Consider the following 55164-nt stretch of genomic DNA (forward strand, 5'->3'; position numbering starts at 1 on the left):
CGTCGGGGTCATGGTCACGCTGCTGCATCTGCGCCATCTCCTCGGTATTGGCGTCTTCATTGCCGCGCTCGGCGTTCTGCATTTCATCGAGACCTATCTCGCCGCCGTGTTCTACGTGCAATTGCCATTCGGCGTGATTTCACCGGGTTCGGCCGTGCTTTTCGCCGGCAAGCTGATGATGATCCTGCTCCTTTACGTGAAGGAGGATGCGGCGACGGTACGCCAGCCGATCTACGGCCTGCTGGCGGGCAACTTCTTGACCGTCGCACTCAGCCTGCTTCTTCAAATGCACGAGACGGTATCGGTCGTGCCGAACCGGACGGCCGATCTTGCCTTCATTGACGAGATGGGCTGGCTGATGCTGTGGGGAACGCTGCTGCTTTACATAGACTCGCTGTTGATCATTCTCCTCTACGAACGCCTCGGACGCTGGGTGCGCGGTTTTCTCACCCTGCGCTTCCTCCTCTGCGGGATTGCCGTTCTGACGTTCGACCAGGCCGGATTCTACATCGCGCTACATGCGGTGAACGGTGCGCCGGCCGAGGTGTTGTTGGGTGGCTGGTTTGCAAAGATGGGCGCTGCCGTCTTCTACGCGGCGATCCTTGGCGCTTATCTGCATTTTTCCAGCCATTCGGGGCGATCCGTTTCCCCGCAGCCGATCGGCGACATCTTCAATACATTGACTTTCCGGGAACGCTATGAGGACCTGCTGTCGAAATCCGGGCGGGACATGCTGACCGGCGTGCTCGACCGCAGCCGGTTCGAGTTCGAAGCGCCGCGGCTGGTCCGCAACGCGGCGGTGACCGGCAATATCGTCAGCCTGATCATGATCGACGCCGACCATTTCAAGAGTGTCAATGACCGGTTCGGCCATCTTGAGGGCGACCATGTGCTGAAGGCGATTGCCGTCGCGATCCAATCGGGTCTGCGCCAGAACGATTATTTCTTTCGCTACGGCGGAGAGGAGTTCGTGGTTCTGTGTGACGGCCTTGATCATCCGAGCGCGCTGTTGCGCGCCGAAGATCTGCGTAAGCGGGTGATGACGGATGTGACGACATCGGATCGTGCGGCCGTCACCGTGAGCATCGGGATCGCGTCGACCCCTGTCGATGGTTCTGGGGCTCGGGACCTGCTGTCGAAGGCGGATGCACGGCTATATGAGGCCAAGCGGCGCGGGCGCAACTGCGTCGTCGGAAACGCCTGACGACAACCAAGAATCGGATGGCTCAGACGCCGACATTCGGCCGGTCGATTATTTCGCGCAGCGAGAAGCTGGAATTGATCTTGACGACATGCGGCAGCGCGGACAGCCAGTCCCGATGAATGCGCTCGTAGTCTTCGAGATCTTTTGCCGCGACGCGCAGGATATAGTCGTATTCACCCGACATCAGATAGCAGACCAGCACATTCGGGCAGAGCTTCACCGCAGCCTCGAATTCGGCCAGCGTCTTTGCGAACTGGCCCGACAGTGAGATGTGGACGATCACCATGATGCGGTAGTCGAGCGCCTTGTGCGACAGGCGCGCGTGGTAGCCGCTGATGACGCCGGATTTCTCAAGGATATCGACTCGGCGCGAGCAGGCGGAGGCGGACAGGCCCACCTTCTCGGCAAGTTCGGCATTGGCGATCCGGCCGTTCTGCTGGAGAATCCGCAGGATCGCAGCATCAATTGCATCTATCGACATTCGTCGAATTTCCTTCGAAGTTTCGTGTTTCTACGCAAGAATATTCGAAATATTACGCTAAACGTCGGCAACTTTGCAAGGACATGCGACCTGCTTTCTGTTTCTCTACACGGGTTAGAAACTGCAACGGCCAAGGCCGAAATGAGAGGAACGCGAAATGCGTGTCGGTTGCCCGAAGGAAATCAAAAATCATGAATACCGTGTCGGCCTGACACCCGGATCGGTGAGGGAATATGTGGCGCATGGCCACGAGGTGATCATCGAAACCAAGGCTGGCGCGGGGATTGGCGCGGAAGACGATGCCTACCGCGCAGCGGGCGCGAAGATCGTGGCTACGGCCAAGGACATCTTTGAAAAATCCGACATGATCGTCAAGGTCAAGGAACCACAGCCCTCCGAGTGGGCACAGCTTCGCGATGGTCAGATCCTCTACACCTATCTGCATCTCGCTCCGGACCCTGAACAGACCAAGGGGCTGCTGAATTCCGGTGTGACGGCCATTGCCTATGAGACGGTCACCGACGAGCGCGGCGGGCTGCCGCTACTGGCGCCGATGTCGGAAGTCGCAGGACGCCTGGCGATCCAGGCCGGCGCGACGTCGCTGCAAAAGGCCAATGGCGGTCGCGGCATCCTGCTCGGCGGCGTGCCGGGCGTACTGCCGGCCAAGGTCACGGTGATCGGCGGTGGCGTCGTCGGTCTGCACGCGGCCCGCATGGCTGTGGGGCTTGGTGCCGATGTCAGTATCCTCGATCGCTCCATTCCGCGTCTGCGGCAGCTCGATGATCTCTTTGCCGGCCGCGTCCACACGCGCTTTTCGACCATCGATGCGCTGGAAGAGGAAGTCTTCTCTGCCGACCTCGTGATCGGCGCGGTGCTCATTCCGGGTGCGGCTGCACCCAAGCTCGTCACACGCGAAATGCTGTCAGGCATGAAGAAGGGCGCCGTTATCGTCGATGTCGCCATCGACCAGGGCGGCTGTTTCGAGACATCGCATGCGACCACGCATTCGGACCCGACTTATGAAGTCGATGGCATTGTGCATTACTGCGTCGCCAACATGCCGGGTGCCGTTCCGATCACTTCGGCCCAGGCATTGAACAATGCGACCCTGTTCTACGGCCTGCAGCTTGCTGACCGCGGCCTGAAGGCGGTTGCCGAGGACCGGCATCTGCGTGCGGGCCTGAATATCCACAAGGGCCGCGTCACCAACAAGGCGGTTGCCGAGGCGCTCGGTTACGAAAACCACGCGCCGGAAGCTGTGCTGAAGATCGCGTGATCGCCGCAGAGGCAATGAATGTAGCGGGGCCGGCGATTCCGGCCCCGTTTTTCATGCGCGCTCGATGCGGCACTGGTAGCAGTTGTTGCGGGCAGAGCGCACATGCACATAGGCGATCTCGGGGCGCTCGAGCAGTTGGGCGGCTCGGGCATCGAGCTCGGTGACCGGCGTCACCGCGCCGCTGCCATAGACGATGCGATCGTCGGCACCATAGCCGCGCAACAGATAATCCTTGCTCGTCGTCAGGATCGGTGGAACGGCCTTGCCGCCCGCATAGGCTTCGCATTCCTCCGCGTGCAGGAAGATCGGGCCGGTTTCCGCATAGGGTTGCAACGCCGGGAAGGGCCGGTACGCAAGGATGAGGTAGGGATCGCCGGCAGCGATGTTTGCGAGGCAATGGCGGCAGGGCATGCCATCGCCATCGGAGACGTGCAGCTCGGGCGTGAGGCCATAGGCATCCGGTTCGCGGCGGCGGTAGCGCGCTGCGAGATCGCTCGGCATCGGCTTGTAGCGCAGGGTCATCGGGTTTCCTCCGGTTTTCATGGAGGACAGAAATGCCATGCGTTGAGAGCGGGCGACACCCGATTCGTGCCGGATCGGCCTACTGCATAATTCCTTAAATCGGAATCGATTTAAGGAATTATGCAGCAGTTTCAAAGTAGTACAGCGTCCTTTGCGCGTCAGGTTTGACGCGCGGCGCTGTAGTCAGAGGCTGCGTGCGAGCGCCAGCAGTTCCTCGTCACTCAGCGGCTGCACGGTCGCGTCATGAGTCGAGACCGGAGAGAAGCCGAAGCGCTGGTAGAGCTGCAGCGCGCGAGGATGGTCGAGGGTGTTGGTCGAGACACGGACGACCTTCGGATTGGAACCCCAAGCCGCGTAAAGCGTCTGCAGCAGGAACCACTTTCCGAGCCCGAGACCAAGCGCGCGTTCGAACATGCCGAAATGCGAGAGTTCGACATTGTCCTCGTCGACCTGCAGGAGCTCGAAAAATCCGGCGGGCGCGCCGTTGACGTAGAGAACGGTGACGGAGTTGCGCTTGTCGTGCAAAATAGCGGCCAACTCCGTATCGCTCAGCCGTAAACGATCAACCCAGCTCCAGCGTCGCCCGACCTGCAGATAGAGAAAGCGGTAGAACGGCAACGGGATCTCCGGCACGCGCATGATCGCGGTCTGGATGTTGACCGGTACGGGCAGGCTCTGCTTCGGCGCTGCCGTCATTTCCAACTCGGTGACGCGCACCGCGAGCGGCTCCATGCCTTTTTCCTCGATCATTCCGATCACTCTTTTCCCGTCACCACCGGCGTGTCCGCCCGGCTGCCCCATTCGGACCAGGAGCCATCATAAAGCTTATTGTCCGTGTGGCCCAATGATTGCAGCGCGAGCATGATGATCGCCGCGGTGACGCCCGAACCGCAAGTGGCAACGACAGGTTTTTCAAGATCGATGCCGGCCGATTCGATGGTTTCCCTGAGCGCATCCAGCGATTTGAGCTTGCCACCGGTGGAAAAGACACCGGAGGGGAGGCTCCTGGCACCCGGCATATGGCCGGAGCGCATGCCGGGCCTTGGCTCGGCTTCATCGCCGGTAAAGCGGGCAGCACCGCGCGCATCGGCGATCTGGCGATTGCCGGTAGCGACGATGTCGATCATCTCGGCAAAGGACGTGACGGCCCCGGCGTTGAACTGGGGATGGAACTGGACCGCAACAGGCGCCGGGACATCCGCCGTCACCAGCCGGCCTTCCGCCTTCCAGCCGTCCATGCCCCCATCCAGCACGAAGACAGATCTCGCCCCCATGGTGCGCAGCAGCCACCAGACTCGCGGTGCCGTGAAAATGCCCGGACCGTCATAGACGACGATGGTGTCTGCCTCGCTGATGCCGAGCTTGCCGACGGCATCGGCGAAGGCGGCGGGCGAGGGGATGGTGTGCGGCAAGCCGCTCGTCAGGTCGGCAATCACATCCTGATCGTAAAACACGGCGCCCGGAATATGCGCGGCGGCATATTCCGCCTTCGGATCGCGCTTCTGTGCCGGCAGATACCAGGAGGCATCGAGGATCTTGATCGTCGGATCGTTCAGCCGTTGTTCCAGCCAATCGGCGGAAACGACAAAGGCGCTCTTCTGTTCACTCATTGCTCTATTCTCCGGTCAAAGGGCGGAAGCGGTTTCCGGCGTGCCGAACCGGATGCGGAAGCGGCGGTTTTCCCTGCCCTTCTTCTCGATCTTGGCGATGAAGATGGCGCCGACTTCCTGGGTTTCCGATACGTGCGTGCCGCCGCAGGGCTGGCTGTCCACCGAGGACTTCTCACCGATGCAGACGAGGCTGACGCGGCCGAGCCCCATCGGCGGGCGGACATTCTTCGACTTGACGATGTCGGGATTGGCGGCAAGGTCCGCGTCGGTGATCCATTGCAGGTAGACGGGGTGGTTTTCGTTGACAAGCTTCATCAGTGCCGACGTCACCTCATCCTTGTCGATGGTTTCGCTCATGTCGAAATCGACGCGGCTTTCCTCCTCGCCGACGGCAGCGCCGGTGATCGGGAACTGGCAGACGACAGACAGCAGATGACAGGCCGTATGCATGCGCATCAGTCTGTAACGGCGCGGCCAGTCGATGTGCAGCACCAGCTTTTCGCCGACCAGCGGAACCGGCTGGTCGACCACGGGAACGTGGACGATGATGTCCTTGGTATCGCCGTTGCGTGTCGTGGCGATGTCGATGCGGCCGCCGTCGGCGCGCTCGAAAAAGCCGTTGTCGCCGGGCTGGCCGCCCGACGTCGCGTAGAAACAGGTCTGATCGAGCTCGATGCCGCCGTCTTCCCGAATTCCCGTGACGATTGCTTCCGTGGTTGAAAGGTAGAAATCATCGCGAAATAGGGCGGTCGTTGTCATGAGATACTTATCCGGCGGGTTCGTATGGCACCGTTATCGCGGAATTTCTGGTCAGCCAGGCCGGAACGGGCAGGCCCTTGGACTTCAGAAATCCCGGATTGAACAGTTTCGACTGATAGCGGTTACCATAGTCGCAGAGGATCGTCACGATGGTATGTCCAGGTCCCAGATCTTTTGCCAGGCGGATGGCGCCGGCAATGTTGATGCCGGTGGAGCCGCCGACGCAGATGCCTTCCTTTTCAATAAGATCGAACACCAGCGGAACCGCTTCCGTATCCGGAATCTGGTAAGCGAAATCCGGCGTGAACCCTTCAAGGTTTGCGGTGATGCGGCCCTGGCCGATGCCTTCGGTAATCGAACCGCCGGAGGCTTTCAGCTCACCGTTGGTGTAATAATTGTAGAGCGCCGCACCCTCCGGATCGGCGATACCGATCTTGACGTTCGGGTTCTTCGCCTTCAGGCCGAGCGACACGCCTGCGAGCGTTCCGCCGGAACCGACAGCGCAGATGAAGCCATCGACCTTGCCGTCCGTGTCGCGCCAGATTTCTGGCGCGGTCGTCTCCACATGCGCGTCGCGGTTGGCGACATTGTCGAACTGGTTGGCCCAGATCGCACCGTTCGGCTCGATCTTTGCAAGTTCCGCGGCAAGGCGGCCGGAGAGCCTGACGTAGTTGTTGGGGTTCTTATAGGGCACGGCCGGGACTTCAACGAGCTCGGCGCCGAGAAGCCTGATCGCGTCCTTCTTTTCCTGGCTCTGGGTTTCCGGAATGACGATGACGGTGCGATAACCGAGCGCCTGCGCAACCACCGCGAGGCCGATACCGGTGTTGCCGGCGGTGCCTTCGACAATCACGCCACCTGGCTTCAATTGCCCGGACCGTTCCGCCTGACGGATGATGGACAGCGCCGCCCGATCCTTGACCGACTGGCCCGGATTGAGAAATTCGGCCTTGCCGAGAATGGTGCAGCCGGTTGCCTCGGACGCGCCTTTGAGGCGGATCAGCGGCGTATTGCCGATGGCATCGAGAACGGAGGGCAGAACGGACATGAGCGAACCTCTTGGCTGCGGGATATTGCATCAGGCGGTCGCCTGACGCAGATGATGATTTTAACAGGACATGTCCGAACCGCATCAACCGTTTTCGGCCTTCACGATCCAACATACCGGAATCTTAACGTCTTTTCAGCTTCAGCGCGGAGCGAAGCAAGAAAAAGTGTTTCATCTGGATGCCGCGGCGGGCAAAAATTGACCCACGGCCCAGAACACCGCTTCTAAAGCCGATGATCCGTTTCTTGACCCGGCACTTGGGCGACACGGTTCCGGGGCACGACAGGTTCGGAAATCAATGGCTGCTTGCTGCTTGCCGTCGAATGGCCCGAATGCGGGAACAAACTCCGTTTCAATGCGTATTGTTTTGTGATCCCGGACTTCGGGGTGGCGCAGCCTGAAGCAGCGAAAGGAAAACCCATGACCAACTTTGTCGCACATCCGCAGCATGGTTTGGCCTGGGTCACGGGGGCAAGCTCCGGCATTGGCCGGGCCTTGGCACTGCGTCTGGCAAGGGACGGCTTCGACGTGGCGGTCACGGCCCGGGACCACGAAAAGCTGGTTCAGCTGCAACACGAAGCACCGGGACCGGGCAAGATCATCGTGCTGGACGGCGACGTCACCGATCCGCGGGATATGGAGCGCGTTCTCGCGGCCATCGAATATGAACACGGCGCGATGGCGCTCGCCGTGCTCAACGCCGGCGTCTCCATCCCGGTGCATGGCGAGGATATGCACCGAGAGGATTTCGAGAAGACATTTGCGGTGAACCTGCACGGGACGGTCAACTGCCTCTTGCCGGCCGTGCGCCACATGCAGGCGAGGGGGCACGGGCAGATCGCCATCGTCTCCTGCGTTTCGGGCTATGGCGGCCTGCCGACGAGCGCTGCCTATGGCGCGACGAAGGCGGCACTGATCAATATGGCCGAAAGCCTGAAATTTGACCTCGACAAGACTGGCATCCGCCTGCAGATCATCAATCCAGGTTTTGTCGATACGGCGTCTGCGGCTAGGAACACATTTTCGATGCCGGCCTTGATCAGCCCCGAAGAGGCGGCTGAAGGCATCGCCAGAGGCCTGAAATCAAGCGGTTTCGAGATCACCTTTCCAAAGCGCTTCACCTATATGGCGAAACTGCTCAAGCTCCTGCCTTATGGGCTTTATTTCTGGCTGCTGAACAGGCTGACGGGATGGAAGGACCGGCCGCTTGTAACGCAGCGTCACGCCGCGGAGACGATGGCGCGCGACCCTCAGGCCGTGTGAAGCACGACAACCGCGCCGAAGACGAGGACCAGTCCGACCCAGCCGATCGGCTTCAGTTTCTGGCGGAAGAGGATGCGGCCGGAAATGGCCGTGCCGAAAATCCCGGTTGCGCCGAGGATGGCGTAGGCGATTGCCAGTTCCATGCCTTTGACCGCTTCCACCAACAGAGCAAAGGCTGCGAGCACGAGCAGGATCGACAGGGCGCCCCAGCCGCGGCGGGCAAACCCGTTCGACTTGGTGGAAGCCAGATTGGCAGCAACATCCAGCACCCCCGCCAGAACCGCAAACAGGAAATAAACGTTAGACGCGGTCATCGGCCACTTCCAATCCCTCTTCCTCGTGAACTTCGCCGGCGTTGACGAGAATGATGCCACCGACCGCCATCATCAGGCCGATCATCTCCTGATTGCTCAGCACGTGATCGAAGACGAAAACCGAAACCAGCGTGATCAGCGCAATGCCGGAGCCTTCCCAGATCGCGTAGGCGACGCCAACCGCGATTTTCTTCACCGCCTTGGCGAGGAAGACATAGGAGAGGGCGATGGAGATATACATCACCGCATAGCCCCAGGTGCCGCCGCCGGAGGAGGCTGCCTTCATCACCGTCAGGCCGATAACTTCAGTGGTAATGGCGAGCGCCAGAAAAACCCATGCAAGGCGCACATCATCCCCTTGGAATGTTCGATTGAAGACGTTGGGGCTTGCATAAGCTCGCCGACAGCGTCGGTAAAGCTGTGGCGATGACTTTATTGCGGGGCGGGTGGTTGAAACATTCGGGCGGCCGGTCCCGGACTGCGTGCTCAGGGCGACACCCTCATTCATACACGATCTGTCTAACGTCGATGTTTCTGGCCCGGAAACCGGCCTCGCAATAGAACAGATAGAATTCCCAGAGGCGCTTGAAGCGGGTATCGAAGCCAAGCGGCTCGACCTTGTCCCAGATGTTCCAGAAGCGCTGGCGCCATTCGGCCAGCGTGCGCGCGTAATCGAGGCCGAAGCCAAAATCGCCGCTCATCTTCAATCCGACACTGCGGCCGAGATCGATCAAGTGTTCGCGCGTCGGCAGCATGCCGCCTGGAAAGACATATTTCTGGATGAAATCCGGGTTGGCGCGATATTCCCGATAAGCTTCGGGTTTGATGGTGATGATCTGCAGGCCGGCCTTGCCCCCTTGTTTCAGGCAACGCTGCAACTGCGAGAAATAGGCGGGCCAATATTTCTCGCCGACGGCCTCGAACATCTCGATGGAGACGATCCGGTCATAACGTCCAGTCTCGTCGCGATAGTCCTGGAACTTGATCTCGACCTTGTCGGACAGCCCCGCCTTCGTCATGCGCTGGTTGGCAAAAGCGAGTTGTTCGCGGCTGATTGTGAGACCGGTTACCTTGCAGCCGATCTCGCCGGCTGCATATTCGGCGAAACCGCCCCAGCCGCAGCCGATCTCAAGGACATGATGACCGGCCTGGATTCCTGCAGCGTCGGCGAGAGCCCGGTATTTGGCACGCTGCGCCGACTGCAGATCATTCGCCCCGGTCGAATAGAGCGCCGAGGAATAGGTCATGGTCGGGTCCAGCCACTCCTTGTAGAAGGCGTTGCCGAGGTCGTAATGGGCGGAGATGTTCCGCTTCGAGCCCATCTTCGTGTTGGCATTCATCCAGTGGCGGAGTTTTTCGGCCAGACGCAGCACGCCGCGGGCGCCATTGGAGAAATTGCGGCCAACCTCGGCGTTGACGAGGAAGAGTTCGAGGAAGGCGCCGACATCCGGGCTGTCCCAATCGCCATCCACGTAGCTTTCGGCAACGGCTATGGTGCCGCCGGTCAGGGCCCGTTGCGGCATTTTCCAGTTGTGGAGGGTGACGGAGGCAACTGGGCCGTGCACCTTGCCCTTGACGACCACCTTGCGGCTATCCGGCAATGTCAGTTTCAGGCAGCCGGCCTGCATGTGAACGAGGCCGCGCAGCACCATTTGCACCTTGGCGGGCAGATCCTTGATGATACGGGACAGATTTTCAACGGAAAGGCGCTCGCCATCCTTCGGCTCGCAATAACAGGTCTCTGCTGTGCTCATACGACAGATCCTCGCAAATCATTGCTCTCGGCACAAAATAACCTCATTCTGCCGGGCCGCCAACGTTGATTTCACGAGAAAATCCGGCCCGTCACCGCGGCCTTCCTCCTGACACGCCCGGGTCGCGCGCTTTAATCGTCAGATGCGGGCGCAAATTTTCATGGGGCATCCGCGTAGCGGAAACCATCCGCCAATGGGCCACAAATCTGACCCAATTCAACCGATCAGCTCTTCTGAAAGGCAAGATGAGCACCCAACCCGATCAGCATCGCGCCGCCGGCACGCTGCATGAGGCGTTGCGCCTGGCTCGAGCGGCGCAGCCGGTCGATCACGGCGCCGGCCAGAAGCACACAGACGATATCGGCGGACGAAAACATCAGATTGACGATCGTCCCCAGAATGGCAAGCTGCAGCCAGACGGGGAAGGCGCCGGAAACATCAGCGAATTGCGGCAGGAAGGCTACGAAGAAGATCGCGGTCTTGGGATTGAGAACCTCGACGGTGACGCTTTCGAAAAAGGCGCGCCGGGCGGATTTCGGCTCGATGCCGGGCAGGGCGACATCCCCATTCTTGCCGGCGCCGAACAGCGAGATGCCAAGCCAGACAAGATAGGCTGCCCCGGCAAATTTCACGGCGATATAAAGCACCGGCACGGCGTGAAACAGGATCGACAAGCCTGCGGCCGCCGCAAAAACATGGACATAGCCGCCGAGATGAATGCCCAATGCGGCCATCAGCCCCGACCACCGGCCGCGCGCGATCGTCTGGGCCGCGGCATAAAGCATGGCAGGCCCCGGGATATAGGCGAAGACCGCGGTGGTGGCGAGAAAGGCGATCAGCAGTTCGGTCGATGGCATTGTCGGCTCCGGGTGCGGCAGGGGGGTGGACGTTCTTCTGTACAACGGAATTGACGGATTGTCGCCCCAGCTGATCGCAAGGTTGCCGGGCGCGTCAAGCCCAGTGGGAGCTCAAAACCGAAAGCGCAGGAGCCAGCCGATTCTCCCGAGGACCGGAGCTGCCGCGAAGGCGTAAATCGCCAGACGCGCCGCCCAGGATAGCCTGGCGATCTGTCTCGGATCGTAAGCTTCCGGATCATAGGCCGGCACTTCAGTCAGCAGTTTCAGCCGCGGAACCTCAGTTTCGAGTTCACGCGGATCGTTTATCGCCCAACGCAGCCTGGCTCCGGTCACACGAACCGAAGGCTGCCAGCTGATGAGTGCCAGGCCGAGCCGGCTATAGCCATCAAAGACCAGCTCGCCGCATTGGAGATGCGCCGTCAGCCGCCGCAGCAGCTTCGTGACCTCGTCCGCCGGCAAGTAGGGAAAAAGCCCCTCGGCGACGATGATCGTCGGACGGTCGACCGGCACGTCTGCGACCCAATTCGGGTCCGTCACGGACGAGCCGATCAGGCTATAACCGTCGCGCCGCGGATAGAGCTTGCGGCGCAGCGCGATAACCTCGGGATAGTCCAGGTCGAACCAGCGGATGTTCGACGCCGGATCGACGCGGAATATGCGACTGTCCAGCCCGCAGCCGAGATGCAGTACGGTTGCTTCGCGATGGCGTCCGATGAAGTCACGCGTCCAGCCGTCGAGAATATGGGCGCGCATCGCCACGCCGATCATCAGGTCGCGATCGATCATCAGCCGCGAAAAATCATAGTCGATCCGGCTGACGGCCTCGGCGGCGAAACGATCCCGCAGAAGGGAATCCGGCAGGCGGCTTTCCCCGGCCTTCGCGTAAAGCGTGATGAGGAGGGTTTCCTTCTCCCTTGTCAGTGACACTTTTTCGGCCGTCATGGTGAACCCGTGGAGTGAGGGCCGCGCACCAAGTTGGCCGCAGCGCACGCATCCTCGAACGCGGCGACAGGCCGCTGCAATGCGCCGAACTGTACCGCAGAGTATAGGCGACAACGCAGTTGTGAGTAAGGTCAGGCGACCGGGGAGCAGGCGGGCCGGTCTCACCGCACTGAAAAAAATGCAAAGAAAAAGGGCCGCACCATAAGTGCAGCCCTTTGAAACTGGCTCCCCGGGCCGGATTCGAACCGGCGACCTGTCGATTAACAGTCGAATGCTCTACCGCTGAGCTACCAGGGATCATCTGCGCGCTGCAGAAGTGAGGCTGCTAATACAAATGCTTTTCCGATTTGCCAAGCAGTTTTTCAAAAAAAGTGCACAATCTTGTCTGACTGTGGAGAACTCCCCATCTGGGAAGGCAGCGCACTGGAAGAGCCGCAGGCAAATCCGCTCTATGGTGCACGGCATCGAGAGTAAGGCAGTTAAGTTTATGACAGAAGCGCAGAAAACGAAAAAATTCGGTATCGATGCGAGCAGACATGAACTCATTGTCGGGGCGTGGCGTCTGCCCCTGCCTCAGTCGCGGACCTTGCGTATCACCCTTGGCGCCGCGCTGCTCTTTGGCGGTATCCTCGGCTTCCTGCCGGTTCTGGGCTTTTGGATGGTGCCGCTGGGCCTGATCGTGCTGTCGCATGACCTCGCCTTCGTCCGGCGGCAGCGCCGCAAACTTTCCGTCTGGTGGGCGCGCAAGCGGCAGACGCCGTAAAATCGGCGCCAATCTGCAAGGGCCCGGCTGCAAGGGCCGGGCGTCGTCGGAGGCCTTCATTCGATGAGGCGCCAATGGCCCTAGCCACCGGAACCGGTTTGCGGGGTCGGATTCTTGTCAACCGGCGCCGGCTGCATCTGTTCCCCGGTCGCCGGAGTATTGTCGACGGTGCCCTGATCGGTGTCCTTGGCCGCCGGCGTGGTTTCCTGAATCTGTGTCGCCGCATCATTGTCGGTGCTTTCGCCGAATATCTCTGCCCCCGCCCAGGCAATGAGGGCAAGCACCAGGCTCGCGATGAGAACCATCAGCACAGGGCGGCCAAGCCGTCCTTGCCGGGCTTCGGCACCGCTGATCTTCACCCTCCGGTTCGTGTCTTCGGGCGAAACCTTGTTACCACGTCCATGGACGACCATCCCTGCCTCCTGGCCGCAGGCCGTGCCGCCGCCACAGGTTTCAACATGAGCGGAAAACGGCCTGACGGGGCAAATGTTCCGTTGCAGCAAAGGCGGACATCGGCGGTGAGAGCGCTGAATGCCGGTTTTCGGCGCCGCAAGCCCAAAAACTCGCACCTTGAAAAGGTTCAACGAATTATGGGACTTGCGGAACACATATGGAACATATAGTGTTCGTTCTTGATTTGTTTCTCGATTCCGGAGTGATCTTTCATGCTGACCCGCAAGCAACAGGAACTGCTTCTGTTCATTCACGAAAGAATGAAGGAATCGGGCGTGCCGCCGTCCTTCGATGAGATGAAGGATGCGCTGGACCTCGCGTCGAAATCCGGCATTCATCGGCTGATCACGGCGCTCGAGGAGCGGGGCTTCATCCGGCGTCTGCCGAACCGGGCACGCGCGCTTGAAGTTATCAGGCTGCCGGAGGCCTATTCCATGAGCCTGCAGCCCAAGCGCGGCTTTTCGCCGAGCGTCATCCAGGGCAGCCGCGGCGCTCCGCCGGCGCCAGTCGCCGCCAAACCGGTCGCGGCCAGCAATGAGAACAGCTCCGTCTCCATCCCCGTCATGGGGCGAATCGCAGCCGGTGTGCCGATCTCGGCGATCCAGAACAATACGCACGATATTTCTGTACCGCTCGAGATGGTTGGGACCGGCGAACATTATGCACTGGAAGTCCGCGGCGATTCGATGATCGAGGCCGGCATTCTCGACGGCGACACCGTCATCATACGCAATACCAACAGCGCTAGCCCTGGAGAGATCGTCGTCGCCCTGGTGGACGACGAGGAGGCAACGCTGAAGCGGTTTCGCCGCAAGGGCGCATCGATCGCGCTCGAGGCTGCCAACCCCGCCTACGAAACCCGGATTTTTGGTCCCGACCGGGTCAAGATCCAAGGCAAGCTCGTGGGCCTGATCCGACGTTACCATTGAGCGGCAAACCTGTATCCGCGCGCCGGGGGATGCAGGCGGCTGATTTTCTTTGAAAATTGACGTCAGCGGGGCCCTGACAATAATCGCCTGCGGTTTGGCATCAGCGATCTGCGGTATTTTCCTCGCGACGCGGACCGGCAACGGTGGGAGACAGGTTTCTCCCATGAGAAAAAACTGGAATTCGGCCAAGGCGTCTTGCACTGGATCGGAAATCGGTCTAAACGCCCGTCACACGATTAAGAGATGATCGTTACGAGGCCTCGTGGCGGAGTGGTGACGCAGAGGACTGCAAATCCTTGTACCCCGGTTCAATTCCGGGCGAGGCCTCCAAAATTTTCCACAATATTCGCAATTGGATAGGGTCGCCGCTTCAACCATGTTGGCAACCGTGTTCCATCACGCCGCCATGAACGGATATCGGCGTGATGTTTACGCCGACCGGCGGCCGACAACGCGTGTCCCGCCGCGTTGAAAGAGCAATTCCGACGTTTCGCGAAACCGGTAAAAACGTTCCAAATCCACCGCGGCGGCAACGCGCTGGCGATGACGATGCACTCCGGTTGAAAATCCGAATCAATGGCGACGAAACGCAGGAGAATTTAGCATTGCGGAATGCGGCCGGCGATCAATGATAGTAGAAGCATTCGCAATCGACCTGGCTGTCATCCGGCGCATTCCAGACGCGGACTGCCAGTTTCCTGGCCGTGCCGGTCTCATCCAGCCGGAGGCCCAAAAGCGACACGGCCGCGAGTTTTGGATTGACCGCATCGATCTCGACCGTCGAGCCGACTTGATGGACGCCCTCTTTGGGCGTCCAGGTGAAAAACTGCACACTGTAATGCATGGTGCTCTCCTTCACCGCGGATGCGTCAAATCCAGGTCCCAGACGGTACTGGACGATCCGGCAGGCAAACAGAAACGGCTCGCAACAACCGATGTGGTCTGCCTCCAGATGGAACCTAGCACGATTTGACGATCGAGTGAATCGTTATCGCGTGACTCCGGTCAGAAAGTCCCGCTCCAGCTCTCAAACTTCGCGCTGCCGGACCACTCGCGCGGGTTAGTTCCCGCGGAACAGCAGGATGACGGTGATGAAAAAGAGGGAATCGCTGGTTCATATCGAGATTTCGTGGTTGCGGCGGAAGACGTGTCTGGCGGTTGTCGTTGGGGCAGCCAGATGCTCCAGGCATCCCACCCTGTCATGCCGCATGAAGGGATGCATGTATCTCACGCAGGATCAAACCGAGCGGCAAATAATAGCACCGGCGTTCGCGCGCTGACTGGGTGTCGTGCCCGTCAGCATTTTCATGAACTTACCCCCCATTGGGAAAGCCTGACGCAGGAACGTCCAGCAATTCTGCGTACAAGATTAATTGGGTGCCGAGTTCCTTCGCGTCCGCTGCAGACATTGCTGCTTGAATCTGATGCGGCGGACGATCTGTTGACTGATACACATCCCACTCATGCTGCGAAAGCGCATAGCCGAGCCGCAGAACGACGGCGCCGTGCAGCGGCATAGACGTAACGCCCCATTCCACGAGCGTTTGGATTTTGAGCTGTTCGTTATTGTCAAATTCCCAATTTGCGTTGTCAGTTGATCCCACGACGCAGATCCTCCCATGCAAAGATAGGCGCGCCCTACGTCCGATAATGTATATTCAAATATTCTAACATTCATGCACACTAAAGACGTATTCCCACGCATCCCTAAGGTCATTTGAATGTCGCTCAGATTCGGTGCTCAGGAGCCGTCAGACAAGGGGTCACAGCAGGCACATGCCGATGACACATGCCGTGTCGGCCATCAGGGCATTGAGGAGCACAAGAGCTGCTCATCGCCTTTGATGTATGCCGGGCTGTACACGTCCGCCGCTGCCATGGCCGGAACCGAGGACATCAGCGCGAGAATCACCCCAATCATGAGTTTTGCCGGGACAGGCCGTTACCTATGTCTCCGGGTCAGACAATTGGGAAATCTGGCGGAAGAGGTGGGATTCGAACCCACGGTACGGTTTCCCGCACGCCGGTTTTCAAGACCGGTTCCTTAAACCACTCGGACACTCTTCCATCTAATTGAAAAGGTTCGTCTTTCCGGTTTATCCGGAAGGTTTGAAATCAGCGTTTGCTACCGATTTGCTACCTTTTCACTCGATGGCTGGCTTTTTACCAGCTTTGATCGCCGCGTCAACTTGCTCTGCAGCATTTGCCTGCATTGCCGGCATGGCATGGGAATAGAGTTCAAGTGTAATCCCTATCGTAGAATGACCAAGGCGCTCACTGGCGATCTTCGGGTGCACGAAGCTGTCTTGCATGCGAGTGACGGAGGTCATGGAAGCGGATAACGCCCTGCTTCAACGCAATTTGCTGCGGTTAGCACATAACTGAATCAACAACATGCGACATAGCGATACTGCGTTGCATGAAGCGGGGCGCTGCGTGGCTGCCCTCAGGCACGGGATCCGCATTCACCGTGTGTCAATTGACGAGTGCAAGCCGACGCGATCAAAAGGGTTTTTGAGCTGGCCGCCGCGCACCTGCAAGGCCCCCACGGACAAGGAAGTCGCGATTATCGTTGCGGCCATGCGTCGATATTTCGATGCACCCGATGCGCCAACGACCAGGCTTCCAGTGAAGCCGAACCCGAACCTGGACGTGCCCGCTGGTGCCGAGGAGGGATACCGATTTTGGCCCATTGCGGCCCCATATCCCTACGATCCGCAAGGACCGCAACGGATGGTTTTCTGCCCTCCGTCTCGCCGATCGGACCGAGCAAGACGCGCCACAACCGGCGGACCTTGCGACGCCGGGAAGGTCAAGTCTCGAGGAGACGCTGGCAGAGGAACATCCCTGCGCTAGTCGACGAGGTGAGGGCGGTAGAAGTTGACGATCCGGGTGCGGGCGCGAGGCCTGCTACCCGGGCTTGTGACAAAGTCGATCGAGCGCCTCGCGAAGCGCGGTTGCGGCCTGGTTGCGTTCGTCGAAAGACATCAGCTCGGGTTCAGCCTCCAGCTTGAGATGCGGCAGCTCGGTTCGAACGGCGCTGCGGGCGGCGACTAGATTGGCCTTCAGATCGAGGACGCGAAAGGTGGTGACGGGATAAGCGATGCCCCTGATCTGGACGTGCCCCAGCTCCACGCAGGCGATCGTGTCCTTCACTTGCGCAAACGTCTCATAAGAAATGAGCACGGCGCCCGGCGGCGCCTCCTGTTCGAGGCGCGAGGCGAGGTTCACGGCGCCGCCGATGATCGTGTAGTCCATCCGATCCTCACTGCCAAAGTTGCCGACAGTGCAGTAGTCGGTGTGGATGCCGATGCGGCATCGCAGCGGTGCTTCAATTCCGATGTCGCGCCAGATTTCGGCAAGTTCGCTCATCCGCTCCTGCATGGCGAGAGCCATCTGCACGCAGGCGAGCGCGTCCTCCCTGACGCCGCGGGTCTCGGGATCGCCGAAAAACATCAGGATCGCGTCGCCGACATACTTGTCGATCGTGGCGCCGTGTTCCAAAGCAATCTTCGACATTTCCGTCAGATAGTGATTGATGAGCTGGGTGAGATCCTCGGACTCCATCTTGTCGGTGGTCTCGGTAAAGCCGGCAATATCGGAAAAGCATATTGTCAGCTTCTTCCGCTGGCTGGCAATCCTGACGTCCTGACGGCCGGTGAATATCGAGTTGTATACTTGCGGCGCCAGATACTTCGCCAGCTTGCTCGAGAGCGCCTCGAGCGCTGCGGATTTCTCGGCGAGATTCTGTTCCCGTTGCTTCAGCTCCGTGATGTCCGAATAGACGGCGACTGTGCCGCCGCCGGTGATCCGCCGCTCGCTTATCAGAACCCACCGCCCGTCGCCTCGCCGCTGCACCCACGGTTCGCCGGGATTGCGGTGCCGGGAGAGGCGCTCGGCGACCCATTCCTCGAACCGACCCTCAGCATCCCTGATGTAGCCGCGCTCGGCGGATCGGCGAATGATGTACTCGAATGTCGTGCCGGGCGTCAGTTCGATCGCAAGGTCGCTATAAAGCAGCTCGCGGTACCGGCTGTTGCTGAGGACGAGCCGGTCCTCCTTGTCGTAGAGAGCAAACCCCTCGGAGATGCTCTCGATGGCATCGACGAGCCGTTGGCGCGCCTCGGCAACCTCGCGCAGGTTTTTTTCCTCGACCTCGACTGCGGTGTCCCGGAACAGCCTGAGCGCCTCGGCCATGCGGCCGATTTCGTCACGGCCCGCGGCAGGCAGCGGCGCACGAAGATTGCCGCCGGCGATTGCGAACATGCCTTGGCTCACCGCTCCCAGACGCGCGAGAAGGCTACGGTCGACATAGAGCCAGACAATCAGAACCGAGCTCAAGAGGCTGAGAAAGGCGGAGCCAAGGACAACTCCCGTGCCGTAGCGCTGGACGACCGCGGCTTCGAGACCGGACGCGGCGATCTCGCGATCTGCCGTGGCGACCAGGTGATCGACGGCAGCGGTGAGATTGCGGGACAGCCGATTGTTTTCGGCCAGAAGCTTTTCGCCCTCAGCCAGGACGGCAAACTCGTCCTGTCGCGCCTTTGGGATGCTGTTGTCACCATCGATCAACGCCTTGAACTCGCCCACCCGCAGTTGAAAGCGGGTCCGTAGCTTCTCGTCGATCTCGGTTGAAACCGTTTCGAGGACGGCGAGCGACCGGCGCAGCGGAAAGAGCATCAACGCAAGATCGCCTGGCGTCGGTGCGTTCGCCAACTTGACCAGAGCGTCGTTGACGGCGGATATCTCCTGGTGTGCCCTCTGCTGGGGGATGTAGGCCGTAATCGCCTCGACCAGGTTGGCAGTCGCCGCCGCGCGTCGGTCTGGGGCGAGCGACGCGTCGACCGCGACCGTCCTCGATTGCGCAAGTTTGGAATTCATCACCAAGATGCCAGCCGCCAGGAGGCGCTGACCTGCAATTGTCGTAGCCGATAAGCGGCGTAACAACTCCTCCTTGCGCGCGACCACGGTGAGGCGGGTGGCGACAAGGTCGTCGAGTGCGTCGAGGTTGCGCCGCAGACCAAGCACCGCCGCCTCGATCTCGGCCGCCGCCGCCGTGCCAAGCGTGGCGCCCTTGAGCGCGGCAAGCAGTTCTTCGAGGCGCGTCATCTCGACCGCGATCGCAGCCGAGACCTCGTTGTGTCGTGCCTTGCTCGTCGAAGTCAGTACAGACGGCGCAGTTGCCGCGACCCGCTCGGCCTGGCGCGACAGCTGGAGGGACGCCAGCGCCGACGGCACCCGACCCCTGGTTATGCCGTCGACGACCTCTCCTACCTGGAGGAAGGCATAAAGAGCAGCTGCCGTCGCGAGCACCGCGAAGGTGCTGATGCCGAAGAAAGCCAGCAACAGGCGGCCACGTATACCTAGACGTTCAAGCATCGCAGCGACGCTTAATCTGAACGATCGCGCTGACTTGATCTGCATAAGATGCCTCAAGCGACGCGTGTGGCGTGCTTCTCCTATTCAACCGGCACATACTCTCCACCCCGCCAGACGTACCACACCCAGCTTTGGTTCGTGAGGTCGCCCTTGTCGTCGAAATCGACCGGGCCGAGCACAGTGTCGAACTCCTGTCCGCGCAGTGTCGTGATGACCGCCGGCAGCTCGAGCGAGGCTGCCTTCTCGACCGCCTGCGCCCAGAGCTGGACGGCAGCGTAGCTCAGCAGTGTGTAACCTGCGGGCTCGAAGTTTTCGGCACGGAACCGCTCCACGACCGGGGCAGCTTCGGGGTTTCGCCGTGGGTCCGCGGAGAACGTAAAGCGGGTCCCCTCGGCGGCGGGACCGGCGATTAGGGCAAACTCCTCGGTCGCCAGGGCGTCGCCCGAGATGACCTGAAGCGTGTAGCCGCGGTCGCGTGCAGCGCGAGCGATCAGCGCAACCTCGGCATGATACCCGCCGACATACAACGCGGCGATGCTAGCGGCCTGTAACGCAGCGATCTCCGCCGAATAGTCGTTCTTAGCAGGGGTGTATGCGTCGTAGACAGATTCGGTCACCCCCCGCCTGTTCAACTGCTTTCTGGTCTCGTCGGCGAGCCCCTTACCATAGATCGTGCCGTCGTGAAGGATCGCGATTTTCTTGTCGCCCCATTCATCGGCCAGGTAGTTGCCGGCCACGATCCCCTGCGTATCGTCGCGACCTATGACCCGAAAAACGTTGTCACGGCCCTGTTCGGTCAACAGCGGATTGGTCGATCCTGGTGAAATTTGCAGAACGGCCGCCGCCTCGTACACCTTGGATGCCGGGATCGAGGCCCCGGAGCAGTAATGTCCGACGACGAACACCACTCCGTCAGCCACCAGCTTCTGGGCTACTGCCACGGCCTGTTCGGGCTCACAGAAATCGTCGACGTTGATGAGCCGCACCTGCTGGCCAAGGACCCCGCCCGAGGCATTGATGTCGGCTACGGCCATCTCTGCCCCACGCTGCCCCTGCTCGCCGATCCAGGCGAGCCGTCCGGTCATCGCGGCCGAAACCCCGATCACTACCTCCGCCTGCGCGGGGCAGATGATCAGGGCCGCGAGCGCTGCGATAGTAATGGTGACCACGCGGTGCATGACTACATCCTAACCTTTAGCTTACGCTAATCCAGCCGGCGCCGACAGTCCTTTCCGCAAGCGCGGATACCTCGCCTGGTTCTGCTGCGCACCCGGCTCGTTTCTGCGCGAGCGACCCAGGGACGAGCATTCTGTCTCTTGGGAAGCTTTATTTTCGCGCTTCACCAAGGACTGACGCCAGCGGAACAAAACCGGCAACTCCCCCGTTTTCTGAGCGTATGGAGGAGTTGCAGCAATGGTGCTCAGGGTTCTTCCGATGCTTTGCTTGCTCGGGCTGACGACCGTCTCGCCGGCAGAAGCGGCGTTGAGGACGCCGGACGCCTATGCGGCCGAGGTTGTCGACATCGGATTGAGCGGCGCCGAAGACACCAAGCGCCAGATCTGCGTGCCACCGGACCGGCACTATATTTTCGCCTTTATTCGCGACGCCAATGGAACGATTATCGGCATCCAGTACATCGTCATCAAATATGGATGTTGAAAACTCGCCTTTCCGCGTCAAACGGCCGTTTTTCAACCTCGTACGGCATCGTATAGAGCGCTTTGGCTACCTGGCTTAACAGGAAATATTAATCTTTTATAAACCATAATTACAATTGTTCCATTCCGGCACGGTTAACCATTCGCAATTTCGCCACGTTGTTGTCATGATTAATCGACTGTTACGTTTCGTGACGCCGGTTCTTTCGCGCTGGGGCATGCGCGAGAGGGTACCGAATACGGCTTTTACGAATTGCGATTGTGGGACACATGACATCCAATCAGACTGCGGCTTTTCTCTTCCAGGGATTGCGTGTTGCCGCCATCCCGATGCTTTGCGTCGCGCTGACGGCGTGCGGATCGACGGGCAGCGTCAAGAAAAACAAGACACGCAGCAAGGAATATTTTGCCGAGTCGATCTATGGCGTGAAGGCCAGCCCGCGTGTTGCCGAGGGTCGGAACATCCCGAAGGGTGGTGGCCGCTATCAGGTCGGCAAGCCATACCAGGTGAAAGGCAAGTGGTATCAGCCGAGAGAAGATTTCGGTTACAACAAGACCGGTATGTCCTCCTGGTACGGCTCGGCGTTTCACGGCCGCCTGACCGCGAACGGCGAAGTCTACGACAAGTATCACCTGTCGGCCGCCCACCCGACGTTCCCGCTGCCGAGCTATGCCCGCGTCACGAACCTTGAGAACGGTTCTTCGGTGGTGGTGCGCGTCAACGATCGCGGCCCCTATGAATTGGGCCGGATTATCGACGTGTCGTCCAAGACTGCCGAATTCCTCGACATGAAGCGCAAGGGCAGCGCCAAGGTGCGGGTCCAGTACATCGGCAAGGCGCCGCTCGAGGGCAACGACATGCCCTATCTGATGGCATCCTATGTCAAGAAGGGTGATCGCTCGCCGAGCGCGTTCCCCGAAGGACAGATCGCAACCGGCGTGATGGTCGCCTCGAACGAGCCGTTGCGCAAGCAGGCCGGCAGCCTCGGCACGCTGACAATTCCTTCGAAGTCGAACATGGAAATGGGCGTGCCTGTCACCGCGCTTGCCGAAACCGAAACGCCGTCGGCCTCGTCGCCAGCGCTCGACGCGTTTGTCATGCTGCCGGAAATCGGACCGATCCCGACCGAGCGGCCGGAGTTCATTCCCCTGCCTGATGGCAACATGGCGTATGCGGCGGCTTACGTCGAAGCACGGGTCAGCACGTCCGAAACGGCTTTCGATGCCATCCTGGTCGACCAGAACCCGCTGACGCCAAATTCCATCGTCAAATATGCAAAACGCCACAGCGTCCTGCGCTGATCCGAGATGCGACGATTGATCCCCGGTGGGCCGGCTGCTATGGCCGGAGAGGAACCGGAGTTTGGAATGCGCGCACGGCTGTTCTCGGTCTTCATTTTCGTTGCTTTCCTCATCTGTGCACCCGCGCAGGCCGAGGCCTTTGAAACCAAAGCCAAGCAGGCCTATCTGATCGATGCCGAAACCGGTACGGTTCTCTTTGCCAAGGATGAAAATGCTCCGGTGCCGCCGGCATCGCTTGCAAAGCTGATGGCGGCAGAGGTCGTCTTCGATGCCATCCGCAAAAACGCGCTGACGCTCGATACTGAATTTCCAGTCTCGGAACACGCCTGGCGGACCGGTGGCGCACCATCCGGCACCTCGACGATGTTCGCCGCTCTGAAGTCGCGCGTCCGCGTTGCCGATCTCCTCCAGGGCGTGACCGTCCAGTTCGCCAATGACGCCTGCATCATCCTGGCAGAAGGGATGACCGGCAGCGAGGACGCCTTTGCCAGTCGCATGACGGAACGGGCCCGTGAACTGGGAATGACCGCCTCGGTTTTCCACAATGCGACCGGACTTCCCGATCCACAGAATAAGGTGACAATGCGCGACATGGCGATGCTCGCCCGGCACATCCACGCTCGCTACCCTGAATTCTTCCGCTATTATTCGCAGGCCGAATTCGAGTGGAACGAGATCCTCCAGCGGAACCGCAATCCGCTTGTCGCGGCCAATATCGGCGTCGACGGTTTCGTGACCGGGTTCGCCGAGGGGTTTGGTTACTCGATGGTGGCGACCATGCAGCGAAACGACCGACGTGTCTTTCTTTCCATCGGCGGGCTGGCAAGCGACAAGGAGCGGGTCGAGGAGACGCGCCGGGTGCTCGACTGGTCGATGACCGCCTTTGAAAAGAAGCGGTTGTTCGCGGCTGGCGAGGCCGTCGGCGAAGCCGCCGTCTATGGCGGAGCGCAATCGCATGTCACTTTGGTCACGCGCGATGCCGTCGATGTCCTCGTCCCCGTCAACAATCCTGAGCGCCTGTCGGCCAGGGTGATCTATCGCTGGCCGCTGAATGTCCCGCTGGAGGCCGGTCGCCACGCAGGCAGTTTGAAGATCTGGAACGGCACGCGGCTGTTGCGCGAGGTTCCGGTCGAAACTGCGGCAGCCGTCGGGCAGGGCTCGCTGGCAAGCCGGGCGGCTGACGCGCTGCAGGAACTGTTGTTTTTCTGGTTATGAGGAAATGACGGCATCGACGGTTTCGCCGTCCGGGACAATCCGCTAAACAGAATTTTGCAAGCGCTGCACCCGCAAGGGCAGCCGGATTATAAGCACGCCCGTCCTACGCCGGGCGATGGCGGTCATACGGGAATCGAGAGTGTCAGTCGGAAAAGGCCTGTTCGTTACATTCGAAGGCGGCGAGGGGGCCGGGAAATCCACCCAGATTCGCCTGCTTGCCGATTCCCTGCGTGACCGCGGCGTAACGGTTCTGACCACGCGCGAGCCCGGCGGCTCGCCGGGGGCGGAGGCGGTGCGGCATGTGCTTCTTTCCGGTGCGGCGCAGGAGTTTGGCGTGCGCATGGAAGCGATCCTTTTTGCCGCCGCACGAAGCGATCATGTCGAAGAAGTCATTCGGCCGGCGCTTCTGAACGGCACCGTCGTCCTGTGCGACCGATTCATGGACTCTTCGCGCGTCTATCAGGGCGTGACCGGCAACCTGGAACCGTCCTTCATCGAGGCTCTGGAGCGGGTCGCGATCAACGGCGTAACCCCCAATTGCACCATCATCTTCGACCTGCCCGCATCCGTCGGTCTTGACCGTGTAAGGCGCCGCGCCGCCGTGGCGGATGCGCCGGCCGGCGAGGAGGTCGAACTCGACCGGTTCGAGAAGGAAGAACTCGAAACGCATGAAAAGCGCCGTGAGGCCTTCCTTGATATCGCCAGAGCCGACCCCAGGCGCTGCCATGTGGTCGACGCGACAGCGAGCGCCAGCGACATTGCCGCAGCCGTGCTTGCGATTGTCGAGCCGTTGCTGTCGGCGGGCGGCGATGGACCGGAAACGGAAGCGGCGCAATGAGCAGCGATCGATTTGACGTTCTGGACGGCGCAGTACCGCCAGCCGAGAATACCAAGCTCTTCGGTCATGCCGAAGCGGAGCATTTTCTGGCGCAAAGCTACCGGTCGGGAAAGGGGCACCATGCCATCCTCATCGAAGGGCCAGCGGGTATCGGCAAGGCGACGCTTGCCTTCCGCTTCGCCAACCATGTGCTGACCTATCCCGATCAGTCTCTGGCGCCGGCGGAGCTCACCGATCCCGATCCAACCTCGATCGTCAGCCGGCAGATCGCGTCAGGCGCGTCGCACAACCTTTTGCATCTGACGCGACCGGTCGACGACAAGACCGGCAAGGTCAAGAGCGCCATCACCGTCGATGAAGTACGCCGGGCGGGCAAATTCTTCTCGCAGACATCCGGGACCGGCAACTGGCGCATCGTCATCGTCGATCCGGCCGACGACCTCAACCGCAACGCCGCCAATGCGATCCTGAAAATTCTCGAAGAGCCGCCGAAGCGCTCGCTGTTCCTGGTGCTGACGCATGCGCCGGGCAAGCTTTTGCCGACGATCCGTTCGCGCTGCCTGCCACTGCAACTGAAGCCGCTGGCGCCTGACGCTTTGCGCGACGCTATGACCAATCTCGGCTTTGACCATTCCGGCCCGGACGCACAAAAGGTGCTTGCGGCGGCGGATGGCAGTGTCTCGGAAGCGTTGAAGCTGATCAATTATGGTGGTCTCGATATCATGACTGCCTTCGAGACGATCCTTGCCGGGCAGGGACCGGCGATCCGCAGGGATATGCACAAGCTCGCCGACGTTCTGTCGGCCAAGGACAACGAGACCATTTTCGATTTCTTTTCCGCGCTGGCCAGCGGACATATCATGCGGGTGGCGCGACAGGCGGCTGTTGCCGGCGACATCGCCCGGGCCGAACGTTTCGCGCGGCTATCGGCGACCATCGCCGAGCGGCTGTCCCTGGCGCAGGCCTATAATCTCGATCGCAAGCAGACCGTGCTTTCAATCCTCGACGACATCAAGGCAGAGTCCTTGCCGGCGGCCTGAACTTCCACTTGCGTTCGATCGCGGCGGCAAGCTGTTTCGGCATGAAAGGGAATCTCCATTTCGTTCACTTAATGTTCCTGATGCTGATGCGGCTTGTCAGGACAGCGGGCGTTTGGAAGCTGCATCTGAGAATTGCTGCGTGTGTGGCAACCGCGGACAGCTTTTCTGAGGGGTGCACTGTTTCATCCCGGCATGGGATGCGCTAATAGCCAGACACCAAACGATTAGACACAGGCCGAAACTCGATCATGACTGACACGTCCCCGTTTTACATCACCACCGCGATTTCCTATCCGAACGGCAAGCCGCATATCGGCCACGCCTATGAGTTGATTGCGACGGATGCGGTGGCCCGCTACCAGCGGCTGGACGGGCGCGACGTTTTCTTCCTGACGGGTACGGACGAACACGGCCAGAAGATGCAGCAGACGGCCCGCAAGGAAGGCATTTCGGCGCAGGAACTGGCCGACCGCAACTCCGCCGAATTCCAGAAGATGGCGGTACTCCTCAATGCCTCCAACGACGATTTCATTCGCACGACCGAGAAGCGTCACCACGAAGCCGTGAAGAACATCTGGATCCGCATGGGCGAGGCGGGCGACCTCTACAAGGACAGCTATTCCGGCTGGTATTCCGTGCGCGACGAGGCCTACTACCAGGAAGGCGAGACCGAACTGCGTGCGGACGGCGTCCGCTACGGGCCTCAAGGATCGCCGGTCGAGTGGGTGGAAGAGGCTAGCTACTTCTTCAAGCTTTCCGCCTATCAGGAAAAGCTGCTCAAGCACTACGAGGACAACCCGGACTTCATCGGCCCCGCCGAGCGTCGCAACGAGGTGATTTCCTTCGTGAAATCCGGCCTCAAGGATCTTTCCATGTCACGCACGACGTTCGACTGGGGTATTCCGGTGCCGAACGATCCGGGCCATGTCATGTATGTCTGGGTCGACGCGCTGACCAACTACATCACCGCGACCGGCTATCTCACCGATCCGGAGGGACCGCGGGCGAAATACTGGCCGGCGGACATCCACATGATCGGCAAGGACATTATTCGCTTTCACGCGGTCTACTGGCCTGCCTTCCTGATGTCGGCCGGGCTGCCATTGCCGAAGAAAGTCTTTGCGCACGGCTTCCTGCTCAACAAGGGTGAGAAGATGTCGAAGTCGCTCGGCAACGTCGTCGATCCCTTCAATCTGGTCGAGCATTTCGGCCTCGACCAGATCCGCTATTTCTTCCTGCGTGAAGTCTCCTTCGGTCAGGATGGCAGCTATAGCGAAGAGGGGATCGCGACCCGTATCAATTCCGACCTCGCCAACGGCATCGGCAACCTCGCCAGCCGCTCGCTGTCGATGATCGTCAAGAACTGCGACGGGCAGATCCCCGAATGCGGACCTCTGACCGAGGAGGACAAGGCGATGCTGTCATCGGCCGACGCGCTGCATGCCTCGACGCGCGACGACATGAACGCGCTGATGATCCACCGGGCGCTGACCTCGATCATCGCCGTGGTTTCCGAGGCCGACCGCTATTTCGCCGGCCAGGAGCCCTGGGCCTTGAAGAAAACCGATCCCGCGCGTATGGCGACCGTGCTCTACGTCACGGCCGACGTCGTGCGCCAGATTGCCATCCTGCTGCAGCCGTTCATGCCGGAATCGGCCGGAAAGCTGCTCGATCTCGTTGCCGTTCCGGCCGACAAGCGCGATTTCGCGTCTCTTGGCGAAGCGGGACGTCTCGTCGCAGGAACGGCACTGGAAGCGCCGAAGCCGGTATTCCCGCGTTACGTCGCGCCGGAAACGTAAGGACGAGCAAATGCTGATCGACACCCACTGCCATCTGGATTTCCCGGATTTCGAGGCCGAGCGCGACGCGATCGTCGAGCGCGCCCGCGAGGCCGGTGTCAGCCAGATGATCACCATTTCGACGCGGGTGAAGAGGTTCGAGACGATCCTCGGCATCGCGGAAAGCTATGCCAACGTCTTCTGCTCGGTCGGCACGCATCCGCACAACGCCGACGAGGAGCTGGATATCGAGACGGCTGATCTGGTGCGGCTTTCGGCGCATCCCAAGGTCGTGGCGATCGGCGAAGCGGGGCTCGATTATTTCTACGACAATGCGCCGCGCGATGCACAGACAATCGGCCTGCGCCGCCATATCGCCGCTGCGCGCGAAACCGGCCTGCCGCTGGTGATCCACAGCCGCTCGGCGGACGAGGACATGGCGGCAATCCTGACGCAAGAAACAGGGAAGGGGGCCTTCCCTTTCCTGCTGCACTGTTTTTCCTCCGGTCCCGATCTGGCCAAGGTCGGCGTTGAACTCGGCGGCTACATTTCCTTCTCCGGTATCCTGACCTTTCCGAAGTCCGAGGAACTGCGCGAGATCGCCAAGACCGTGCCGCACGACCGGATGATCGTCGAGACGGACGCGCCGTATCTGGCGCCGAAACCATTCCGCGGCAAACGCAACGAACCGGCCTATGTTGCCCATACGGCGCGGGTCCTAGCCGAGACCATCGGCGTTTCAACGGAGGAAATCGCCGCGATTACCACCGAAAACGCCTTCCGCGTTTTCTCGAAGATGCCGAGGCTCTAAGGTGGCGGTGAGGCGGGTCTTCACCATTCTCGGCTGCGGCTCGTCTCCCGGCGTCCCGCGCATCAATGGCGACTGGGGCGCTTGCGACCCGGCCAATCCCAAAAACCGCCGCACACGGGCATCGTTACTTGTCGAGCAGATCGGTCCGGACGGCGGAACAACAACCGTCGTCATCGACACCGGACCGGATTTTCGCGCGCATATGATCGCGGCAAAGGTAAAGAACGTGGACGCGGTGTTCTACAGCCATGCCCATGCCGATCACATTCACGGTATCGATGACCTGCGCGGATACGTCCAATTTACAGGCAAACAAATGCCGATCTGGGGCGATGCCGTAACGCTCGCACGCATTCGCGAGGCTTTTCGCTACTGCCTGGAAACGCCGCCCGGCAGCAGCTATCCGCCGATCGTCGAGGCAACGATCATCGATCCGTCGTTGCCGTCGATCACGATCACCGGCTCCGGTGGCGCGATCGTCTTTCAGCCTCTGCTGCAGCACCACGGCGGCATCGTGTCCCTCGGTTTTCGCATCGGCGATTTCGCCTATTGCAGCGATGTCAGCAATTTCCCTGAGGACACGATCGCCAAGCTTTCGGGGCTCGACACGCTGGTGATCGATACGCTGCAATACACGTTCCACCCCAGCCATCTGTCGGTCGAACAGTCGCTCGGCTGGATCGAACGCTTTGCGCCGAAACACGCCGTGCTGACCCATATGCATACGCCGCTCGACTACGAGACGCTGATGCGCGAGACGCCGGATCATGTGGAGCCGGCCTATGACGGGATGCGGCTGGAATTCGACGTGACCGATGAAGTCGGCCCGATCAGTTGAAATAGGGTTCCAGGTTACGGCGGATACGATCGAGAACGGTGGTGCCGGAAAGATCGGCTACGAAACGCTGGCCGGTGATCGTCTCGTAGGCCTCGATATAGACTTTCGAGGTCTGTTCGATGAGGTCGGCCGGAATTTCCGGGATCGGGTCCTTGTAGGGATCGCAACGTTCGGTCACCCAGGCGCGCACGAAGTCCTTGTCGAAGCTCTTCGGCCGCGCGCCAGAGGCAAAGCTTTCTGCGTAGCTCTCGGCAATCCAGTAGCGGCTGCTGTCGGGCGTGTGGATCTCGTCGGCAAGAACGATACGGCCGTCCTTGTCGGTGCCAAATTCATATTTGGTATCGACGAGAATGAGGCCACGTTCGGCGGCCCGCTCCTGGCCACGCTGAAACAGCGCCAGCGCGTAGCGGGATACGGTTTCCCATTGTTCCGGCGTCAGCAGTTTCTGCGACAGGATGTCAGCGGCGGAGAGTGGCTCGTCATGGCCGCCGTCAAAGGCCTTGCTGGTCGGCGTGATGATCGGCTGCGGAAGCTTCTCGTTGTTCTTCAGGCCGTCCGGCAGCCGGATGCCGTACATGTCGCGTTCGCCGTTGCGGTATTTGGTCAGGATCGATGTGCTGGTCGTGCCTGCCAGATAACCGCGCACGACAACCTCGACCGGCAGGATATCCAGCCGCGTGCCGATAACGACGTTGGGGTCCGGATAGTCTATGACGTGGTTCGGGCAGATATCGGCCGTTTCCTCGAACCAGTAGCGCGCCGTCTGCGTCAGCACCTGGCCTTTGAACGGGATCGAGGTCAGGATCACGTCGAAGGCGCTCAGCCGATCCGTCGCAATGATGATCCTGCGGCCATCCGGCAGATCGTAGTTCTCACGAACCTTGCCCTTGTAGCGTCCCGGCAATTCGGGAATGAAAGCGTCTGAAAGAATGCGCAAATCGCTCATCGGGTCCGGTCTTTCGCTGACGGTTGAGATTGCTGTCGCTTAAGCCTTGAGGACGGCGATGGTCAAGCGGAAGGCCGGAACAATTCAGTCCCGCAGGTTCGAAATAATGCCGTTTGACAGCCGTAGTTGCTTGCGTGACTGGATCGTCAATCATTGGCTTTGGTACGCCCAACGGGACTCGAACCCGTGTTACCGCCGTGAGAGGGCGGCGTCCTAACCGCTAGACGATGGGCGCTCGGGGCCATTGGTAGCCGCGTGTTGTAGCACCGCCACCGCAAGACATTCAGCAACATACAACAAATGAGAAGATTACAAAATGGCCGTCGTAGTTCCATAATGTTGATTATCTGATGCAGACATGTAGCCGGGGTGGGTTCAAGGATGAAGTGCGACTTGCAATAGATAACAATGGCTTATCAGTTGCAAGGAACGGCCCATGAAGCGCACCTACTCCCAGATCGATATGGATGAACGCCGCAAGATCGCTCGTTGGCGAATGGCCGGCATCGGTGTCGAGGTGATTGCCGAGAAACTCGGACGGCATCGCTCGACGATCTATCGCGAGCTTAAACGCAATACGTTCCAGGATCACGAGTTTCCGGAATATAGCGGCCATTACAGCGGTATCGCCAACGACATGAGCAAGGAACGCCGACAGGCTTCCCCACAGCACAGGCATGCCACGACCCGGCTGGCTACCCGGCTCGGGCTAGCCCGACAACCGCTGGCTTCTCGTCCAGCAGCATCCGGACAGACGTCGGCGGAACGTGGCCAACGTCATTTTTTCACGGGCCTCCGCACCTTTCCACGCCGCTCATTGACCTCGCATAAAGGCCTGCATCTCCTCGGTTGTCACCTTGCCATCCTTGTTGGCGTCGACTTTATCGAATATCCGCTTATGGATCGTCGTGACCTCCTCGAAGGAAAGTGCCCCGTCTCCATCGACATCCGCGACGGCGAACATGATCGTCATCATGTGACCCCGCATCGCCCCCCCGCGCATTCCACCGTGTCTCCCCCCCGTCATTGCGCCCGGCATCATCTCTGAGGCGTCAGGCTGCGCATCTTGGCCCTCGGCCGGGGCCGTCTGCCCGAAGGTCACGGTCGTTGTGCTGGCTGAAAAAAGCGTGGCGGCAATGGCCATGCATGCCAATTTTCTCGACGTCATGTGCGTTCTCCTTGTTGGATGTAGGAACTGTTCGGCCAACCAGAGGCATTTGCTACGGCACTTTCGTTTTTCGCCGCAACGTCAATAATAAATCAATTACCCCTGAAATGAACTGGCCGCTTTGCGCTACATCAATCCCCGGTTCAAAGACAACGCCCTCAACCATGGTTGTCACGAACAGTTTATTGATTAATGCATTAATTTATATATGTTTGATATATCATTGATATATATATAATATTTTTTACATCGGCGCTTGTTGACTGATCCAATGGGACAGAAACCATTTCTGCTCATTAGGTGTAGGATATTTCATGTTCAGCAAGGAGACGGGGCAATGATCCGGACGTTCAGAGCCTGCGCATGTGCAATCTTGATGATCTCGGTGTCGTTGGCGCGCGCGGCGGAACCGGTCGATACGGTCCAGTCGATCATCCAGAGCCAGATCGAGGCTTTTCTCAACGACGATGCGGAGACGGCCTATTCCTTCGCCTCGCCGCAGATCAAGCGCAAGTTTCCTGACAAGAACATCTTCTTTGACATGGTGAAGCGCGGTTACGCTCCGGTGTACCGACCGGGCAATTTCGCGTTCGGACGCAGCAAGGTCGAGGGCGATACGGTCGTGCAGGAGGTGTTGATTTCAGGGCCGGACGGCAAGAACTGGACGGTGCTCTACTTCCTCGTCAGGCAGCCGGACGGTACTTACAAGATCAACGGCGTGGAGATGCTACAGCAGGCCCCCGGCCGCGAAATCTAACCAGTCTCAGGCGGCCTGCTTCGCTTCGGCCTCGCCGCGCGCCCAAGCCTCCTTCGTCTCGGCCATGAAATCGGCATAACGCCCCAGTTCGATCGCCTGGCGGATACCGGCCATGAGGTCCTGATAGTAGAACAGGTTGTTCCAGGTCAAAAGCATGCCGCCGAGCGACTCGTTCGAGCGCACCAGGTGGTGCAGATAGGCGCGCGAATAGTCGCGCGACGCCGGGCAGCAAGACTGCTCATCCAGCGGCCGCCTATCTTCAGCGTGGCGGGCGTTGCGCATGTTGATGCGGCCGTGGCGGGTGAAGGCCAGGCCATGGCGACCGGAACGGGTCGGCATCACGCAATCGAACATGTCGATGCCCCGCGCGACCGATTTCAGGATATCGTCCGGCGTGCCGACGCCCATCAGGTAACGCGGTTTCTCCACCGGCAGGTAGGGGCAGGTCGTGTCGATCATGTCGAGCATCACCGCCTGCGGTTCGCCAACTGCAAGGCCGCCAATGGCATAGCCCTTGAGATCGAGCCCCGACAACGCGTCCGCAGAGCGTTCGCGCAACGCGGGAATGTCTCCGCCCTGAACGATGCCGAACATCGCCTTGCCGGGCTGATCGCCAAAGGCGACCTTGCAGCGTTCGGCCCAGCGGAACGACATTTCCATCGCCCGTTCGATATCCTTCGGCTCCGCCGGCAGACGGACGCATTCGTCGAGTTGCATCTGGATGTCGCTGCCCAGAAGGCCCTGAATCTCGATCGAGCGCTCCGGCGACATATGATGCACCGAGCCGTCGACATGGCTCTTGAAAGTCACGCCCTTCTCGTCGAGCTTGCGCAGGCCGGCGAGCGACATGACCTGGAAGCCGCCCGAATCGGTGAGGATCGGGTAAGGCCAGCGGATCAGCTCATGCAGGCCACCGAGCTTGGCGACACGCTCCGCCCCCGGCCGCAGCATCAGATGATAAGTGTTGCCGAGGATGATGTCGGCGCCCAGATCGCGCACCTGGTCGAGATACATCGCCTTGACCGTTCCGACCGTACCGACCGGCATGAAGGCCGGCGTGCGGATGTCGCCACGCGGCATCGATACCGTGCCGCGGCGAGCTTTGCCATCGGTGGCGAGCAGATTGAACTGAAATGTCTCGGTCATGGATTATCCCGGAAAAGCAGGCTGGAATCGCCGTAGGAATAGAAGCGGTAGCCGTGGTCGATCGCGTAGGCATAGGCGCGCCGCATCGTCTCAAGGCCGCTGAATGCAGAGACGAGCATGAACAGCGTCGATTTCGGCAGGTGAAAATTGGTCATCAGCATATCGACGGCGCGGAAGCGGTAGCCGGGCGTGATGAAGATGCCGGTCGGGCCAGACCATGACCTGATCTCGCCGTTCTCCTCGGCCGCGCTCTCAACCAACCGGAGGGAGGTTGTTCCGACGCAGACGATGCGCCCGCCCCTCGCCTTCACTGCATTGAGCCGCTCGGCCACATCCGCGCCGACATGGCCGATCTCCTCGTGCATGACGTGATCATCCGTGTCATCGACCTTCATCGGCAAAAACGTACCCGCGCCCACATGGAGCGTCACGAAGTGGCGCTCTATACCCATGGCATCCAATGCCGCGAAAAGCCGGTCGGTGAAATGCAGCCCTGCGGTCGGGGCAGCGACGGCGCCCTGCTCGCGCGCATAGACCGTCTGGTAATCGGTGCGGTCCTTTTCGTCCTCCGGGCGCTTGGAAGCGATATAGGGCGGCAATGGGACATGACCGACAGCAAGGATCGCTTCATCAAGCGCCGGTCCGGACAGGTCGAAACGCAGCGTCACCTCGCCAGCCTCGCCTTTTTCCTCGACGATTGCATCAAGCGAACCCAGCAGGCAGGTGTTCGAGCCGTGGCCGAATTCGATGCGGTCGCCAGGCTTCAAGCGTTTGGCGGGCCTGGCAAAGGCTTTCCAGCAGTCAGGTGCCGCGCGCATGTGCAAGGTAAGCGACACTTCGGTTACGATGTCCCCACCGCGCCGGCGCAGGCCTTCGAGCTGCGCTGGGATGACCTTCGTATCGTTGAACACCAGTGCGTCGCCGGGGCGCAGGAAGGACGGCAGATCCAAAACGCCGTGATCGGAAAGCGGCTCCTGCTGTTGCGGCCGGACGACGAGCATACGTGCGCTGTCGCGCGGGCTTGCAGGCCTCAGCGCAATGTTTTCCTCGGGGAGATCGAAATCGAACAGGTCGACGCGCATCAACAGTCTTCTTTAAACGGCAAACCCGCCCCGGCGCCCTGTTCGGGCGATCCGGGACGGGTTGTTGATTAGCCCAGATCAGGCGTTGGCGGCAAGTTTCATCGAAACAATGCTGTCGGGATCCTTGACCGGCTCGCCGCGCTTGATCTTGTCGACATTTTCCATGCCGGAGATCACCTGGCCCCAGACGGAATACTGCTTGTTGAGCCAGGGGCTGTCGGCAAAGCAGATGAAGAATTGCGAGTTGGCAGAGTTCGGCATCTGGCTGCGGGCCATGGAGCAGGTGCCGCGGACATGGCTCATATTGGAGAATTCAGCCTTCAGGTCCGGCTTGGAAGAGCCGCCCATGCCGGCGCGAGCCGGGTTGAACTGCTCGCCGCCCTTCTTGCCGAACTGCACGTCGCCGGTCTGCGCCATGAAGTCGTCGATGACGCGGTGGAATACGACGCCATCATAGGCACCTTCGGCGCACAGTTCCTTGATGCGGGTGACGTGGCCCGGCGCCAGGTCCGGCAGAAGCTGGATTACGACCTGCCCCTTGGTGGTTTCCATGATGATGGTGTTTTCCGGATCCTTGATCTCGGTCATGGCATTTCTCCTTGTTGGAACTCAGTTTACTTGCCGACCTTGACGCTGATCATGCGGTCGGGATCGGTGACGGAACCGTTGTTGGCCTCGTCACCCATCTTGATCTTGTCGACGTTCTCCATGCCTTCGACGACCTGACCGACGACCGTGTACTGGCCGTTCAGGAAGGAGCCGGGTGCGAACATGATGAAGAACTGCGAATTGGCGGAGTTCGGATCCTGGCTGCGGGCCATGCCGACCGTGCCGCGCTCAAAGGGGACCTTTGAAAACTCGGCTTCGACATCCGGCTTGGAAGAACCGCCCGTGCCGGCCATATCCGCCTTGAAGTCCTTTTCCATATTGCCGTACTGGACATCGCCGGTCTGGGCCATGAAACCGGGGATCACGCGGTGGAAGGCGACATTGTTGTATTCGCCGGCCTCCGCCAGTTCCTTGATGCGGGCAACGTGCTTCGGCGCGACATCGGGCAAAAGTTCGATCACGACCGGGCCGTCCTTCAGCTGGATCGTGATGTATTCCTTGGCCTGGGCAAAGGCATTGCCGGTCAAGGAAGCAAGAGCAACTGCGCCTGCGAAAGCGAGGTGGAGGATTTTCATGCTAGCTCCCGTAAAAATTGATTGGACCGCGTCAGGACTTGCGCTTGGCGCTGAGCGCTTGGTGAACGGCCTTGGGCACAAAGGCGCTGACATCGCCACCCATCGCCGCGATCTGGCGGACCAATGTGGCAGTAATGGGCCGCGATGCCGTTCCGGCCGGTAGAAACAGGGTCTGGATGTCGGGCGCCATCTGCCGGTTCATGCCCGCCATCTGCATTTCGTAGTCGAGATCGGTGCCGTCGCGCAGGCCGCGAACCAGAAGCGAGGCGCCATGCTGTCGCGCCGCGTCGACCACCAGATTGTCGAAGGAGACGATCGAGATATCGCCGGCTCTCTCGGGAAGAAACTCGCTCAGCGACTGACGGATGAGTTCTGCCCGTTCCTCGAACGAAAACAGCGGCGTCTTGCCGGGATGGATGCCGATCGCGACGATCACCTTCGGTGCCACGTTCAGCGACTGGACCAACACGTCGAGATGGCCGTTGGTCATGGGATCAAAGGAGCCGGGATAAAAAGCAGTGGTCATCGCGCCTGTTTCCGTTTCGAAGCCTTTTGTCACGGACCGTGGGCAATCGCAAGGGAGCCCTTCGCTACGGTTGCGTGTTCCCCCGGAAACAGCGGGCGGGCCGGATGAGCGCTAAATGAATGTAACGTTCAAGGCTGCTTCAGAGAGAATTGAGTATTTGAAGAAACACGAATGGAACTTTTCTGGAGAAGCGCCGTTCCTCAAGTGAAAGGATCACGTCTATGGCACTTATTCTACTTCTTTCGATGATCATGTTTTTCGCCATGCTTTTTGCAACGGCAAACGCAATCAGAAGCGAGGTGCGTAACGAACGCGCTGATTTCTTGCGCGATCGTCTCATAAAATAAGGAAGTTTCGCCATGGCGATCACAATGATGCTCATATCTGCAATCGTCAGTCTTGTGTTCCTGGTCGATTTTGCCCGGACTATTCTCGATCTTCAGCGCGAACGGGTTGCGATGAAGGACAGCAGCCAGAATGCCGGCGGCTTCAGCGTTTGACGAGCCGCCAGACAGTCGAAAGTTTTATCCCCGATACAGCAGCACCTCCAGTGCCGCTGAATTGAAAACCGGACGGTTCCCCTGCCAGTCCGGTTTTTCTTTGCCCTGTTTGGGGTTGGATTAGTTCCACCCGCGATAGCTGAGGCAGCCGCTGCTTCTCGCTGGAAAAATCAGCGGAAAACCCGCCGCATAGAGGCTGCCGACATAACCCGCCCGATCGCTGGCAAGGACGGCGAAATAGCTGTTCCATCTCAGGATGAAGATGCCTTCCGGCAGTTGTCCGGCGGTAAGAAAGCGATCCGGAATCAGGACCAGCGCGCCCGGGGCCTGTTCGGTCACGCAAAACACTGCCGCCATCGCAACATACCATAGAAGGACGATGGCAATCGTCGTTGCAACGAACCTGGCAGCTCTAATAGTCAAAGACGTGTTCCACACCCGGGTCAGCCAAGGGGACGTTTCGCAGCAAGCTCGCCAGTTCGTTTACCTTGAGCGCGACCAGCAATCTGGTGCCGTCAAAACCGTCCCGCCGGACGCGGGCAGTGACGGTGCCCGGCAGCCCGGCCAGCGGCTGGTCTGGCTTTTCGGTGACGGAAACCATGATGTCATCATTGCCGGCGATCTCGCGGATCGCGCCGCCTTTCTGCGCGATTGCGACCAGTATCTTGGTGAACAGGTCGTAGCGTGGCGTTTCTATTTCGACATCGCCGCCGTTTTCACCGATCACTTTCAGCCCGGGGATATTCGCCAGCTCGCTCGGGTCCAAGCCACTGACAACGCTGCGGATTTCAAGCTGCGCCGCGCCTGTGGTTCCGGCAACGGCATTGGCAATCATTCCAGCGTAGAACGTCTTTGCCCACCACTCGGTTCCGAGCGCAAACCGGCGTTCCCGGCCCCGCACTGGATCGGTCTGCGGTGCCTCTTCGAGCTTCCTGATCTGGCTCTCGAAGGGATATTTGTACCACGGGGTCTGACGCAGGAATTCGGCGTAGTCCACTGCCATTCCGGCAGCCACCTGATCCTGGGGGGTTTTCTTGTCACCGCGCAGCATCGCCGTCAGGCGGCCGATCGTTTCCTCGTAAGCCGCCTTGAGCGCCATTTCGAGCGTGAAGCTGACGCCGATCGTGTGGATCGTCATGCGCGTCGCGGAATCGGCGCCGCCGTGCGCATCGGCAACCTTGGTCAGAGCGCAAGCCGACGTCCAGAACCCCTTGACGCTTGAGACATAGTCGAACGCGTATTCATCGCCTGTCTTCAGCGTTTGCGCCAACCCGTCATAGGCATAGACGATGTGCCATTCCGGATACGTCAGGAAGGTGTTCGCTTCGCGCCGGTGGAAGGCCGCATCCTTGATCAGCGGCGTGTAAGGCTCTTCCGTCCTTTCGCCATGACAGAAAGCCTCGATATAGCCAACGGGACTGAGAAGCAGCAGGGTCACCAGCAGGATGGCCGCGAGGCTCCATTTGAGGAGCTTCCAAAGCACGCGCATCACGCCGTCGCCTCCTTGCCGAATGCAAGGGCAGAGAAGACGGCGAATCCTCCCAGGGCCAGATGTGGCAGGTTGGCGAGAATCTTGAAGCCGAAGGGCAGATCCTGAATGCCATAGTTGATGATGCCGAGGTCAAGATAACCGGAGCCGGTGATCAGGCCGAGCAAGCCGTCACCAAAGTAGAGAATGCCGAAATAGAGAAGAAAGCTGCGCGCCGCCCGACTTGAAAGCCAAGCAGCGATTGCAGCCCAGGCGGCGGACGCAACATGCAGGCTGTCATCATAGATATCGAGAGCGAAGATGCCGAAGGCCCTGCCCTGATCGTCGGTCAATCCGGGGATGTAGTTCAGCGACGCGGCGCCGAGAAGCGCAATGGCATAGAAGGCGGCGATGATACGCAGTTTCCCCACGAGGGATCCTTTCACAGTCTGGCGAGATAGGCGTCCCACAAATGATTGCGGAAAAGAAGGCCCTTGTCGAATTCGCGCTTGCTCGCTGCAAAGGAAGCGGTGCGCGGATAGGCGCGAACGAACTGATCGATCGAGGCATGCGGGCGATAAGGCAGATAGTAGGTGCCGCCGATGGCGAGCACCCGTTCGATCAGTTCCTTCGTCATGCGGGCCATGTCCGCCTCCCCCCGCACGGTTTTCTCCTGGGAAAACAGCATGACGGCTGCGATACGTGGCTCGGTCGCGTAGGCCAGCACGCTGTCTCGGTCGGTATCGACGTAGCGCAGTGTGACATTCAGCAATTGCTGGAAGGAGGCCGGGATGACATCGCGGCACAGCGCCACGAATTCGGCAAACCGGGACGGTGCCACGAAATATTCGTGGAGGATGTCGGAGCGCAGCGGATCGAGATCGTCAAGGGTGACGACGGGCTCGTTCATCAAGCTGTTGCGCGTCGATGCCCCGGCAATCGCCGGGCCGAGCGAGGTCTCGGTCCACCAGCGCATATGTTTCATTCCGTCCGAACCGACCTGCCGGCGGAAGATTTCGCGGGAGACGCGGCTGACGAAGCCTGAACCGGTTGCGGCGGGAAGGTCTGACTGGTCAGCACTCGGCCGGTAGGTAATCAGCAGGCCATCCTCGAAGAACCGGTCGAGCGAGACATCCAGGCGACCGTAGGCCATCTGGATTGACGGGTCGGAAGCCAGCACCTCGGCAAACCGCTTGCCAAGATCGGCGCCAAATACGCGTTCGAAACGGGGTTCAAGGCGGCTGTTCGGTACCATGTCGAGTTCGAGCTCGGTGATCACGCCGAAAAGGCCGTAGCCGCCCATGGCATGCCGGAAGAGTTCGGCGTTCTCGTTTCGAGAGCATGTCACATGCGTTCCGTCCGCGAGCAGCATCTTCAGCGAACGCACGGTACAGCCGCAACCGCTGAAGCGCACGGGCCAGCCATGCGCATTGACGCTATAAGTGCTGGCAACGCCGAAATCATTGTTCGACTGCATCACGGCCGGCGAAAAGCCGATCGCATCAAGCCTGGCAATGACGGTCGACCAGCGCGTGCCGGCGGCAACCCGGTAGGTCTTGGATGCCGGGTCGGCTTCCAGCCATTGCTGATCCAAGGTCAACACCGAGCCGTTTTTCGCAAGGCTTTGGCCACCCATGGAATGGCGGGCGGCACTGGCAATGAACGGCCGGCTGGCACCTTGCGCCTCGGCCATCAGCGCCCGGATGTTTTCGACTGCCTCACCCCTCGGATCGGCAGTGACGATCATGTGCTTTGCAACCGGCGTCGGCGACAACTCACTGGCGTCATTGAGGAGAATGCCCCCCTTGTCGGACTGCCCTGCCGCGGGAAAAACCGGGCCTGTGGCGCTTATCGGAGCAAGAAGGGTGCGCCCGGCATAAAGCCCGATGCCCGCGGATACCCCAGCCAACAGCGCGCGCCGCGTCAATCGCCCCATGAATTCCCCGCCCCTTGCACCGGTTGCCCATATGGGAATCACGTCTGTAACGGTGCGGCAACAGGATGAATTCGTGGACGAAGAAATTCAATGGCAAAGAAAAACCGGGCGACAGGCTCGCCCGGTTTTCATCTTGGCAGTATCGAAGAACCGTTATTCGTCGGTTGCGGCGGGCGGCTCGGCTTCCGGCACCTGCGCGGCGATCTCGTCTTCCTCGTCGGATTCCGGTTCGCTGATGCGCTCGACCGAAACCACCTTCTCGTCCTTGGCCGTCGAAAAGATCGTCACACCCTTGGTCGCACGGCTGGCGAGGCGGATGCCGCCCACCGGCACGCGGATCAGCTGGCCGCCATCCGACACCAGCATGATCTGATCATTGTCTTCAACCGGGAAGGCTGCGACGAGCTCGCCGATTTCGCCCGTCTTCGAGGTGTCCGTCGCGCGGATGCCCTTGCCACCGCGGCCTGAGGTGCGGAAGTCGTAGGTGGACGATCGCTTACCGTAGCCCTTGACCGAAACCGTCAGCACGAACTGTTCGCGCGCCTTCAGTTCCTCATAACGGGCCTCGTCAAGCTGGCCGTCTTCGGCCACTTCTTCGCCAACCAGCGTGATTTCCTCGTCCTCACCGGTCGCAGCGCGCCGCTCCGCCGCAGAGCGCTTCAGATAGGCGGCACGTTCCCACGGCTCTGCCCCGACATGGCCGACAATGGTCATAGAGATGATCCTGTCGTTTTCGCCCAGCGAAATGCCGCGAACGCCGATCGAGTTGCGGCCGGCAAAGACACGCACGTCATCGACCGGGAAGCGGATGCACTGGCCGAGAGCCGTCGTCAGAAGGACGTCATCCTGATCGGTACAGGTCTCGACGGAGAGGATTTCATCGCCCTCCTCCTCGAGCTTCATGGCGATCTTGCCGTTGCGGTTGACCTGGACGAAATCCGACAGCTTGTTGCGCCGGACCGTACCGCGGGTGGTGGAGAACATCACGTCGAGGTTCTCCCACGTCGCCTCGTCCTCGGGCAGCGGCATGATGGTGGTGATTCGCTCGCCAGCTTCGAGCGGCAGCATGTTAATCAGCGCCTTGCCGCGCGACTGCGGCGTGCCGATCGGCAGACGCCAGACCTTCTCCTTGTAGACGATGCCGCGCGAGGAGAAGAACAGGATCGGCGTGTGTGTGTTGGCGACGAAAAGCCTCGTCACGAAATCCTCGTCGCGCGTTGCCATGCCGGAGCGGCCCTTGCCGCCGCGACGCTGCGCCCGGTAGGTCGTCAACGGCACCCGCTTGATATAGCCGAGGTGGGACACGGTGATGACCATGTCTTCCTGAGCGATCAGGTCCTCGTCGTCCATGTCCGGACCGCCTTCGACGATCTCGGTGCGGCGCGGCGTGCCGAATTCGTCGCGGACGGCGGCGAGCTCGTCCTTGACGATCGTCATGATGCGGATGCGCGACGACAGGATGTCGAGATAATCGCTGATCTCGGTGCCGATCTTGTTGAGTTCGTCACCGATTTCGTCGCGGCCAAGTGCCGTCAGTCGGGCGAGACGTAGTTCGAGGATCGCCCTCGCCTGCTCTTCCGACAGGTTGTAGGTGAGGTCCTCGTTGATGCGGTGACGCGGATCGTCGATCAGCCGGATCAGGCTCTCGACATCGGCTGCCGGCCAGCGGCGCGTCATCAACTGTTCGCGGGCCGTCTGCGGGTCCGGCGCCTCGCGGATCAGCTTGATGATCTCGTCGATATTGGCGACCGCGATGGCGAGACCGACCAACACATGCGCCCGCTCGCGGGCCTTGCGCAGCAGGTACTTCGTGCGACGGCTGATGACTTCCTCGCGGAAGGCGACGAAGGCGCGCAGCATGTCGAGCAGCGTCATCTGCTCCGGCTTGCCGCCGTTCAGCGCCACCATGTTGCAGCCAAAGGAGGTCTGCAGCGGCGTGTAGCGATAGAGCTGGTTGAGGATGACCTCGGCATTGGCGTCGCGCTTCAGTTCGACGACAACGCGGTAGCCCTGACGGTCGGATTCGTCGCGCAGGTCGGAAATACCCTCGATGCGCTTGTCCTTGACCAGTTCGGCCATCTTCTCGATCATCGTCGCCTTGTTCACCTGGTAGGGAACTTCGGTGATGATGATCTGCTCGCGATCGCCGCGCATCGGCTCGATGGTGGCGCGGCCGCGCATGATGACCGAGCCGCGGCCCGTCTCATAGGCCGAGCGGATGCCGGAGCGGCCGAGGATGAAGGCGGCGGTCGGGAAGTCCGGTCCGGGAATGATCTCCATCAGTTGCGGCAGTTCCAGCGCCGGATCGTCGATCAGCGCGATGCAGCCGTTGATGACTTCGACCAGATTGTGCGGCGGGATGTTGGTCGCCATGCCGACAGCGATGCCACCTGCGCCGTTGACCAGAAGGTTCGGGAACTTGGCCGGAACGACAGCAGGTTCGCTCAACGTGCCGTCATAGTTGTCGCGGAAATCGACGGTTTCCTTGTCGAGATCGTCAAGCAGCGCGTGCGCTGCCTTCTGCAACCGGCATTCGGTGTAACGCTCGGCCGCAGGCGGATCGCCGTCTATGGAGCCGAAGTTGCCCTGTCCGTCGATCAGCGGCAGGCGCAACGACCAGGGCTGCGCCATGCGCGCCAGGGCGTCGTAGATCGCCGAGTTGCCGTGCGGGTGAAATTTACCCATCACGTCACCGGTGACGCGGGCGCATTTGACGTATTTCTTGTTCCAGTCGATGCCGAGTTCGCTCATCCCGAAGAGGATGCGGCGGTGAACCGGCTTCAGACCATCGCGGACATCGGGAAGTGCACGGCTGACGATGACGCTCATGGCGTAATCGAGATACGACCGCTGCATTTCCTCCATGATGGAAATAGGCTCGATGCCTGGTGGATTCTTGCCGCCGCCGGGTGTGGTTTGTTCAGTCAATTTCGATCACGATCTTTGTTCAGAATCAGACATATTTTTATAGCCGAATGCATTGGCGAGCGCCAATTTCGGGGCCGGGTTTTGAACAGCCTTTTAGGCTCTTCGGCGCTATGGATGGCATTTGCAAGGCAAAAGCGAAGGAACGCCCCGAAACTGCCCTTTCCTTCGTCAATCCGGTCGCCTAACAATCCATAAGACGGCCATCATAAACAAGGCCGCGACGGGGAAATCGGATGTCACACATCGACCTTCTGATCAATGCGCTGACCACCATCCTGGTCACCATCGATCCGCCCGGCCTTGCGCCGATCTTTCTCAGTCTGACCACGGGCATGAGCCGCCACGAACGGTTCCTTGTGGCGCGCCGCGGCACGCTGATCGCCTTCTTCATTCTCTCGGCCTTCGCCCTGTTCGGCAATGGCATCCTCGGGCTGCTCGGCATTTCGATCGGCGCCTTTCGGATCGCCGGCGGCCTCTTACTCTTCTGGATCGCCTTCGAGATGATCTTCGAGAAACGAAACGAGCGGAAGGAAAAAACCGGCGAAGCAGCCATCACCCGCGACCACATTCACAATATCGCCGTGTTTCCGCTGGCGCTGCCGCTGATTGCCGGCCCCGGCGCGATCTCGGCGACGATCCTGTTGTCGGGATCTTTCTCCGCCACCATCGAGCGGGCACAGCTCATTCTCGTCATCGCCTTCTGCCTGGCCCTTCTCTTCGCCGCACTCGTCATCGCCGAACGCATCGACCGCTTCCTCGGCGTTACCGGCCGCGCCATCCTGACCCGGTTGCTGGGCGTCATTCTCGCGGCGCTTGCGGTCCAGTTCGTCGTCGATGGCGTGAAGTCGGCCTTGGCGTGACGGCAATCACGCCAAGGCGCTGACGAAAGAAGGCCCGATTTCCCGAGCCCTCTTTCATTGTGCCGCGGCAGAATCAGAATGGAATGTCGTCGTCCATGTCGCGCGAAAAGTTTCCGCCGCCACCGCTGGAGCGGCCCGAAGGTGCCGACGCCGGACGATCGTAGTCATCCCCGTAGTTGCTGGAGCTTCCGCCGCCGGGGTTGCCGCCACCGTAATCCGAACCGCCACGGCCAGCACCTGCACCACCGCCCTCGCCACGCCCGTCGAGCATCGTCAGCGTCGAATTGAAGCCCTGCAGCACCACTTCCGTGGAATAGCGGTCTTGGCCGTCCTTGTCCTGCCATTTGCGGGTCTGCAGCGCGCCTTCGATATAAACCTTGGCACCCTTCTTCAGATACTGCTCCGCAATCTTGCACAGGGGTTCGCTGAAGATCACCACGCGGTGCCATTCGGTCTTTTCCTTGCGCTCGCCGGAATTGCGGTCGCGCCAGGTTTCCGACGTCGCGATGTTCAGGTTGGCGATCGGCCGGCCGTCCTGCGTGCGCCGGATTTCCGGGTCGGCCCCGAGGTTCCCAATCAAAATCACCTTGTTGACACTACCTGCCATCTTGTTTTTCCTGTTATCCCGCCCGGCCTTGCAGCCCGGCCACCAAAATTCTAAGCGCGCACTTTAGCGGCTGATAGTCCAGCATACGCCCCTTTGCATCCCGTCATCCACAACAGTTTTCGAATTTTGTTCTTTATTTGTTCTAGTAAATTCGTAATATCCTGTCAACCGACTCGGGAAAGCCGGCCTGTTTTTCGCATTGTGTCTCGACATGCGCTATGCCGTACTTAAATAGGAGCTTTCAATGGACTTACAAAGCTGGACACGATGAGCGAACTCAAGACCATTTCCATCCGCGGGGCGCGCGAGCATAATCTGAAGGGCATTGACCTTGACCTGCCGCGCAACAAGCTGATCGTCATGACCGGCCTGTCCGGCTCCGGAAAATCGTCCCTCGCCTTCGACACGATCTATGCGGAAGGCCAGCGCCGCTATGTCGAGAGCCTCTCGGCCTATGCCCGGCAGTTTCTCGAGATGATGCAGAAGCCGGATGTCGACCAGATCGACGGCCTATCTCCGGCAATCTCGATCGAGCAGAAGACGACTTCGCGCAATCCGCGCTCGACGGTCGGCACGGTCACCGAAATCTACGACTACATGCGCCTCCTGTTTGCCCGCGTCGGCGTGCCCTATTCGCCAGCCACCGGCCTGCCGATCGAGAGCCAGACGGTCAGCCAGATGGTCGACCGTGTCATCGATTTCGGCGAAGGGACACGGCTCTATATCCTGGCGCCGATCGTGCGCGGCCGCAAAGGCGAGTATAAGAAAGAGCTCGCCGAACTGATGAAGAAGGGCTTTCAGCGCGTCAAGATCGACGGGCAGTTCTACGAGATCGCCGAGGCACCGACGCTCGACAAGAAATACAAGCACGACATCGACGTTGTCGTCGACCGCGTCGTCGTGCGCCCGGACCTCACGGCGCGCCTGGCCGACAGTCTCGAAACCTGCCTGACGCTTGCCGACGGCCTGGCCATCGCCGAATTCGCCGACAAGCCGCTGCCGCCGGAAGAGACGGCCGCAGGCGGCTCTGCCAACAAATCGCTGAACGAGACGCATGAGCGCGTCCTCTTTTCCGAAAAATTCGCCTGCCCCGTATCCGGCTTCACCATTTCGGAAATCGAGCCGAGACTGTTCTCGTTCAACAATCCCTTCGGCGCCTGCCCGACCTGCGACGGTCTTGGCAGCCAGCAGAAGATCGATGAGGCGCTGATCATCCCGGAGCCGGACCGTACACTGAAGAACGGCGCCATCGCGCCCTGGGCCAAGTCCTCGTCGCCCTACTACAATCAGACGCTCGAGGCCCTCGGCAAGGCGTTTGGCTTCAAGCTGTCAAACAAATGGAGTGATCTGTCCGACGAGGCCAGACATGCGATCCTGCAAGGCACCGAGGAAAAGATCAGCTTCCACTATGAGGACGGCGCACGGTCCTACAACACCACCAAGACCTTCGAAGGTATCGTGCCCAATCTGGAGCGGCGCTGGAAGGAGACCGACAGCGCCTGGGCGCGCGAGGAGATCGAGCGCTACATGTCGGCGGCGCCCTGCCCCGCCTGCGATGGTTTCCGCCTGAAGCCGGAGGCGCTGGCGGTCAAGATCGACAAGCTGCATATCGGCGAAGTGACCGACATGTCGATCCGTGTCGCGCGCGACTGGTTCGAGACGCTGCCTGCCCATATGAATGCCAAGCAGAACGAGATCGCCGTTCGCATCCTGAAGGAAATCCGCGAGCGGCTGCGCTTCCTCAACGATGTCGGCCTCGAATATCTCAGTCTCTCGCGCAATTCCGGCACGTTGTCAGGCGGCGAAAGCCAGCGCATCCGGCTGGCCTCGCAGATCGGTTCCGGCCTGACCGGCGTGCTCTACGTGCTCGACGAGCCGTCGATCGGTCTGCATCAGCGCGACAATGCCCGGCTGCTCGATACGCTTCGGCATCTGCGCGACATCGGCAATACGGTGATCGTCGTCGAGCACGACGAGGATGCGATCCTGACCGCGGACTACGTCGTCGATATCGGACCCGCCGCCGGAATTCACGGCGGCGAGGTGGTCGCGCAGGGCGCGCCGTCCGACGTCATCGCTAATCCGAACTCGCTGACCGGACGATATCTTTCCGGCGAGCTTTCGGTCGCCGTGCCGTCCGAACGGCGCAAGCTGAAGAAGAAAAAGGAAATCACCGTCGTCGGCGCCCGCGCCAACAATCTGAAGAACGTCACCGCCTCGATCCCGCTCGGTATCTTCACCGCTGTGACCGGCGTTTCCGGCGGCGGCAAGTCGACTTTCCTGATCGAAACGCTTTACAAGGCGGCCGCACGCCGCATCATGGGCGCGCGTGAGAATCCGGCCGAACACGACCGGATCGACGGTTTCGAGCATATCGACAAGGTGATCGACATCGATCAATCGCCGATCGGCCGCACGCCGCGCTCGAACCCGGCGACTTATACCGGCGCCTTCACCCCGATCCGCGACTGGTTTGCCGGCCTGCCGGAGGCGAAGACGCGCGGCTACCAGCCCGGCCGTTTCTCTTTCAACGTCAAGGGCGGCCGCTGCGAGGCCTGCCAGGGTGACGGCGTCATCAAGATCGAGATGCACTTCCTGCCGGATGTCTATGTCACCTGCGACGTCTGTCACGGCAAGCGCTACAATCGCGAGACGCTCGATGTGCATTTCAAGGGCAAGTCGATCGCCGATGTGCTCGACATGACGGTCGAGGAAGGCGTCGAGTTCTTCGCCGCCGTTCCGGCCGTGCGCGACAAGCTGATCACGCTCAACCAGGTCGGCCTCGGCTACATCAAGGTCGGTCAGCAGGCCAACACGCTCTCCGGCGGCGAGGCGCAGCGCGTCAAGCTTGCCAAGGAACTGTCGAAGCGCTCGACCGGGCGCACGCTCTATATCCTCGATGAACCGACAACTGGCTTGCATTTCCATGATGTAGCCAAGCTTCTTGAAGTTCTGCATGAACTCGTCAACCAGGGCAATTCGGTGGTCGTCATCGAGCACAATCTGGAGGTCATCAAGACCGCCGACTGGGTGATCGATTTCGGTCCCGAAGGCGGCGACGGCGGCGGCGAGGTCATTGCGGCGGGAACGCCAGAGGACATCGTCAAGGAAAAGCGGTCCCATACCGGCGCCTTCCTGAAGGAACTTCTGGAACGACGTCCGCTTCGAAAGGCGGAAGCGGCGGAGTAAGAGACAACGCGAGGGGAGACAGCATGACAAAATCAGGAACAATCCGCTGCGGTATCGGCGGCTGGACGTTCGATCCGTGGGAGGGGACGTTCTACCCCGATACTCTCTCGAAGAAACGGCAACTGGAATATGCCAGCCGGCAGTTGAAGGTCATCGAGGTCAACGGCACCTATTACAGCTCGCAGAAACCGGAAACCTTTGCCAAATGGGCATCGGAGGTGCCGGAAGATTTTGTCTTCTCGCTGAAAGCCAGCCGCTTTGCCACCAACAAGAAGGTGCTGGCCGAGGCGGGTGACTCGATCAGCCGATTTCTCGGGCAAGGACTAAGCGAACTCGGTCCGCATCTGGGCCCAATTCTCTGGCAGTTCATGCCGACGAAGAAGTTCGACGCCGATGACTTCGGTGCCTTCCTCGCGCTGCTGCCTGAGAAGCAGGATGGCTTGGCGCTGCGGCACGTCGTCGAGGTGCGCCATCCGTCCTTCCGCACGCCGGAGTTCATCGCGCTGCTGGCGAAGCACAACGTGGCCGTGGTCTGCGCCGATCACGCCGACTACCCGATGATCGCCGATGTCACCTCGGACTTCGTCTATGCGCGTCTGCAGACGGGTAGCGATGATGTCGAGACCTGCTATGACGAAAAGCGGCTTGATCTGTGGGCCGATCGACTGAAGACCTGGGCGTCGGGCGGCATGGTGGATGACCTTGAACTTGGCGATCCATCGTACCAGCCGGAAAAGAAACCGCGCGATGTCTTTGCGTTCTTTATCACCGAGGGCAAGGTTAACGCGCCAAACGGCGCCCGGGCGCTGCAGAAGCGCGTCGACTGATCAGGCCGGCAGCGGCTCGATTGCCGCTGCGAGGTCTTCCGCCGTCAGCCCCTCTCCCGCTTTCGCGCCGGCTCGTCCGTGACGCCAGACACCGGCGGCGGCGGCCTCGAAGGCTGGCATGCCCTGCGCCAGATGCGCGCCGATGATACCGGCGAGTGTGTCTCCCGATCCTGCGGTCGCCAGCCACGGCGGTGCATTGGTGTTGATTGCGGCGTGGCCGTCGGGCGCGGCGATCACCGTGTCTGCGCCCTTGTAGACGACGACGCTATGACTGCGTTTGGCGGCAGCAGTGGCGCGGTCGACCTTAGAAAGGGCCTTGTCGGCCTCGATATCTGGAAACAACCGGGCGAACTCGCCGTCATGCGGCGTCATGACGAGGCGCGTTTCCCCTTTGGCGTAGGCCTTGAAAAGCAATGCCGGATCGTCCCTGAAAGCCGTGATGCCATCCGCGTCGAGCACCAGTTTTCGCCCACCAAGCATCAAAGCGTACTGGCGCGCCCTCTGCAGATCGCCAAATCCCGGGCCGAGTACGAAGGCGCCAATGCGTTTATCGGCCAGCCAGCGCGAGAGGTCGTCTTCGCCCTCGATCTGTTTCAACATCACCGCCGTCAGATGAGACGCATTGGTATGCACGGCCGCAGCGGGCGAAGCGATCGTTACCAATCCGGCGCCGGCCCTCAATCCGGCAATCGCAGACAGGCGTGCGGCGCCACTCGAAAGCGGGCCGCCCGAAAAAACAGCTAGGTGCCCGCGTTTGAATTTATGCGCGGCAGGATCCAGGGCAAATGCGTGCTCCCGCCAGAGATGCGGGCCGTTTTCGCAAAGCATCCCAGAACGGGCGAACAGGGTGCGTTCGGGGATGCCGATGTCGAACACCTCCAGCGTGCCGCAAAGCATCCGCCCGGGCATCAGCAGGTGCCCGGGTTTGCGGGCCGCGAACGTGACCGTGTGACGGGCACGAAAACTTGCGCCTAGCACCTGACCGCTGCGGCCATCGACGCCGGAGGGCAGATCAACCGCAATGACCGGGAGGTCAAGCGTCGCCACTGCCCGCATCACACCTGCCGCTTCCGGCGGCACAGCGCGCGAAAGGCCTGCTCCGAACAATGCATCGATGACGACGTCTCCGGCAATCGGGCGATATTCCGCAAGTGGCTTCACCGCCGCCTCTAACGCCGCGTAGGCGCGGGCCGCGTCGCCTTTCAAGGCTGCCGGATCGCCCAGGGCATGGACTTCGAGATCGGCGCCGCTGTCGCGCAACGCGGCGGCGGCGATATAGCCATCGCCGCCATTGTTGCCGGGGCCGCACAGGACGGCAAACCGCAAGGCACCGGGAAAAAGGCGCAAAGCGGCAGCTGAAACAGATGTTCCGGCAGATGTCATCAGGCTGAAACTGTCGATCCCAGAGCGCGCGGCGTCGGCATCAATCGCGGTCATTTCTGCGGGCGTGATGATGGTGTGATTTTTATCGGTTGACATCGCATCAAAATGCCCTGCCGCAGGGGCACTCGCAAGCTCAAAACGCGGACACCTGATGTCTACTTTTTATGCATTTGCACATATTTAACCCCCAAATGTGACACTTAATAAAGCTCGAAGCACTACGCGGTGCCGGCAATCGTTGTTCCCACACAAAAATTCATAAAAAATAGGCAAAAGGCGCTGTTTATTCTGAAGAAACAGCTATGATCGTCTCCGTTGGAGGAGTTTTCATCCAAAACGGCATCGCATTTGCCATATCTGGCATGTAAAATGCATATTGAGGGCCAGCGGGCATGAGCCTGCGATAACGGGAGAAGCGGAGAGACATTTTCTCATGAAAAAGATCGAAGCGATCATAAAGCCTTTCAAGCTTGACGAAGTGAAGGAAGCCCTTCAGGAGGTTGGCCTGCAGGGTATCACCGTCACGGAAGCGAAGGGCTTTGGACGCCAGAAGGGCCATACGGAACTTTACCGTGGGGCAGAATACGTTGTTGATTTTCTCCCGAAGGTGAAAGTCGAAGTCGTGCTGGCAGACGAGAACGCGGAGGCCGTAATCGAGGCCATTCGAAACGCCGCCCAGACCGGGCGTATTGGCGATGGAAAGATTTTCGTTTCCAATATCGAAGAGGTCATCCGAATCCGCACCGGTGAGACGGGCATCGACGCCATCTAATCCGCCTGGCCGTTCGGTCCGGGCTACTACCTCGTCATCTCTAGAGAGGGACTTTCAAAACATGACGACTGCAAATGATATCCTCAAGCAAATCAAGGATAACGACGTCAAGTTCGTGGATTTGCGCTTCACAGACCCCAAGGGCAAGCTGCAGCACGTAACGATGGACGTATCCTGTGTTGACGAGGACATGTTCGCCGACGGCGTAATGTTCGACGGCTCGTCGATCGGTGGCTGGAAGGCGATCAACGAGTCCGACATGGTGCTGATGCCGGATCCGGCAACCGTGCACATGGACCCTTTCTTCGCACAGTCGACCATGGTGATCGTCTGCGACATTCTCGATCCGGTCTCCGGCGAAGCCTATAACCGCGACCCGCGCGGCATCGCCAAGAAGGCCGAGGCCTATCTCAAGGCGTCCGGCATCGGCGATACTGTGTTCGTTGGCCCTGAACCGGAATTCTTTGTCTTCGACGACGTGAAGTACAAGGCTGACCCATACAACACCGGCTTCAAGCTCGATAGCTCCGAACTGCCCTCCAACGACGACACTGATTACGAGACCGGCAACCTTGGCCACCGTCCCCGTATCAAGGGCGGCTACTTCCCGGTTCCGCCGGTCGATAGCTGCCAGGACATGCGCTCCGAAATGCTGACCGTGATGGCCGAAATGGGTGTCACCGTCGAAAAGCAGCACCATGAAGTGGCCGCTGCGCAGCACGAGCTCGGCGTCAAGTTCGACACGCTGGTGCGCAATGCCGACAAGATCCAGATCTACAAGTACGTCGTGCACCAGGTTGCCAATGCCTATGGCAAGACGGCAACCTTCATGCCGAAGCCGATCTTCGGCGACAACGGCTCGGGCATGCACGTGCACCAGTCGATCTGGAAGGACGGCAAGCCGACCTTCGCCGGCGACGAATATGCCGGCCTGTCGGAGTCCTGCCTGTTCTATATCGGTGGCATCATCAAGCATGCGAAGGCCATCAACGCCTTCACCAACCCGACGACGAACTCCTACAAGCGTCTGGTGCCGGGTTATGAAGCGCCGGTTCTGCTCGCCTATTCGGCCCGCAACCGCTCTGCCTCGTGCCGTATCCCGTTCGGTACCGGTCCAAAGTCGAAGCGCGTCGAAGTTCGCTTCCCCGATCCACTGGCAAACCCCTATCTCGGCTTTGCCGCCATGCTGATGGCTGGTCTCGACGGGATCAAGAACAAGATCCATCCGGGCAAGGCCATGGACAAGGATCTCTACGACCTGCCGCCGAAGGAACTGAAGAAGATCCCGACCGTCTGCGGCTCGCTGCGCGAAGCGCTTGAAAACCTCGACAAGGACCGCAAGTTCCTGACTGCCGGCGGCGTCTTCGACGACGACCAGATCGATGCCTATATCGAACTGAAGATGGTGGAAGTCATGCGTTTTGAAATGACCCCGCATCCGGTCGAATTCGACATGTACTACTCGGCCTAAAAATCGGTTCCGGACCCGCGCGAGCGGGTCGGCTCAAACAGAAGGCCGGTCTCGCGAGAGGCCGGCCTTTTCATTTGGTGCGGTTTGAACCGGGCTATTGTTTCTTCAGGCGCTGCTTCAACAGGTTGAGGTACTCTTCGTTTCCATCCGGCTGTTCGGCCACGGCCTCCGGCGTCTTGCATGCAGGCTTATGGTCGAGCGCCATGCCGGCCTTGACACAGACGCCGACCTGCCATCCGGGTGGCAGAGCTGTCAGATCGACATCTTTCCATTTCGGATGCCCGGTCTTCTGCAGTTTGTCGAGATTATTGAGAATGAGACTTGAGAATTCCGACACCGCCCTGCAGCTCTCGCGCTGATAGGCATTGCGCTTGATGTCGTAGTCGTAGGTCATCATCACAGCCTTGACGGCGATCAGATCGACAGGCTCCTTCTGGAATGCATAGGTCCCGGCATCAATGCGCGAGGCCGTATAGGTTGCCAAAAGCGGCGCGTCCGTGATCGGCAAGAGATGGAACCTGGCACCATCGATGGGATTATTCTTGAACAGCGCAGCGGGAGCGCCCGCGACATAGAAGAAGGCGTCGATCTCGCCGGCCAGCAGTTTCGGCAGAGCCGCATCCGGATTGAGCGGCACGCGTTCGCCGGTCTTCACCTGCAGGATATCGAGAATGAGCGAGGACGTCAGGAAAGTGCCGCTATCCTTGACGCCGACGGCGACCTTCTTCCCGCCCAGGTCCTCCATGTCCTTGATATCCGCGCGCGCGAGAACATGGATTTCCTCGTTGTAGAGCGGGAACATGATGCGCACGCCGCGCACCGCCTGTTGGACTTCGGGATCGTTCGCCTCGAAGGTCTTCAAGTATTCGAGCACGTCGCTCTGGACGATGCCGAACTGGGTGTTCTTGCGGTTTCTGACGCCGACAAAGTTTTCCAGCGAGCCGGCAGACTGCTGGACATTGAGGGTCAGCCCACAACTCTTGCCGAGTGCTGCAACATCGCGCCCGATCTGGATATAGGTGCCCTGCGGCCCGCCGGTCATCATGTTCTTTTCAAACTCGGCCGCCGATGCCGGATTGAATGAAAAGGCCGCAACAATCGCGGCAGCAACAGAGGCCAGTCGAAACACCATTTTTCCTCTCCCGGAACCACTTGCCTTTGGCAAGCGGGGCATATGTCAACAATCGCTTTTGAAATCACGCATAAGGTTGCGCATCAGGATAAGCGGCACCTTGTCAAAGACGCTTTCCAAGGCATCCGTCACACAGGCGCCGGCAATCAGCTTGTCCTTCAGGCGCTGCGTCTTTTCCTCGTCCAGAAAACCAAGGCCGCGGGTTGCGCCGATCACGTTCTCGACCAGCAGGCTATCACGCGGCGTCAAAGCGGCGGCGGGTTTGGTCTCGACCGTACTCGGCATTTCGGTGGCTAATAGTGTGTCTGCGGGTTTTCCGGTCGAATCCTTGGCAACAGCTGCGGCGGCGGCTTGATCGGCAAGCTGCTTTTCCAGCGCTGCCACTTTTCTGCGCTCCTCGCCGAGGCTTTGCTCCAATGTCTCAATCTGGACATCACGCGCCAGATCAAGCGCGGACTTGGAGGTGGGCGGCGTCTTTTCCGCTTCCGCCTGCTTTTGCTCCAGCACCTTGCGTGCAGCGACAGCGTCGGCCATGGCCCGTTCCGCAGCCGAGCGCAGGCTGGTTATCTGCTTGTTCAAGGCCAGCTTGTCGGCGGCAAGACTTTCGGCCTGTTTTTTGGCCCCGGCGGCCTCTGATTTCATGGCGGTCAACTCGGCATTGATTTTGGCGATCATCGCGGTGAAATCGTCGGCGGCAGACTTCGCCGCCACCTTTTCCGTCGAAAGCAGTTTTTCGAGTGTGGAAATATCCGCATCGCGCTTGTCAAGCAGCCGATTGAGCTTCGGCACTTCGTTGAGTTTCAGGTCTGCATATTCCTGCTCAAGCTCTCCGGCCCAGTTGCCGGAATTCTTGCGGAATTCGGCGAGATCGCCGGTGACCTTGTCTCTCTCGGCGGTCACATTGCCCAACTGGTCGGTTAGCGAACCTGCCTGTACCTTCAGCTCGGCAATTTCCGTCTGCATGGCCTGGCGGGTGAACCAGAAATAGCCGCCGGCGGCGACGAGCACCACACACAAAATGGCCGGCAGCACTAAACCGGACGAACTGTCGCCGCGCGTCACCTGGCTGTTTCTGCCCCATTGATTGCTCATGCCCTATCCGCCACGGAAAACTCCCCTTCAAGTGAGGTACGACGAATTTCCGGGGGAGGCAAGCAACAGCAGCCTGCACGCGCGTCGCCCCTCCTCGCCGACCACCGACCGGCAATGGGCTCTTGGACCTTACCTATTGATATTTGTTGAAAAACCACCACATATTCCAGGGAAAGGACCCTATCATGATGAAACAAAGAGACGCAAAATTTCAGATTGGACAGGTTGTTCGCCACCGTGTGTTTCCGTTCCGCGGCGTTATCTTCGACGTTGACCCGGAATACGCTAACACCGAGGAATGGTGGAATGCGATTCCCGCTGAAGTCCGTCCGAGCAAGGATCAGCCGTTTTACCATCTGCTCGCAGAGAATGATGAAGCGGAATATGTGGCCTATGTTTCCGAACAGAACCTCGTTTCGGACGACAGCGGAAGGCCCATGCGCCATTCGCAGGTGAACGCTTTCTTCGACCAGCAGGGTGTCGGCCAGTATAAGCCGAAGGCTGTCGTTCAGCACTGACGGCAGCCAGCCCCAATGGATTCGACCTGAAACAAAAAAAGCCCGGACGAAAGTCCGGGCCTTTTTTGTTGTATCGCGTTGCGATCAGTTCTGCTTGGCCGCCTTCTGCGCTTCTTCCAGCTTCTTGCGAGCGTCTTCCGCCTTCTTCTGCATTTCTTCCTGCAGCAGGCGCTGGCGCTCTTGAAGCTTAGACTGCTCGATCGGCTCGCCATCGAACACGCCGGTGAAACCATTGAGCGAAATCTTGATCGGGTTCGGCGCACGCTGGAAATTGACCGAGGTGAACACGACTTCGCCACCCTTCTTCAGGTTGGCGAGCACGCCATCGCTGAGCGGAACTTCTGCGATGCACTTGTCCGGCATGCAGATGGCGTAGTCGAGCTTGACGCCCTTGCCACCGTCGATCTGCATCTGGATGCCCGGCGGGATGAGGCGCGCGGAGGGAACCGAAACCTGCATCACCTTGCGTTCCACCTTGCCGCGAACGCTGATAAGGCCGACGGCCGTGATCAACTGTCCGTTGCTGGCCGACAACAGGTTCTGCACGATGCAGACATCATTGTCTTCCTGCTTGGTGCACACCTTGAACCAGCCCTGGGGCGGACGGCCAGCGGCCTGTTCCTGCGCGAAGGACGCGG

Annotated in this window: 57 protein-coding genes, 4 tRNA genes and 1 pseudogene (2 of these 62 cut by a window edge); 24 read left to right on the forward strand and 38 right to left on the reverse strand. The window is 60.2% G+C overall.

From position 1 onward, the window contains the following. Window positions 1-1204 carry the 3' portion of a diguanylate cyclase gene (locus tag ACSQ2W_RS17165; RefSeq protein ID WP_436087341.1) on the forward strand. It extends 41 nt beyond the left edge of the window, so only the last 1204 of its 1245 coding nucleotides appear in the window; the start codon falls outside the window, past its left edge; it ends in the stop codon at window positions 1202-1204. Window positions 1205-1226: 22 nt separating this feature from the next. On the opposite strand, the gene ACSQ2W_RS17170 is transcribed toward ACSQ2W_RS17165, so the two are convergent. Then, entirely contained in the window at window positions 1227-1685 is a 459-nt protein-coding gene (locus ACSQ2W_RS17170; protein WP_436081371.1) for an Lrp/AsnC family transcriptional regulator, read from the reverse strand. Window positions 1686-1842: 157 nt separating this feature from the next. On the opposite strand from ACSQ2W_RS17170, the gene ald reads away from it, so the two are divergent. Then, window positions 1843-2961 (forward strand): alanine dehydrogenase, encoded by a 1119-nt coding sequence (ald, locus tag ACSQ2W_RS17175; protein WP_436087342.1) that lies wholly within the window; start codon window positions 1843-1845, stop codon window positions 2959-2961. A gap of 51 nt (window positions 2962-3012) precedes the next feature. Here ald and ACSQ2W_RS17180 read toward each other — a convergent pair whose 3' ends face one another. From ACSQ2W_RS17180 to ACSQ2W_RS17200, 5 genes are all read right to left on the reverse strand, one after another. Next, a complete protein-coding gene (locus tag ACSQ2W_RS17180; protein ID WP_436087343.1) occupies window positions 3013-3483 on the reverse strand; it encodes a DUF1203 domain-containing protein in 471 nt (156 codons plus the stop codon). A gap of 183 nt (window positions 3484-3666) precedes the next feature. Continuing rightward, window positions 3667-4233, reverse strand: coding sequence for a GNAT family N-acetyltransferase (locus ACSQ2W_RS17185; RefSeq protein WP_436087344.1), 567 nt, complete (start codon window positions 4231-4233; stop codon window positions 3667-3669). Window positions 4234-4238: 5 nt separating this feature from the next. Then, window positions 4239-5093 carry a 3-mercaptopyruvate sulfurtransferase gene (gene sseA / locus ACSQ2W_RS17190; RefSeq protein WP_436087345.1) on the reverse strand — a complete coding sequence of 285 codons (855 nt, stop codon included), beginning with the start codon at window positions 5091-5093 and terminating at the stop codon, window positions 4239-4241. A 15-nt stretch (window positions 5094-5108) separates the two neighbouring features. Then, the gene (locus tag ACSQ2W_RS17195) at window positions 5109-5852 is read right to left on the reverse strand and encodes an alanyl-tRNA editing protein (protein ID WP_436087346.1); all 744 of its coding nucleotides are present in this window, start codon (window positions 5850-5852) and stop codon (window positions 5109-5111) included. A gap of 7 nt (window positions 5853-5859) precedes the next feature. Then, window positions 5860-6900: a cysteine synthase A gene (locus ACSQ2W_RS17200; RefSeq protein WP_436087347.1), complete on the reverse strand. Its 1041-nt coding sequence runs from the start codon at window positions 6898-6900 to the stop codon at window positions 5860-5862. Between the two features lie 420 nt (window positions 6901-7320). Here ACSQ2W_RS17200 and ACSQ2W_RS17205 point away from each other — a divergent pair, with 420 nt between their 5' ends. Then, on the forward strand, window positions 7321-8163 hold the full coding sequence (locus ACSQ2W_RS17205) for an SDR family NAD(P)-dependent oxidoreductase (protein ID WP_436087348.1): 843 nt from the start codon (window positions 7321-7323) through the stop codon (window positions 8161-8163). On the opposite strand, the gene ACSQ2W_RS17210 is transcribed toward ACSQ2W_RS17205, so the two are convergent. The 6 genes from ACSQ2W_RS17210 to ACSQ2W_RS17235 form a co-directional block, all read right to left on the reverse strand. Continuing rightward, window positions 8151-8477, reverse strand: a complete 327-nt coding sequence (locus tag ACSQ2W_RS17210; RefSeq protein WP_436087349.1) for an SMR family transporter — start codon at window positions 8475-8477, stop codon at window positions 8151-8153. The two genes, ACSQ2W_RS17205 and ACSQ2W_RS17210, sit on opposite strands and share 13 nt — an antisense overlap. Continuing rightward, the gene (locus ACSQ2W_RS17215) at window positions 8464-8826 is read right to left on the reverse strand and encodes an SMR family transporter (protein ID WP_436087350.1); all 363 of its coding nucleotides are present in this window, start codon (window positions 8824-8826) and stop codon (window positions 8464-8466) included. The genes ACSQ2W_RS17210 and ACSQ2W_RS17215 overlap by 14 nt, the downstream gene beginning before the upstream one ends. A gap of 151 nt (window positions 8827-8977) precedes the next feature. Next, complete coding sequence (locus tag ACSQ2W_RS17220; protein ID WP_436087351.1) at window positions 8978-10231, reverse strand: class I SAM-dependent methyltransferase; 1254 nt, start codon at window positions 10229-10231, stop codon at window positions 8978-8980. A gap of 224 nt (window positions 10232-10455) precedes the next feature. Further along, window positions 10456-11088 (reverse strand): LysE family translocator, encoded by a 633-nt coding sequence (locus tag ACSQ2W_RS17225; protein ID WP_436087352.1) that lies wholly within the window; start codon window positions 11086-11088, stop codon window positions 10456-10458. Window positions 11089-11199: 111 nt separating this feature from the next. Continuing rightward, the gene (locus ACSQ2W_RS17230; protein WP_436087353.1) at window positions 11200-12030 is read right to left on the reverse strand and encodes a class I SAM-dependent methyltransferase; all 831 of its coding nucleotides are present in this window, start codon (window positions 12028-12030) and stop codon (window positions 11200-11202) included. Window positions 12031-12252: 222 nt separating this feature from the next. After that, a tRNA-Asn gene (locus ACSQ2W_RS17235) sits at window positions 12253-12327 on the reverse strand. 190 nt (window positions 12328-12517) lie between these two features. Between ACSQ2W_RS17235 and ACSQ2W_RS17240 the strand changes: the two genes are divergently transcribed. After that, the gene (locus ACSQ2W_RS17240; RefSeq protein ID WP_436087818.1) at window positions 12518-12793 is read left to right on the forward strand and encodes a hypothetical protein; all 276 of its coding nucleotides are present in this window, start codon (window positions 12518-12520) and stop codon (window positions 12791-12793) included. 80 nt (window positions 12794-12873) lie between these two features. Here ACSQ2W_RS17240 and ACSQ2W_RS17245 read toward each other — a convergent pair whose 3' ends face one another. Beyond that, on the reverse strand, window positions 12874-13206 hold the full coding sequence (locus ACSQ2W_RS17245; protein ID WP_436087354.1) for a hypothetical protein: 333 nt from the start codon (window positions 13204-13206) through the stop codon (window positions 12874-12876). Between the two features lie 252 nt (window positions 13207-13458). Between ACSQ2W_RS17245 and lexA the strand changes: the two genes are divergently transcribed. The 3 genes from lexA (at window position 13459) to ACSQ2W_RS17260 (ending at window position 14807) form a co-directional block, all read left to right on the forward strand. After that, complete coding sequence (gene lexA, locus ACSQ2W_RS17250; protein ID WP_436087355.1) at window positions 13459-14175, forward strand: transcriptional repressor LexA; 717 nt, start codon at window positions 13459-13461, stop codon at window positions 14173-14175. A gap of 256 nt (window positions 14176-14431) precedes the next feature. Then, a tRNA-Cys gene (locus tag ACSQ2W_RS17255) sits at window positions 14432-14505 on the forward strand. Window positions 14506-14600: 95 nt separating this feature from the next. Beyond that, the gene (locus ACSQ2W_RS17260; RefSeq protein WP_436087356.1) at window positions 14601-14807 is read left to right on the forward strand and encodes a hypothetical protein; all 207 of its coding nucleotides are present in this window, start codon (window positions 14601-14603) and stop codon (window positions 14805-14807) included. Here the strand turns inward: ACSQ2W_RS17260 and ACSQ2W_RS17265 are convergent. The 6 genes from ACSQ2W_RS17265 to ACSQ2W_RS17290 form a co-directional block, all read right to left on the reverse strand. Further along, complete coding sequence (locus ACSQ2W_RS17265; RefSeq protein WP_436087357.1) at window positions 14801-15019, reverse strand: hypothetical protein; 219 nt, start codon at window positions 15017-15019, stop codon at window positions 14801-14803. The genes ACSQ2W_RS17260 and ACSQ2W_RS17265 overlap by 7 nt on opposite strands. 469 nt (window positions 15020-15488) lie before the next feature. Then, window positions 15489-15779: a hypothetical protein gene (locus ACSQ2W_RS17270; RefSeq protein WP_436087358.1), complete on the reverse strand. Its 291-nt coding sequence runs from the start codon at window positions 15777-15779 to the stop codon at window positions 15489-15491. 373 nt (window positions 15780-16152) lie between these two features. Next, window positions 16153-16242, reverse strand: a tRNA-Ser gene (locus ACSQ2W_RS17275). Between the two features lie 77 nt (window positions 16243-16319). After that, complete coding sequence (locus tag ACSQ2W_RS17280; RefSeq protein ID WP_436087359.1) at window positions 16320-16472, reverse strand: hypothetical protein; 153 nt, start codon at window positions 16470-16472, stop codon at window positions 16320-16322. 613 nt (window positions 16473-17085) lie between these two features. Next, window positions 17086-19554 (reverse strand): PAS-domain containing protein, encoded by a 2469-nt coding sequence (locus tag ACSQ2W_RS17285; protein WP_436087360.1) that lies wholly within the window; start codon window positions 19552-19554, stop codon window positions 17086-17088. Between the two features lie 80 nt (window positions 19555-19634). Next, complete coding sequence (locus tag ACSQ2W_RS17290) at window positions 19635-20732, reverse strand: branched-chain amino acid ABC transporter substrate-binding protein (RefSeq protein WP_436087361.1); 1098 nt, start codon at window positions 20730-20732, stop codon at window positions 19635-19637. 235 nt (window positions 20733-20967) lie between these two features. Here ACSQ2W_RS17290 and ACSQ2W_RS17295 point away from each other — a divergent pair, with 235 nt between their 5' ends. The 8 genes from ACSQ2W_RS17295 to ACSQ2W_RS17330 all read left to right on the forward strand — a co-directional run bounded on the left by ACSQ2W_RS17295 (window position 20968) and on the right by ACSQ2W_RS17330 (window position 29034). Beyond that, window positions 20968-21213: a hypothetical protein gene (locus tag ACSQ2W_RS17295; RefSeq protein ID WP_436087362.1), complete on the forward strand. Its 246-nt coding sequence runs from the start codon at window positions 20968-20970 to the stop codon at window positions 21211-21213. Window positions 21214-21482: 269 nt separating this feature from the next. After that, the gene (locus ACSQ2W_RS17300; RefSeq protein WP_436087363.1) at window positions 21483-22514 is read left to right on the forward strand and encodes a septal ring lytic transglycosylase RlpA family protein; all 1032 of its coding nucleotides are present in this window, start codon (window positions 21483-21485) and stop codon (window positions 22512-22514) included. A 66-nt stretch (window positions 22515-22580) separates the two neighbouring features. Next, window positions 22581-23729, forward strand: coding sequence for a D-alanyl-D-alanine carboxypeptidase family protein (locus ACSQ2W_RS17305; RefSeq protein ID WP_436087364.1), 1149 nt, complete (start codon window positions 22581-22583; stop codon window positions 23727-23729). 115 nt (window positions 23730-23844) lie between these two features. After that, a complete protein-coding gene (gene tmk / locus ACSQ2W_RS17310) occupies window positions 23845-24567 on the forward strand; it encodes a dTMP kinase (protein WP_436087365.1) in 723 nt (240 codons plus the stop codon). Continuing rightward, window positions 24564-25607: a DNA polymerase III subunit delta' gene (locus ACSQ2W_RS17315; protein ID WP_436087366.1), complete on the forward strand. Its 1044-nt coding sequence runs from the start codon at window positions 24564-24566 to the stop codon at window positions 25605-25607. Before tmk ends, ACSQ2W_RS17315 begins: the two co-directional genes overlap by 4 nt. Before the next feature lie 248 nt (window positions 25608-25855). Then, entirely contained in the window at window positions 25856-27406 is a 1551-nt protein-coding gene (gene metG / locus ACSQ2W_RS17320) for a methionine--tRNA ligase (protein WP_436087367.1), read from the forward strand. 10 nt (window positions 27407-27416) lie between these two features. Next, on the forward strand, window positions 27417-28196 hold the full coding sequence (locus tag ACSQ2W_RS17325) for a TatD family hydrolase (protein WP_436087368.1): 780 nt from the start codon (window positions 27417-27419) through the stop codon (window positions 28194-28196). 1 nt (window position 28197) lies between these two features. After that, window positions 28198-29034: an MBL fold metallo-hydrolase gene (locus ACSQ2W_RS17330; protein ID WP_436087369.1), complete on the forward strand. Its 837-nt coding sequence runs from the start codon at window positions 28198-28200 to the stop codon at window positions 29032-29034. On the opposite strand, the gene ACSQ2W_RS17335 is transcribed toward ACSQ2W_RS17330, so the two are convergent. Both ACSQ2W_RS17335 and ACSQ2W_RS17340 read right to left on the reverse strand, forming a co-directional pair. After that, complete coding sequence (locus ACSQ2W_RS17335) at window positions 29027-29971, reverse strand: phosphoribosylaminoimidazolesuccinocarboxamide synthase (RefSeq protein WP_436087819.1); 945 nt, start codon at window positions 29969-29971, stop codon at window positions 29027-29029. The genes ACSQ2W_RS17330 and ACSQ2W_RS17335 overlap by 8 nt on opposite strands. Before the next feature lie 169 nt (window positions 29972-30140). Then, window positions 30141-30215, reverse strand: a tRNA-Glu gene (locus tag ACSQ2W_RS17340). Between the two features lie 201 nt (window positions 30216-30416). Between ACSQ2W_RS17340 and ACSQ2W_RS17345 the strand changes: the two are divergent. Beyond that, window positions 30417-30635, forward strand: a pseudogene (locus ACSQ2W_RS17345) (helix-turn-helix domain-containing protein); the annotation flags it as partial. A gap of 159 nt (window positions 30636-30794) precedes the next feature. Here the strand turns inward: ACSQ2W_RS17345 and ACSQ2W_RS17350 are convergent. Further along, window positions 30795-31148 (reverse strand): EF-hand domain-containing protein, encoded by a 354-nt coding sequence (locus ACSQ2W_RS17350; RefSeq protein ID WP_436087370.1) that lies wholly within the window; start codon window positions 31146-31148, stop codon window positions 30795-30797. A gap of 337 nt (window positions 31149-31485) precedes the next feature. Here ACSQ2W_RS17350 and ACSQ2W_RS17355 point away from each other — a divergent pair, with 337 nt between their 5' ends. After that, the gene (locus tag ACSQ2W_RS17355) at window positions 31486-31905 is read left to right on the forward strand and encodes a DUF4864 domain-containing protein (protein WP_436087371.1); all 420 of its coding nucleotides are present in this window, start codon (window positions 31486-31488) and stop codon (window positions 31903-31905) included. A 6-nt stretch (window positions 31906-31911) separates the two neighbouring features. Here the strand turns inward: ACSQ2W_RS17355 and tgt are convergent, their stop codons facing one another. The 6 genes from tgt to ACSQ2W_RS17385 form a co-directional block, all read right to left on the reverse strand. Then, on the reverse strand, window positions 31912-33051 hold the full coding sequence (gene tgt, locus ACSQ2W_RS17360; protein WP_436087372.1) for a tRNA guanosine(34) transglycosylase Tgt: 1140 nt from the start codon (window positions 33049-33051) through the stop codon (window positions 31912-31914). Continuing rightward, complete coding sequence (gene queA / locus ACSQ2W_RS17365) at window positions 33048-34133, reverse strand: tRNA preQ1(34) S-adenosylmethionine ribosyltransferase-isomerase QueA (protein WP_436087373.1); 1086 nt, start codon at window positions 34131-34133, stop codon at window positions 33048-33050. The genes tgt and queA overlap by 4 nt, the downstream gene beginning before the upstream one ends. A 78-nt stretch (window positions 34134-34211) precedes the next feature. Further along, window positions 34212-34721 (reverse strand): peptidylprolyl isomerase, encoded by a 510-nt coding sequence (locus ACSQ2W_RS17370; RefSeq protein ID WP_436087374.1) that lies wholly within the window; start codon window positions 34719-34721, stop codon window positions 34212-34214. Between the two features lie 26 nt (window positions 34722-34747). Beyond that, window positions 34748-35317: a peptidylprolyl isomerase gene (locus ACSQ2W_RS17375; RefSeq protein WP_436087375.1), complete on the reverse strand. Its 570-nt coding sequence runs from the start codon at window positions 35315-35317 to the stop codon at window positions 34748-34750. A gap of 31 nt (window positions 35318-35348) precedes the next feature. Further along, entirely contained in the window at window positions 35349-35843 is a 495-nt protein-coding gene (gene coaD, locus ACSQ2W_RS17380) for a pantetheine-phosphate adenylyltransferase (RefSeq protein ID WP_436087376.1), read from the reverse strand. A 139-nt stretch (window positions 35844-35982) separates the two neighbouring features. Further along, window positions 35983-36225, reverse strand: coding sequence for a hypothetical protein (locus ACSQ2W_RS17385; RefSeq protein WP_436087377.1), 243 nt, complete (start codon window positions 36223-36225; stop codon window positions 35983-35985). Here ACSQ2W_RS17385 and ACSQ2W_RS17390 point away from each other — a divergent pair. Continuing rightward, entirely contained in the window at window positions 36215-36343 is a 129-nt protein-coding gene (locus tag ACSQ2W_RS17390; protein ID WP_436087378.1) for a hypothetical protein, read from the forward strand. The genes ACSQ2W_RS17385 and ACSQ2W_RS17390 overlap by 11 nt on opposite strands. Window positions 36344-36463: 120 nt before the next feature. Here ACSQ2W_RS17390 and ACSQ2W_RS17395 read toward each other — a convergent pair whose 3' ends face one another. The 5 genes from ACSQ2W_RS17395 to gyrA all read right to left on the reverse strand — a co-directional run bounded on the left by ACSQ2W_RS17395 (window position 36464) and on the right by gyrA (window position 42675). Next, window positions 36464-36766 carry a hypothetical protein gene (locus ACSQ2W_RS17395; RefSeq protein ID WP_436087379.1) on the reverse strand — a complete coding sequence of 101 codons (303 nt, stop codon included), beginning with the start codon at window positions 36764-36766 and terminating at the stop codon, window positions 36464-36466. Further along, window positions 36756-37832, reverse strand: a complete 1077-nt coding sequence (locus ACSQ2W_RS17400; protein ID WP_436087820.1) for a hypothetical protein — start codon at window positions 37830-37832, stop codon at window positions 36756-36758. The genes ACSQ2W_RS17395 and ACSQ2W_RS17400 overlap by 11 nt, the downstream gene beginning before the upstream one ends. Continuing rightward, complete coding sequence (locus ACSQ2W_RS17405; protein ID WP_436087380.1) at window positions 37832-38242, reverse strand: DUF4383 domain-containing protein; 411 nt, start codon at window positions 38240-38242, stop codon at window positions 37832-37834. The genes ACSQ2W_RS17400 and ACSQ2W_RS17405 overlap by 1 nt, the downstream gene beginning before the upstream one ends. Window positions 38243-38253: 11 nt before the next feature. Continuing rightward, window positions 38254-39747 carry an FAD-binding oxidoreductase gene (locus ACSQ2W_RS17410; protein WP_436087381.1) on the reverse strand — a complete coding sequence of 498 codons (1494 nt, stop codon included), beginning with the start codon at window positions 39745-39747 and terminating at the stop codon, window positions 38254-38256. 153 nt (window positions 39748-39900) lie between these two features. Beyond that, complete coding sequence (gene gyrA / locus ACSQ2W_RS17415) at window positions 39901-42675, reverse strand: DNA gyrase subunit A (RefSeq protein WP_436087382.1); 2775 nt, start codon at window positions 42673-42675, stop codon at window positions 39901-39903. A 233-nt stretch (window positions 42676-42908) separates the two neighbouring features. Here gyrA and ACSQ2W_RS17420 point away from each other — a divergent pair, with 233 nt between their 5' ends. Beyond that, window positions 42909-43535, forward strand: a complete 627-nt coding sequence (locus tag ACSQ2W_RS17420; protein WP_436087383.1) for a MarC family protein — start codon at window positions 42909-42911, stop codon at window positions 43533-43535. 73 nt (window positions 43536-43608) lie between these two features. On the opposite strand, the gene ACSQ2W_RS17425 is transcribed toward ACSQ2W_RS17420, so the two are convergent. Then, window positions 43609-44142 carry a single-stranded DNA-binding protein gene (locus ACSQ2W_RS17425; protein ID WP_436087384.1) on the reverse strand — a complete coding sequence of 178 codons (534 nt, stop codon included), beginning with the start codon at window positions 44140-44142 and terminating at the stop codon, window positions 43609-43611. Window positions 44143-44409: 267 nt separating this feature from the next. Here ACSQ2W_RS17425 and uvrA point away from each other — a divergent pair, with 267 nt between their 5' ends. Continuing rightward, window positions 44410-47331 carry an excinuclease ABC subunit UvrA gene (gene uvrA, locus ACSQ2W_RS17430; protein ID WP_436087385.1) on the forward strand — a complete coding sequence of 974 codons (2922 nt, stop codon included), beginning with the start codon at window positions 44410-44412 and terminating at the stop codon, window positions 47329-47331. A gap of 23 nt (window positions 47332-47354) precedes the next feature. Beyond that, the gene (locus tag ACSQ2W_RS17435) at window positions 47355-48158 is read left to right on the forward strand and encodes a DUF72 domain-containing protein (RefSeq protein ID WP_436087386.1); all 804 of its coding nucleotides are present in this window, start codon (window positions 47355-47357) and stop codon (window positions 48156-48158) included. Here ACSQ2W_RS17435 and ACSQ2W_RS17440 read toward each other — a convergent pair whose 3' ends face one another. Further along, complete coding sequence (locus tag ACSQ2W_RS17440; RefSeq protein ID WP_436087387.1) at window positions 48159-49637, reverse strand: NAD(P)H-hydrate dehydratase; 1479 nt, start codon at window positions 49635-49637, stop codon at window positions 48159-48161. 337 nt (window positions 49638-49974) lie between these two features. On the opposite strand from ACSQ2W_RS17440, the gene ACSQ2W_RS17445 reads away from it, so the two are divergent. Together ACSQ2W_RS17445 and glnA are read left to right on the forward strand one after the other, a co-directional pair. Next, window positions 49975-50313: a P-II family nitrogen regulator gene (locus ACSQ2W_RS17445; RefSeq protein ID WP_018324798.1), complete on the forward strand. Its 339-nt coding sequence runs from the start codon at window positions 49975-49977 to the stop codon at window positions 50311-50313. Window positions 50314-50374: 61 nt separating this feature from the next. After that, window positions 50375-51784: a type I glutamate--ammonia ligase gene (glnA, locus tag ACSQ2W_RS17450; protein WP_436087388.1), complete on the forward strand. Its 1410-nt coding sequence runs from the start codon at window positions 50375-50377 to the stop codon at window positions 51782-51784. Between the two features lie 94 nt (window positions 51785-51878). Here glnA and ACSQ2W_RS17455 read toward each other — a convergent pair whose 3' ends face one another. Then, a complete protein-coding gene (locus ACSQ2W_RS17455) occupies window positions 51879-52916 on the reverse strand; it encodes a TAXI family TRAP transporter solute-binding subunit (RefSeq protein ID WP_436087389.1) in 1038 nt (345 codons plus the stop codon). 45 nt (window positions 52917-52961) lie between these two features. Next, on the reverse strand, window positions 52962-54008 hold the full coding sequence (locus tag ACSQ2W_RS17460; protein WP_436087390.1) for a hypothetical protein: 1047 nt from the start codon (window positions 54006-54008) through the stop codon (window positions 52962-52964). A 188-nt stretch (window positions 54009-54196) separates the two neighbouring features. Between ACSQ2W_RS17460 and hspQ the strand changes: the two genes are divergently transcribed. Beyond that, a complete protein-coding gene (hspQ, locus tag ACSQ2W_RS17465) occupies window positions 54197-54526 on the forward strand; it encodes a heat shock protein HspQ (protein ID WP_436087821.1) in 330 nt (109 codons plus the stop codon). Window positions 54527-54610: 84 nt separating this feature from the next. On the opposite strand, the gene ACSQ2W_RS17470 is transcribed toward hspQ, so the two are convergent. Next, window positions 54611-55164, reverse strand: the 3' portion of a protein-coding gene (locus ACSQ2W_RS17470; protein ID WP_113003845.1) for an invasion associated locus B family protein. 79 nt of this gene lie beyond the right edge of the window; 554 of the gene's 633 nt are visible here — the last part of the coding sequence; its start codon lies beyond the right edge, outside the window; its stop codon occupies window positions 54611-54613.

It is taken from the genome of Pararhizobium sp. LjRoot255, from assembly GCF_964252905.1.
In the GTDB taxonomy this organism is placed as follows: domain Bacteria; phylum Pseudomonadota; class Alphaproteobacteria; order Rhizobiales; family Rhizobiaceae; genus Pararhizobium.

Bases quoted from the DNA above. Each gene is read 5' to 3' on its own strand.
- ACSQ2W_RS17170 (WP_436081371.1), bottom strand. From the start codon at position 1,685: ATGTCGATAGATGCAATTGATGCTGCGATCCTGCGGATTCTCCAGCAG.
- ald (WP_436087342.1), top strand. From the start codon at position 1,843: ATGCGTGTCGGTTGCCCGAAGGAAATCAAAAATCATGAATACCGTGTC.
- ACSQ2W_RS17180 (WP_436087343.1), bottom strand. From the start codon at position 3,483: ATGACCCTGCGCTACAAGCCGATGCCGAGCGATCTCGCAGCGCGCTAC.
- ACSQ2W_RS17185 (WP_436087344.1), bottom strand. From the start codon at position 4,233: ATGATCGAGGAAAAAGGCATGGAGCCGCTCGCGGTGCGCGTCACCGAG.
- sseA (WP_436087345.1), bottom strand. From the start codon at position 5,093: ATGAGTGAACAGAAGAGCGCCTTTGTCGTTTCCGCCGATTGGCTGGAA.
- ACSQ2W_RS17195 (WP_436087346.1), bottom strand. From the start codon at position 5,852: ATGACAACGACCGCCCTATTTCGCGATGATTTCTACCTTTCAACCACG.
- ACSQ2W_RS17200 (WP_436087347.1), bottom strand. From the start codon at position 6,900: ATGTCCGTTCTGCCCTCCGTTCTCGATGCCATCGGCAATACGCCGCTG.
- ACSQ2W_RS17205 (WP_436087348.1), top strand. From the start codon at position 7,321: ATGACCAACTTTGTCGCACATCCGCAGCATGGTTTGGCCTGGGTCACG.
- ACSQ2W_RS17210 (WP_436087349.1), bottom strand. From the start codon at position 8,477: ATGACCGCGTCTAACGTTTATTTCCTGTTTGCGGTTCTGGCGGGGGTG.
- ACSQ2W_RS17220 (WP_436087351.1), bottom strand. From the start codon at position 10,231: ATGAGCACAGCAGAGACCTGTTATTGCGAGCCGAAGGATGGCGAGCGC.
- ACSQ2W_RS17225 (WP_436087352.1), bottom strand. From the start codon at position 11,088: ATGCCATCGACCGAACTGCTGATCGCCTTTCTCGCCACCACCGCGGTC.
- ACSQ2W_RS17230 (WP_436087353.1), bottom strand. From the start codon at position 12,030: ATGACGGCCGAAAAAGTGTCACTGACAAGGGAGAAGGAAACCCTCCTC.
- ACSQ2W_RS17240 (WP_436087818.1), top strand. From the start codon at position 12,518: ATGACAGAAGCGCAGAAAACGAAAAAATTCGGTATCGATGCGAGCAGA.
- ACSQ2W_RS17245 (WP_436087354.1), bottom strand. From the start codon at position 13,206: ATGGTCGTCCATGGACGTGGTAACAAGGTTTCGCCCGAAGACACGAAC.
- lexA (WP_436087355.1), top strand. From the start codon at position 13,459: ATGCTGACCCGCAAGCAACAGGAACTGCTTCTGTTCATTCACGAAAGA.
- ACSQ2W_RS17260 (WP_436087356.1), top strand. From the start codon at position 14,601: ATGTTTACGCCGACCGGCGGCCGACAACGCGTGTCCCGCCGCGTTGAA.
- ACSQ2W_RS17265 (WP_436087357.1), bottom strand. From the start codon at position 15,019: ATGCATTACAGTGTGCAGTTTTTCACCTGGACGCCCAAAGAGGGCGTC.
- ACSQ2W_RS17285 (WP_436087360.1), bottom strand. From the start codon at position 19,554: ATGCTTGAACGTCTAGGTATACGTGGCCGCCTGTTGCTGGCTTTCTTC.
- ACSQ2W_RS17290 (WP_436087361.1), bottom strand. From the start codon at position 20,732: ATGCACCGCGTGGTCACCATTACTATCGCAGCGCTCGCGGCCCTGATC.
- ACSQ2W_RS17295 (WP_436087362.1), top strand. From the start codon at position 20,968: ATGGTGCTCAGGGTTCTTCCGATGCTTTGCTTGCTCGGGCTGACGACC.
- ACSQ2W_RS17300 (WP_436087363.1), top strand. From the start codon at position 21,483: ATGACATCCAATCAGACTGCGGCTTTTCTCTTCCAGGGATTGCGTGTT.
- ACSQ2W_RS17305 (WP_436087364.1), top strand. From the start codon at position 22,581: ATGCGCGCACGGCTGTTCTCGGTCTTCATTTTCGTTGCTTTCCTCATC.
- tmk (WP_436087365.1), top strand. From the start codon at position 23,845: ATGGCGGTCATACGGGAATCGAGAGTGTCAGTCGGAAAAGGCCTGTTC.
- ACSQ2W_RS17315 (WP_436087366.1), top strand. From the start codon at position 24,564: ATGAGCAGCGATCGATTTGACGTTCTGGACGGCGCAGTACCGCCAGCC.
- metG (WP_436087367.1), top strand. From the start codon at position 25,856: ATGACTGACACGTCCCCGTTTTACATCACCACCGCGATTTCCTATCCG.
- ACSQ2W_RS17325 (WP_436087368.1), top strand. From the start codon at position 27,417: ATGCTGATCGACACCCACTGCCATCTGGATTTCCCGGATTTCGAGGCC.
- ACSQ2W_RS17350 (WP_436087370.1), bottom strand. From the start codon at position 31,148: ATGACGTCGAGAAAATTGGCATGCATGGCCATTGCCGCCACGCTTTTT.
- ACSQ2W_RS17355 (WP_436087371.1), top strand. From the start codon at position 31,486: ATGATCCGGACGTTCAGAGCCTGCGCATGTGCAATCTTGATGATCTCG.
- tgt (WP_436087372.1), bottom strand. From the start codon at position 33,051: ATGACCGAGACATTTCAGTTCAATCTGCTCGCCACCGATGGCAAAGCT.
- queA (WP_436087373.1), bottom strand. From the start codon at position 34,133: ATGCGCGTCGACCTGTTCGATTTCGATCTCCCCGAGGAAAACATTGCG.
- ACSQ2W_RS17370 (WP_436087374.1), bottom strand. From the start codon at position 34,721: ATGACCGAGATCAAGGATCCGGAAAACACCATCATCATGGAAACCACC.
- ACSQ2W_RS17375 (WP_436087375.1), bottom strand. From the start codon at position 35,317: ATGAAAATCCTCCACCTCGCTTTCGCAGGCGCAGTTGCTCTTGCTTCC.
- coaD (WP_436087376.1), bottom strand. From the start codon at position 35,843: ATGACCACTGCTTTTTATCCCGGCTCCTTTGATCCCATGACCAACGGC.
- ACSQ2W_RS17390 (WP_436087378.1), top strand. From the start codon at position 36,215: ATGATGCTCATATCTGCAATCGTCAGTCTTGTGTTCCTGGTCGATTTT.
- ACSQ2W_RS17385 (WP_436087377.1), bottom strand. From the start codon at position 36,225: ATGAGCATCATTGTGATCGCCATGGCGAAACTTCCTTATTTTATGAGA.
- ACSQ2W_RS17400 (WP_436087820.1), bottom strand. From the start codon at position 37,832: ATGCGCGTGCTTTGGAAGCTCCTCAAATGGAGCCTCGCGGCCATCCTG.
- ACSQ2W_RS17410 (WP_436087381.1), bottom strand. From the start codon at position 39,747: ATGGGGCGATTGACGCGGCGCGCGCTGTTGGCTGGGGTATCCGCGGGC.
- ACSQ2W_RS17420 (WP_436087383.1), top strand. From the start codon at position 42,909: ATGTCACACATCGACCTTCTGATCAATGCGCTGACCACCATCCTGGTC.
- ACSQ2W_RS17425 (WP_436087384.1), bottom strand. From the start codon at position 44,142: ATGGCAGGTAGTGTCAACAAGGTGATTTTGATTGGGAACCTCGGGGCC.
- uvrA (WP_436087385.1), top strand. From the start codon at position 44,410: ATGAGCGAACTCAAGACCATTTCCATCCGCGGGGCGCGCGAGCATAAT.
- ACSQ2W_RS17435 (WP_436087386.1), top strand. From the start codon at position 47,355: ATGACAAAATCAGGAACAATCCGCTGCGGTATCGGCGGCTGGACGTTC.
- ACSQ2W_RS17440 (WP_436087387.1), bottom strand. From the start codon at position 49,637: ATGTCAACCGATAAAAATCACACCATCATCACGCCCGCAGAAATGACC.
- ACSQ2W_RS17445 (WP_018324798.1), top strand. From the start codon at position 49,975: ATGAAAAAGATCGAAGCGATCATAAAGCCTTTCAAGCTTGACGAAGTG.
- glnA (WP_436087388.1), top strand. From the start codon at position 50,375: ATGACGACTGCAAATGATATCCTCAAGCAAATCAAGGATAACGACGTC.
- ACSQ2W_RS17455 (WP_436087389.1), bottom strand. From the start codon at position 52,916: ATGGTGTTTCGACTGGCCTCTGTTGCTGCCGCGATTGTTGCGGCCTTT.
- ACSQ2W_RS17460 (WP_436087390.1), bottom strand. From the start codon at position 54,008: ATGAGCAATCAATGGGGCAGAAACAGCCAGGTGACGCGCGGCGACAGT.
- hspQ (WP_436087821.1), top strand. From the start codon at position 54,197: ATGAAACAAAGAGACGCAAAATTTCAGATTGGACAGGTTGTTCGCCAC.